We start from the raw sequence: 55,572 nt of genomic DNA, 5'->3' as shown, positions 1-55,572 counted from the left end.
CGGAACAGCACGCCGAGGATCGCGCCCACCCACACCGTGGCGAGCAGCCAGATGCGCTGCGAGCCCTCGAGGAGCAGCAGGCTGAACGGCGTGTAGGACCCGGCGATCAGCAGGAAGATGTTGGCGTGGTCGAAGCGGCGCAGGAACGCCCAGACCCGGGGTGACCAGGTGCCGGTGTGGTAGATCGCGGAGACGGTGAACAGGATCAGCGCGGTGCCGATGAAGGCGACCGACCCGATCCGCGTCGTGGTGGTGGGGGACAGCGCGATCAGCACGATCCCCGCGGCCAGGATCAGCGGCGCGATGCCGAGGTGCAGCCAGCCGCGGAGCCTGGGCTTCACCTCGGCGATCGTGTCGCCGAGGTGGTCCAGACCGTGGCGGATCGCCTCGTTCATCGGGTGACTCATGCTTCGACGGTACCGGGTGGCCCCGCGACACGCCCGGAGTCCTCCCCCATCTGAGCCATGGTCTGCCTCACCCCGCGTCGGGACCTCTGGGGGAGGGCGCTGTCGGTAGCATCGAGGTCGTGGCGGACTGGAAGCGTGGCATCAGGCGGGTGCTCTACCCGGCGTACGAGGCGCGGATGCTCCGCCGGATGCCGAGCGACAAGCTGCCCAAGCACGTCGGCGTCATGCTCGACGGCAACCGCCGCTGGGCCAAGGCCGTCGGCGCCGACACCGCCCATGGCCACCGCGCCGGCGCCGCGAACATCGAGCCGCTGCTCGGCTGGTGCGAGGAGGCCGGGATCGAGCACGTCACCCTGTGGCTGCTCTCCACCGACAACCTCAACCGTCCTCCCGAGGAGCTGCAGCCGCTGCTGCAGATCATCGAGGAGGCCGTGGCGTCGCTCGCCGACCAGCGGCGCTGGCGCCTGCACCCCGTGGGGGCGCTCGACCTGCTGCCCGCCTCCACCGCGCAGCGGCTCAAGGCGGCCGAGGAGGCCACCCGCGACGTCGACGGGATCCTGGTCAACGTCGCGGTCGGGTACGGCGGTCGCCGCGAGATCGCCGACGCGGTGCGCTCGCTGCTGCAGGACGCCACGGCGAAGGGGATGACGCTCGAGGAGCTGGCCGAGGTCATCGACGTCGACCACATCGCCGAGCACCTCTACACCAAGGGCCAGCCCGACCCCGACCTGGTGATCCGCACCTCGGGCGAGCAGCGCCTCGGCGGCTTCCTGCTCTGGCAGAGCACGCACAGCGAGTTCTACTTCTGCGAGGCGTACTGGCCCGACTTCCGGCGCGTGGACTTCCTGCGTGCGATCCGGGCCTACGCTCAGCGCGAGCGGCGGTACGGCGCGTAGCGTCGCAGGACTCCCCGGCCGGCCGGGTACTCCTGTAGTTGTCGACCGTTGCAACGGCCGACAAGCACAGGAGTCGGCCGACAACCCCACCGGTCCCCGTCATCGGATCGCAACATCGAGTTCACCCGCGCGTTCGGGCGTGTCGTCGCGCAGGTGCCACCACCCGGCGTACCTTCCGAAGTAACGGGGAGTGGGGAAGCTCTCCGTATCGGGAGGCCCGCTCGTGAACGCTCACGACTGCACCGCACGGCAGGTGGATCCCTGCCGTGCGATCGGAGGCCGGCACTCCGGTCTTCGGGCTCCATCCCGGTCCACCTGCATGAACTAGGGCCGGGGCGAGGAGTGCGCGCGTCGGCCCGTGAGGGGTGACACCGTGCCGTCGCAGGCCAAGAAGACCCAGAACACCCAGCGCGCCACCTCCAGCGCACCGTCCGTCCGCACCTATGTCCTCGACACCAGCGTCCTCCTGGCAGACCCCGGGGCCCTGCGCAGGTTCGCCGAGCACGAGGTCGTCCTCCCGGTGGTGGTCATCACCGAGCTGGAGGGCAAGCGGCACCACCCCGAGCTGGGGTTCTTCGCCCGCACCGCCCTGCGCATGCTCGACGAGCTGCGGATCGTGCACGGCCGGCTCGACGAGCCGGTGCCGGTGGGCGAGGAGGGCGGGACCATCCGGGTCGAGCTCAACCACACCGATCCCGCGTCGCTGCCGTCCGGCTTCCGCCTCGGCGACAACGACACCCGGATCCTCGCGGTCGCGCGCAACCTCGCCAACGAGGGGCACGCCGTCACCCTGGTCTCCAAGGACCTGCCGCTGCGGATCAAGGCGTCCGCGGTGGGCCTCGACGCCGAGGAGTACCGCGCCGAGGCAGTCTCCGACTCCGACACCGGCTACTCCGGGATGGCGGAGCTCGAGGTGGCTGCCGCCGACCTCGACGAGCTGTACGACGACGGCGTGCTGGACCTCGCCGAGGCCCGCGACCTGCCCTGCCACCAGGGGCTGGTGCTGCTCTCCGAGCGGGGTACGGCGCTGGGCCGGGTCGGTCCGGACAAGCAGGTGCACCTGGTGCGCGGCGACCGCGAGGCGTTCGGCATCCACGGCCGGTCCGCGGAGCAGCGGGTGGCCCTGGAGCTGCTGCTCGACCCCGAGGTCGGCATCGTGTCGCTGGGTGGGCGCGCCGGCACCGGCAAGTCGGCGATGGCGCTGTGCGCGGGCCTCGAGGCGGTGATGGAGCGTCGCCAGCACAAGAAGGTGGTGGTGTTCCGGCCGCTCTTCGCGGTCGGCGGCCAGGAGCTGGGCTACCTGCCGGGCTCGGAGCAGGAGAAGATGTCGCCCTGGGGCCAGGCGGTCTTCGACACCCTGGGCGCGATCACCTCGCCCGACGTCATCGACGAGGTGCTCGACCGGGGGATGCTCGAGGTGCTGCCGCTGACCCACATCCGTGGTCGCTCGCTGCACGACGCGTTCGTGATCGTCGACGAGGCGCAGTCCCTGGAGCGCAACGTGCTGCTCACGGTGCTCTCCCGGATCGGGGCGAACTCCAAGGTGGTGCTCACCCACGACGTCGCCCAGCGCGACAACCTGCGGGTCGGTCGCCACGACGGCGTGGTGGCCGTCATCGAGAAGCTCAAGGGGCACCCGCTGTTCGCCCACGTCACCCTCACCCGGTCCGAGCGCTCGCCGATCGCGGCGCTGGTGACCGAGATGCTGGAGCACGTCACGCTCTGACCCAGGCAGCTGCGGTGACGGGCCAGCCCGAACGGGCTGGCCCGTCAGCGCCGGCCCCACGTCGTACGAGCTGCAGGCGTGGGGCCGGTGTGCTTGATGTGGTCAGTGTGATTCATGTGACACATGGCGAGAGATCCCCGCCACTTTTCCCCCAGAAGTCCCCCCCAAATGGGCCATTCGGTTTGCCCTCACCTGCTCACTCGTGCAGGGTGGCTCGAGATCTTTTCGTGACCAACCGCCGAGCCCCATCGCGCCAGAACCGGTCACGGAGGGTCACCCCCGAGTCGTCTACCCCGTGAGTTCCCCTGTGCCGAAGCGTGAGAAGTACGTCCCGAAGCACCGTCAGGCTCCAGCGTCCTCGATCGTCACCCAGGCCCCGAAGAAGGTCCTGCGCAACACCGTCGTCATCTCCTCGGTCGCCGTCGCCGCCACCGGCGTGGCCGTCTCGGGCGGCATGCTCTCCAGCCCCACGAGCGTCAGCAACGCCTCCGAGGACCTCGGCCGCAACGTCGCCGCGCCGCTGACCCCGGCGCAGCTCGAGGAGCGGCGCGCCGAGGTCACCTCGCGCTCCGCGGACCGGCGCGCCGCCGCCGACCCGGCCAAGAAGGCAGCGCTCGCCGCCGACGACGGCCCGGCGATGACCCGCCACGAGAGCATCGCCGACGACGACCCCCGCGACATCGCCCGGGCGCTGCTGCCGGAGTTCGGGTTCTCCGCCGACCAGTTCGGCTGCCTCGACTCGCTCTACACGCGCGAGTCGGGCTGGCGCGTCAACGCCGACAACCCGAGCTCGTCGGCCTACGGCATCCCGCAGGCGCTGCCCGGCGAGAAGATGGCCAGCGCCGGCGCCGACTGGGCGACCAACCCGGCCACCCAGATCCGGTGGGGCCTGGGCTACATCCAGGACCGCTACGGCAGCCCCTGCGGCGCCTGGGGCCACAGCCAGTCCTTCGGCTGGTACTGAGCCGGTTCTCCACCTCGACCCGCCACGGACCCCGTGGCGGGTCGAGTCGTCTCAGGACGCCAGGAAGACCGTGACGTGCCCGGCGTACTCACGCGGGCCGTCGAAGTGCGGCAGCCGCCACTCGCCGCCCATGGTGTCGAGGTAGGCCTGCGCGGCGCCGTGGTCGGGGAAGACGGCCCGGGTGCGCAGCTCCTCGCGGCTGACGTGGTCGAAGTGGCGCCGCAGCGCCTCCTCGCCGTTCTCGCTGCTGAACTGGGTCACCAGCGCCTCGCCGCCGGCGTCGCGACGCAGCCCGGCGGTGTGCTCGTCGCCGGTGGTGACGGCGAGGAACCGGCCGCCCGGACGCAGCACCCGGCGGACCTCCGCGAGACCGCGGTCGAGGTCGGGCACGTGGTAGAGCATCCACAGCGCCGCCACCAGGTCGAACGACGCGTCGGCGAACGGCAGGTCCTGCACGTCGGCGACCCGGGCGTCCACGCCGCGGGCCGCGGTCAGCTCGACGAGCCGCTCGGACTGGTCGGTGGCGACCACCGTGGCCTCGGGGTCCTGCCCCACCAGCCGCTCCGCGAAGGCGCCGGTCCCGCAGCCCACCTCGAGGACGGCGCGGGCGCCGGTGGCGCGGACGACCGCCGCGGCCACCTCGACCGGGTCGCGACCGTCGGCGGTCGGGTGCCAGACCGACCGGCGGGTCTCGAGGTTCCGCTCCGACGCGTACTGCGCGCGGACCGCCTCAACGTCGTTCATCGTGCTCACAGCTGTGTCCTGCCTTTCCGAGAAGTGGGCAGAGCCTAGCCACGACCACATCCCCGGTACGTCGCGCACACGCCGGCCCGTCCGGGCCATGCGGCCCCACCCGAACGGGTCACCCGGCGCCGGCCGAGCGTCTCGACCTCCGCACGGGTGGGTCATCGGGGGTGCATTCGGGTCACGGGCGGCGCGGCCGGTGCCTAGCGTCACCAGCAGGCGCTCGGGGTCGTCACGGTCCAGTCGAGCTCTTGTGGGGGAGAAACATGTCCACGTCCGACCTGCGCGGTTCCACGCGCGCTGCCGCCCTCCTGGCGGCCCTTCTGCTGAGCGTGCCGGTGGCTCTCACCGGCCAGTCGGCGCACGCCGGTCCGCCAGTGCGGCCCGGCAAGGTCACCCAGCTGGCGGTGCAGGTGACCAAGCCCGCGGCCGCCTACCGGCTGGCCACGACCTGGGCGGCGAGCAGCAACACCACGTCGTACCGGGTGACAGCGACCGACCCGGCCGGCCTGGTGCTCGACAAGGACACGGTCACCTCGCCGTCCTGGCTGGCCAGCGTGAAGTCGAGCGCCGGCACCAGCGTGCTGGTGACGGTCACGCCGTACCACGACAACCGCCGGGGGCGCGCGGCCAGGCTGAGCACGAAGCTGCCCGACCTCACCGCCCCGACCGGCTCGTTCAGCCTGAGCCGCTCCGGGTCGACCGCCACCGTCACCCAGACCGCCCTCACCGACGACGTCTCCGCGCCCGCCGACGTCACCCGGGTGCTCGACTGGGGCGACGGGACCGCCGGGCAGCCCTGGACGTCGGGGACCACCGCCGACCACGTGTACGCCGGCGAGGGGCTGTGGCGCCCGAGCGTGACGCTCACCGACGCGGCAGGCAACGCGGCGGTCGTCGCCCTCGGCGCGGTCGTCGTGGGTGACGAGACCGCGCCCACCGGGAGCTTCTCGACCGCGCCCGGCACCGCCTGGGCCACGCTCGACCGGGTCGCGCTCAGCCAGCTGGGCATCCACGACGACTTCAGCGCCGACGCCGACATCGTGCGCACGGTCTCCTGGGGAGACGGCGCGGTCACGCCGTGGGCGTCGGGCACGCCGGCCGAGCACGTGTACGCCGCGGCCGGCGTCTTCACCCCGAGCATCGAGCTGGTCGACGAGGCCGGCAACCACGCGTCGGTCCAGGCGACCCCCGTCACGGTCAGCCGGGACTCCGTCGGGCCGGTCGTGAAGCTGCGGGTGCCGCGGACGCACCGCACGTCGGTGGGCAGCTGGCGGTTCGTCGAGGGGCGTGCCACCGACGCCGGCACCGGGGTAGCGAGCGTCCGGGTCAAGGCGATCCAGAAGCGTGGCACGAAGTGGTACGCCTACCGGCCGGCCACCCGGACCTGGGTCCGGGCCGGCACGTCGCGGCGCGCCGCGTGGCACACCGCACGGCCCTGCCTGGTGACCCCCACCTCCGCCGGTGCGTGGAAGGTCCGGCTCGCGCACCTCGCCAAGGGCAGCCTCGTGGTGAAGGTGGGCGCCCGCGACCGGGTGCACAACGCGTCCGCGCCCCTCCGCCACTCCCAGCGGCTGACCCGTCGCTGACCGACCCGCTCAGGGGTGCGTCATGCGCTCCAGGTCGAGGGCTTCGTCGAGCTGCTCCTCGGTGATCTCACCGCGCTCGACGAAGCCCATCGCGACCACCGTCTCGCGGATGGTGGCGCCGTCGGCCAGGGCCTGCTTGGCGATCTTCGCTGCGTTCTCGTAGCCGACGTACTTGTTGAGGGGTGTCACCACCGACGGCGACGAGGCGGCGTACTGCCGCATCCGGTCGGCGTCGGCGGTGATGCCGTCCACGCAGCGCTCGGCGAGCAGCACGGTCGAGGTGGAGAGCAGCCGGATCGACTCCAGCAGGTTGCGCGCCATCACCGGCATCGCGACGTTGAGCTCGAAGCTGCCGCTGGCACCGGCCACCGTGACGGCGGTGTCGTTGCCGATCACCTGCGCGCAGACCATCAGGGTCGCCTCGGGCAGCACCGGGTTGACCTTGCCGGGCATGATGCTCGAGCCCGGCTGCAGGTCGGGCAGGTGGATCTCGGCCAGCCCGGTCGTGGGGCCCGAGGACATCCAGCGCAGGTCGTTGCAGATCTTGGTGAGGCCGACCGCGATCGTCCTCAGCACGCCGCTCAGCTCGACCAGCGAGTCGCGGGTGCCCTGCGCCTCGAAGTGGTCGCGGGCCTCGGTGAACTCCTGGCCGGTCCGCTCGGCCAGCACCTCGATCACCCGGGCCGAGAACCCGGCGGGCGTGTTGATGCCGGTCCCGACCGCGGTGCCGCCGAGGGGCAGCTCGCGCACGCGGGGGAGGACGGAGTTCAGCCGTTCACCGGCGTACCGCACGGTGGCGGCGTAGCCGCCGAGCTCCTGCCCGAGCATCACCGGGGTGGCGTCCATCAGGTGGGTGCGGCCGGACTTCACCAGGCCGGCGAACTCCTCGGCCTTCGCGGAGAGGCTGCGCTCGAGGGTGGCGAGCGCGGGGAGAAGGTCCTCCACGACGGCGAGCGTGGCGGCGACGTGTATCGACGTCGGGAACGTGTCGTTGCTGGACTGGCTGGCGTTGACGTGGTCGTTGGGGTGCACGTCGACACCGGCGCGGGCCGCGAGGCTGGCCAGCACCTCGTTCATGTTCATGTTGGAGCTGGTCCCCGAGCCGGTCTGGAAGACGTCGAGCGGGAAGTGCCCGTCGGCCTCGCCCGCAAGCACCTGCGCGGCCGCCTTCTCGATCGCCTCCACGCGTGCGGCGTCGAGCACGTCGAGCTCGCCGTTGACCCGGGCCGCGGCGGCCTTGACCAGCGCCAGGGCCTGGATGTGCCGGGGCTCGAGGGTCACGCCGCTGATCGGGAAGTTCTCGACCGCGCGCTGGGTCTGGGCGCGCCACAGGGCGTCCGCGGGGACGCGCACCTCGCCCATGGAGTCGTGCTCGGTGCGGAACCCGCTCTCGTCGTGGCTGTCGGCGTCAGGAGTGCTCACGCTCCTGAACGTACCCGCCCGAAGTAGAGCCAGTACTGCTCGTCGCGGTCCTGCAGGAGCACGTCGTAGGGCCGGCCCTCGGCCTCGCCGAACACCTCGCGGAGAGCCCCCTCGAGCTCGGGCGCCGGGTCGGCCGACCAGACGACCAAAACGCCGCCGGGGCGCAGCGCGGCGCGCGCGTTGGCGAGGAAGGGCGCGCGGTAGAGCGCGGCGTTCTCCTCGTGGACGAGGTAGCCCGGGCCGTTGTCGACGTCCAGCAGGACGAGGTCGTACGACGCCGGGCGGGCCTCGGCCAGGGCGACGGCCACGTCGGCGACGACGACGGTGACGCGCTCGTCGGCCAGCAGGCCGGGACCGTGGGGGATCGTGCCGCCGCGCATCCAGTCGACCAGGGCCTGCTCGATCTCGACCACCGCGCACTTCTCGACGCGGGAGTCGGCCAGCACCTCGTGCATGGTGTAGCCGAGGCCGAGCCCGCCCACCACGACGGCCGCGGGGCTGTCGACGAGGGCGAGCGCCGCGGACGCGAGCGCCCGCTCGGTGCTGGTCTCGAGCGTGTCCATCACGAAGACGCCGTTGGCGCGCAGCTCCAGCACGCTCGGGGCGCCGTCGCTGCGCCGCTCGCGCAGCACGAGCTCGCCGCGCTCGGACTCGGCACGCGCGATCTCGACGTACTGCGTGGACTCCATGGAACCATCCTGTCGGCCGGTGGGAGGCGCCCGCGAATCGGTGACCCCGGACGGCCGGGGAGTCGGATCCGCGGCCGCGGGGTACGACGTGGTGACCGACCCCGAGACGAGGAGTACCCATGACGCAGCCCGGCAAGCCCGACGAGCCCGGCGAGCCCGGCAAGCCCGACGAGCACGGCGAGGAGCGGGACGAGCAGGGCGGACAGGGTGGGCAGGTGTCCGAGGTGTCCGGCATGGACCCTGCCGATGCCGACACCCCGATCGCGGACGACCAGGCGACCGCCGGCTACCCCGAGAGCGAGAGCGGGAGCGCGCAGGAGGGGGAGGCCGGCCCGAACGCCGTGCCCGCCGACAACCGGCGCGCGGCCGAGGGCGACTGACCCTCGGCTTCGACCTCCTCGAGCGGGACGTCATACGAGCTGGTTGTCCGAACGACCAGCTCGTACGACGTTCCGCGGGAGGTCATCCAGTCTGGCTGCTAGCGCGGCCACTCCGCATGACGTCTTGATCGTCGACTTGGCCGCCCCCCGGGCCGTCGCGCGTCCACAGCGGCGCGTCGACGACGCACCATCCCCAGCCCCCGGTTCAGCCGGCGCGCGCTCGGGCGTCCAGATCTGACGCTGCACGCATGACTGAGAACAAACACTCGCCGACCGGCCAGGGCGACGTGTCGACGGCGCACCTGGGCGTGCGGCAGGACGAGGTCGCCGCGAAGAGGTGGGCGCGTCTCCTCGAGAAGGCAGCCGCGCAGTCCGACGTCGTGTCTCGTCGACAGCTCTACCGGCACGGACTCACGCGCGGCGTCGTCCGCGCGCAAGTACGCGCGCGGAGGTGGCAGACGATCGGGCGTCACTGCCTGTGTCTGCACACGGGTCCGCTCACCCTCGAGGGCCGTTACTGGGTGGCCGTGCTGGAGGGTGGTCCACGTGCCTACATCGATGGCGCGTCCGCCCTCCTGGTGGCTGGCCTCCAGCACTTCAGCGTGGACAAGATCCGCGTGTCGGTGCCGAGGGGTGCCAAGATCCGGCACCGCGGGTCAGCGCTGGACATCCGGCAGACCCGGAGATGGGACGTGTCCGACCTGGAGCCGATCGGGTTGCCGAGAGCCAAGGTGCCTGTCGCTGCCGTGCGGGCGGCGCTGTGGGCGAAGTCCGATCGCCAGGCGACGCTGATCCTGACGATGACGGTCCAACAGGGGCTGACGACGGTGGACCTGATCGCCAAGGAGATGCTGCGGGTCCGCCGCGACAAGCGCAGGTCCCTCCTATACGACGTGCTGCTCGACCTGGCCGGTGGCATCCGCTCCCTGGGAGAGCTGGACGTCGTGCGTGGGTGCCGCGAGCGGGGGATGCCCGAGCCGGACGTGCAGGTGGTGCGGCGTACCCCCGCTGGGGTCTACTACCTGGACTTCCGGTGGCAGCGGTGGCGAGTGGTCGTCGAGGTGGACGGCATCCAGCACGCATGGGCGACGCAGGTGGTCGGGGACGCGCTTCGCCACAACCGCGTGGCGTTGAGCGGCGACACCGTGCTGCGACTCCCCGTGCTCGGTCTGCGGGTGTGCCCGGACGACTTCTTCGACCAGATCGCCGACGCTCTGAGGGCAGCCGGGTGCCCGATCCCGGGCGACGCATCGGCCTGACCCACGCGCGGGACGTCGTACGGAGCGGCGGTGGGGGCGGCCGGAGCGTATGACGTTGCGCGGGACGTCGTACGGAGCGGCGGTGGGGAAGCCCAGAGCGTTTGGCGTTGCGCGGGACGTCGTACGGAGCGGCGGTGGGGGCAGTCGGAACGTATGACGTCCGTGCACAAGGCCGGGCGGGGTCAGGAGGGCAGGGGCGGGCGCTGGCGCAGGAACAGCCAGCTGCCACCCGCGCCGAGGCCGAGCGTCAGGAGCAGCAGCAGGCCCATCGCCCAGCGGGTCTTCGCAGGCGAGTCGAGGGTGATGGTCCCGTCCTCCCGGATCCAGATGCGCCGGTGGGTGCCGGGGCCGGGGCTGTCCTCCTCGCACCAGCTGCGCCACGCGGTTCGCTCGCGACCGTCCTGGGTCCACTGCAGCTGCAGGTCCCAGGAGCTCCGGACCCGGCCGCGGCACCGGTCGTGCTCGGCCGGCTGGCTGCGCACGACCGTGGCGTCGTACGACGGGGCGCCGCCGGTCAGGTAGCTGCGCTGCGTCGGGGTCAGCAGGAACGCGACCAGGCCGAGGGCGACGAGCCCGAAGACCCCCGCCGTGAGCCGCGCCCGGCGCAGCCCGGCCTGCCGCTCGGCGAGGATCCGTTCGCGGTTCTCCTCCGGCGTGACGTCGTACTGCGGCCCCGACGTCACTCGGCCGAGCGGACCCGGATGCCCGCGGCGCCCAGCGAGCTCAGCGGGACGGTCACCGCCCCGGAGGGGTCGGTGAAGAAGTCGTTGCCCTTGTCGTCGACCACGATGAAGGCCGGGAAGTCCTCGACCTCGATCTTCCAGACCGCCTCCATGCCGAGCTCGGGGTACTCCAGCACCTCGACCGACTTGATGCAGTCCTGCGCCAGGCGCGCGGCGGGTCCCCCGATCGAGCCGAGGTAGAAGCCGCCGTGGGCGTGGCAGGCCTCGGTGACGACCTTGGAGCGGTTGCCCTTGGCCAGCATCACCTTCGAGCCGCCGGCGGCCTGGAACTGCTCGACGTAGGAGTCCATCCGCCCGGCCGTGGTCGGGCCGAACGAGCCGGAGGCGAGCCCCTCGGGCGTCTTGGCCGGTCCGGCGTAGTAGACCGGGTGGTCCTTGAGGTACTGCGGCATCTCCTCGCCGGCGTCGAGACGCTCCTTGATCTTGGCGTGGGCGATGTCGCGGGCGACGACCAGCGGACCGGTCAGCGAGAGGCGGGTCTTCACCGGGTGCTTGGTGAGCTCGGCGAGGATCTCGTCCATCGGCCGGTTGAGGTCGATGTTGACGACCTCGCCGGCGGCGATCTCGTCGGAGACGCCGTGGTCGGGCAGGTACTGCGCCGGGTCGGTCTCGAGCTGCTCGAGGAAGACGCCCTCCGGGGTGATCTTGCCGAGCGCCTGGCGGTCCGCGGAGCAGGAGACCGCGATCGCCACCGGGCACGAGGCGCCGTGGCGGGGGAGCCGGACGACGCGCACGTCGTGGCAGAAGTACTTGCCGCCGAACTGCGCGCCGATCCCGAAGGACTGGGTCAGCTTGAAGACCTCCTCCTCCAGCTCGAGGTCGCGGAACCCGTGCGCCGACATGGATCCCTCGGTCGGCAGGTTGTCGAGGTAGTGCGCCGAGGCGTACTTCGCGGTCTTCAGCGCGAACTCCGCCGACGTGCCGCCGATGACGACGGCGAGGTGGTACGGCGGGCAGGCGGCCGTGCCGAGCGACCGGATCTTCTCGTCGAGGAACGAGAGCATCCGCGTCGGGTTGAGGATCGCCTTGGTCTCCTGGAACAGGAACGACTTGTTCGCCGAGCCGCCGCCCTTGGCCATGAAGAGGAACTTGTACTCCGGCTTCCCAGTGGTCTGCGGGGTGGAGTAGATCTCGATCTGCGCCGGCAGGTTGGTGCCGGTGTTCTTCTCGTCGTACGTCGTGAGCGGCGCGAGCTGGCTGTAGCGCAGGTTGAGCTTCGTGTAGGCGTCGTACACCCCGCGGGAGATCGCCTCGCCGTCGTCGATGCCGGTGACGACGCCCTCGGACTTCTTGCCCATCACGATCGCGGTGCCGGTGTCCTGGCACATCGGCAGCACGCCGCCGGCGGAGATGTTGACGTTCTTGAGCAGGTCGAGCGCGACGAAGCGGTCGTTGCCCGACGACTCGGGGTCGTCGATGATCTTGCGCAGCTGGGCGAGGTGTGCGGGCCGCAGGTAGTGGGCGATGTCGTGCATCGCCTCCGCGGTCAGCCGCTGGATCGCCTCCGGCGAGACCTTGAGGAAGGTCTGCCCGTCGACCTCGAACGTCGAGACGCCCTCGGTGGTGACCAGCCGGTACGGCGTGTCGTCCTTGCCCGTGGGCAGGAGGTCGGAGTAGCGGAACTGCGGCTCGTTGACGGGAGTGCTCACGAATCCTCAGGCTATCCCGCCCGGTGAGCGCGGGAGGCGGCGGCCTGACCGCGATCAGGCGACCGCCTCGTCCGCGTCCGCCCCGGCGTCGTCGACGGGCCGGGCGTGCGGCATCTGCCAGCCCCGCGCGAGCGACGAGTCGCGCACGTTCGTGGCGCCGCCGTAGTACTCGCAGAACTTCATCAGCAGCGGGTCCCACCGCTCCGGGTCGACGTACGCCGTGCCGGGCAGCAGCAGCCGCTCCTCGACGTGGACCCGGACGACCTCGACCTCGAAGGCCCAGGCGTGCGCGTCCTCCCCGATCGGGTGTGCTGGGCCGACGCGGCCCTCGAGCTGGATCGGGCACTCCAGCACCCGCGGCGGCGCCACCAGCGCGGACTCCTGGGCCGTCAGCCCGGCGGCGGCGAACTTGTCCGCCTCGAACGTGTAGCCCCGGGCCCGCTTGTGCGGGGGTACGTCGGGCTCCCCGGTGAGCAGCGCCAGCCGGTCGACCGCGTCGACGAGCGTCGACGGCACGAGGTTGACCACGACCTCGCGCTCACGGAGCAGGTTCGCCGCCGTCCGCGACGCGCCGCCCATGCCCAGCAGGCAGGAGCTCCCGAGCCACCAGGCCGACGACATCGGCGCGAGGTTCGGCGAGCCGTCCGCGTTCAGGGTGCTGAGCAGGACGACGGGGGTGCCGAAGTAGAGCACCTTGAGGTCGATGTCGGTGTGCACGGGATCCTCCGGGGCGACGGCCGCTGACCTCTCGAGCCTCGCGTCCCGACGCCGTCTGCGCTGGCGGGAATCGGACACCGCTGCTGGACCCGTGGCGCCGGGAGCGGAAGGTGGTCGTACCGGGCCCCGAGGCCCTCGCCCGGCTCGCGACCCGGCCCGAGGCGGGTCCGTATCTCGAACGTGACCGTTCTGGTCGTTTACACGACCCGGTTTGTCCGTTACACAAGTGGTGCATGTGTGACACGCACCACACACCGGGTTCCGGGGTGGCGGACGTGAGCCGCTGTCCCGACGTCGAGGAGGGCACATGAGTAGAGGATCGAGTCGCCGCTGGGCGGCGGCGGGTGTGGCGGTTCTCGCCGCCACAGCGCTCACCGGGTGTCTCCAGCAGCCAGGGGGCGGGGGCTCCGGCGAGGGGCTGAACGGCTACGTCGACAACGCCAGCACCGACGGTGACAACAAGGTCACGATCCTCGGTGCCTTCGGCGGTGTGGAGGCCGAGGACTTCGAGAAGTCGCTGGCGCAGTTCGAGAAGGACAGCGGCATCGACATCGCCTACACCCCGGACACCGACTTCACCACGACCATCAAGCAGAAGGTCCGCTCGGGCGACACCCCCGACATCGGGCTGTTCCCCCAGCCGGGTGGCCTCCTCGAGCTCGCCGGGCAGGGCTACGTCCAGCCCATCGACACCTACCTCGACTACGACAACCTCGAGTCGACGCTGGTCCCGGGCTTCCTCGAGGCCGCGCGGCTCAACGGCCGGGTGTACGGCGCCCCGATGCGCATGGCCAACAAGAGCATCGTGTGGTACCCGAAGAAGCCGTGGGACAAGGCCGGCTACAAGGCCCCCGAGACCCTCGACGACCTGCAGAAGCTGACCGACCAGATCAAGGCCGACGGCATCGCGCCCTGGTGCATGGCGTGGAACGCCGACCAGGCGACCGGTTGGGTCGGCACCGACTGGATCGAGCAGTTCATGCTCAGCATGTACGGGCCCGAGGTCTACAACCAGTGGACCAGCCACGAGATCCCGTTCGACGACCCCAAGGTGATCGCGGCGTTCGACGCCTTCGACAAGATCGCCCGCACCGACGGCGAGGTGTACGGCGGCGTCAAGACCGTCGTGAACACCTCGGCCGCCGAGTCGATGGTCCCCGCCTTCAAGACCCCGCCCGGTTGCATGCTCGAGCGGCAGGGCAACTTCGAGATCTCGTTCCTCGACCCGAAGATCCAGGCCGACCTCGACAACCAGGTCGGGGTCTTCCAGTGGCCGGCGAAGACGGCCGGGGAGGAGAACCCGCCGATCCTCGGTGGCGGCGACATCGCCGGGCTCTTCAACGGCAACGACGACGACGCCAAGAAGGTCATGGAGTTCCTGACCTCTGACAAGTTCGGCGCCGAGTGGGCCCAGGCCGGTGGCTGGCTCTCGCCGCACCGGACCTTCGACGAGAGCAACTACCCGAACCAGACCACCAAGGACCTCGCCGAGATGGCGACCAACGCCTCGGAGATCGTCTACGACGGCTCCGACGTGATGCCCAAGGAGGTCGGCTCCGGCACGTTCTGGACCGGCATGGTCGAGTGGATCCAGGGCAAGAGCTCTGAGGACACGGCCAAGGCCATCGAGAGCTCGTGGCCGCAATGAGCAGCGGGACCGACGTGACCACCGGCGCCTCGCGCGCCGGTGGGGCACCTGCCCCGGGTGAGCCGACCCCGCCGGACCAGCCCGCCCCCGCGGGCCCCCGGGAGCCCGGCGACCCGGACCGCATGAACGTCGCCAAGGTCCTGACCGGACTGGTCGGCGTCATCGTGGTCGTCTGGTTCATCGGCAACCTGTTCCTGGCGCTGGCCTACCACCCCGACTGGTTCGCGAGCAGCAAGATCCTGATCGGGGTGATCGCCCTGATCGCCGGGGTCGGCGGCGCCTGGCTGTTCTTCTTCTTCATCAACATGTTCGTGGAGGGGCTGCCCGGCCGGCTGTCCCGCGGGCTGATGCCCTACGCGTTCCTGATCCCGGGCATCGGGCTGATCGCGCTGATGCTGGTCTACCCGACCATCCAGACCATCAACTACGCCTTCGCCAACTCCGACAGCACCGAGTACGTCGGGTTCGACAACTTCAAGGACATCTTCACCGGCGACACCAGCGACGAGTTCTGGCTGGCGATCAGCAACAACATCCTGTGGCTGATCATCGTGCCGGCGGTGACGGTGGTCTTCGGCGTCGTGGTCGCGGTGCTGGCCGACAAGCTCTCGACGCGGGGCGAGAAGGTCTCCAAGAGCACGATCTTCCTGCCGATGGCGATCTCGTTCGTCGGTGCGTCGGCGATCTGGTCCCTGGTGTACGCCTACGACCCGGCCAACGAGGACCCGACGGGTCTCCTCAACGCCGTGTGGCGCGCCCTCGGCGGTGACCCGCAGACGTGGTTGCAGGTCAGCACCCTGCGGCTGAACTCCATCCTGATGATGGTGATCCTGATCTGGCTCCAGGTCGGCTTCGCGATGATCCTGCTGTCCTCGGCCATCAAGGGGGTGCCGGAGGAGACCATCGAGGCGGCCCGCATCGACGGGGCCTCGGAGTGGAAGATCTTCAGCCAGGTGGTGATCCCGCAGATCAAGGGAACGATCATCACCGTCTTCATCACCGTGGTGATCCTGGTCCTCAAGGTCTTCGACATCGTCTACGTGCTCACCAACGGTCGCGACAAGACCAACGTGATCGCGAACCTGTTCTTCAACGAGCTGATCAACAACGAGCAGGCCGGGGTCGCCTCGGCGATCGTCGTGGTGCTGCTCCTCGCCGTGACGCCGATCCTGATCTACCAGGTGCGCCACTTCCGCAGGGAGGAGATGGTCCGATGAGCTCGCAGCAGCAGGTGGTGGCTCCGGTCGACACCGGAGGCCAGTCGCGCGCAGGTCGGGGGTTCATGGCGGACGGGCGGCGCCGCAGCTGGTTCTCCATCGTCGTCATGGTGGCGCTCTGCGTCCTGTGGACGCTGCCGACGGTCGGGCTGTTCGTCACGTCGTTCCGCAGCCGCACGGCCCAGGCGACCTCGGGGTGGTGGACGGCCATCGGGAACGGTGGCTGGACGCTCGACAACTACCGGGGCGTCTTCGAGGGGCCGTCGTCGATCGGCGACTCGTTCCTCAACAGCATCATCGTGGCGATCCCGGCGACGATCATCCCGATCATGTTCGCGGCGTTCGCGGCGTACGCCTTCTCGTTCATGGACTTCCGTGGCAAGGACGTGCTGTTCATCCTGATCGTCGCGGTGATGGTGGTGCCGATCCAGGTGGCCTTCCAGCCGATGCTGAACATGCTCGGCCCCAACGGGCTCGGCATCTCGGGCCAGTACATCGCGGTCTGGCTGCTGCACACCGGCTTCGGCATGCCGCTGGCGATCTACACGTTGCGCAACTACATGGCGACCCTGCCCCGCACGGTCATCGAGTCGGCGAAGATCGACGGCGCGACGCACTACCAGACGTTCTGGCGGCTGATCGTCCCGATGTCGGTGCCCGCGCTGGCGGCCTTCGCCATCCTGCAGTTCCTGTGGGTGTGGAACGACCTGCTCATCGCCAAGCTGTTCCTGACCAACGAGAACCGCACGGTGATCGTCTCGCTCCAGCAGCTGCTCGGCACGCAGGGGCAGGGCTCGGAGCTGCTGACCGCCGGGGCGTTCGTCTCGATGGTCGTCCCGATGCTCGTGTTCTTCACCCTGCAGCGCTACTTCGTCCGCGGTCTGACCGCGGGTGCGGTGAAGGGGTGATCGGCGCCATCATCGTCACGTGACCCGACCTGTGCACCTGACCCGGGAGGGCGTGAGCCTCGTGCTCGCGCCCTCTCCGGCTTCGGTCCCCGTGATCCTCCACTGGGGCGCTGCCCTCGGCGACCTGGGCGAGCCGCAGCTCGACGCCCTGGTCGACCTGCACCGCCCCGGTGTGCCGCACTCCGCGCTCGACCAGCCGCGGCTGCGGGGGATCGTCGGGGAGAACGTGTCCGGCTTCACCGGGCTGCCCGGCCTCGAGGGGTTCCGCCCCGGTCGTGCGTCGGGCGCCTGGGCGCCGCGGCTGCGCGACTGGTCGTGGTCGGTGGACGACACCGGTCCGGACGCCCTCGTGCGCCTGGCCTCGGCCGACCCCGAGGCGGGGTGGGGGGTCCTCGTCGAGCTCGAGCTCACCCGGGAGGGGCTCGTGCGGCTGCGGACGACCGTCACGAACGACGGCGACGACACGCTGCAGCTGGCCGCCGTCCGCTCGGCGCTCCCGGTGGCGGCCCGCGCCACCGAGCTGCTCGACCTGACCGGACGCTGGTGCCGCGAGCGCACCCCGCAGCGCCGGCCCTGGCTGCTCGGCACGCACCTGCGCGAGGGGCGGCACGGCCGCACCGGCCACGACGCCTCCTTGCTCCTGGTCGCCGGCACGCCCGCCTTCGGCTTCGGCCACGGCGAGGTGTGGGGCACGCACGTCGCCTGGAGCGGCGACCACGCGGCGTACGCCGAACGCACCCCGGAGGGCGAGTGCCTGCTCGGCGGCGGAGAGCTGCTCGGCCCGGGGGAGGTGGCCCTCGGGCCCGGGGAGTCGTACGCCGGCCCGTGGCTGGTGGGCTCCTGGTCGGGCGCCGGGCTCGACCCGATGAGCGAGCGGCTGCACCGCTGGACCCGACGGCACGCGACCCGCACCCGGCGCCCGCGCCCGGTGCTGGTCAACACCTGGGAGGCGACGTACTTCGACCACGACCTCGACCGCCTGACGCGGCTGGCCGACGCGGCCGCCGAGACCGGCGTCGAGCGCTTCGTCCTCGACGACGGCTGGTTCCGCGGCCGCCGCCACGACCGGGCGGGGCTGGGGGACTGGACCGTCGACCCGGACGTGTGGCCCTCCGGGCTGCACCCCCTCGTCGACCACGTGCGCGGCCTGGGCATGGAGGTCGGGCTGTGGGTCGAGCCGGAGATGGTCAACGAGGACTCCGTCCTGGCCCGGGAGCACCCGGACTGGATCCTGCGCGGCCGCGGCGAGCTGCCGCCGCACTGGCGGCACCAGCAGGTGCTCGACCTGCAGGTGCCGGAGGCCTACGCACACGTGCGCGACGCGCTGCTGCGCCTGCTCGACGAGTACGACATCGCCTTCTTGAAGTGGGACCACAACCGCGACCTCGTCGACGTCGCCCACGGCGGACGCCCGGCGGTGCACGGCCAGACGCTCGCGTTCTACCGGCTGCTGGACGAGCTGCGCGCCGCCCACCCCGTGCTGGAGATCGAGACCTGCGCCAGCGGCGGCGGCCGGGTCGACCTGGAGGTGCTCACGCGCACCGACCGGATCTGGCCCAGCGACACCATCGACGCCGTCGAGCGCCAGCGGATCCAGCGGTGGACCTCGCTGCTGGTGCCGCCGGAGATGGTCGGCGCCCACGTCGGCGGGCCGGTGGCGCACACGACCGGCCGCAGCCAGCCGCTGCCGTACCGCGCCGGGACCGCGCTGCTGGGCCACTTCGGCATCGAGTGGGACCTCGGGAGCCTCGACGCGGACCAGCGGTCCGAGCTGCGTGCCTGGGTGGAGCTGCACAAGCGGGTCCGCCCGGTCGTCGCCGCCGGCCGGCTGGTCCGGGGCGACCACCCCGACCCGGCCGTCGTGGTCACGGGCGTGGTCACCGACGAGGAGGGGTGGTACGTCGTCGCGACCGTCGACAGCGTGGTCACCCAGTCGCCCGCGCCGGTGACGCTGCCCGGCCTGGACCCCGCGGGGACCTACCGGGTGCGCAGCGAGACGCCCGACGGGCAGCACGCCGCCGACCTGGGCCGGACCTGGGTCCACGGCGAAGGCGTCGAGGTCCCGGGGCGGGTGCTGACCGACCTCGGTGTCCGGCTCCCGGTGATGCCTCCCGAGACCGTCCACGTCCTGCACGTCAGCCGGGTGGCCGAGGACCGTTGATCGGACGTGCTGTGGCCCCGTGGCCGCCTCGTCCCGTAGCGTGACCCCCGTCACTTCACTACGGATCGTCCGGCACGTACCTGCCGGTGGAGGAGCTCAGTCATGGCAACAGTCACCTTCGAGAAGGCCCAGCGCTGGTACCCCGGGGCCGACAGCCCCGCCGTTCCGGGCCTCGACCTCGAGATCCACGACGGGGAGTTCATGGTCCTCGTCGGCCCGTCCGGGTGCGGCAAGTCCACGTCGCTGCGGATGCTGGCCGGGCTGGAGGAGGTGAACTCGGGGAAGATCTTCATCGGCGACCGCGAGGTCACCCACACCCCGCCCAAGGACCGCGACATCGCGATGGTCTTCCAGAACTACGCGCTGTACCCGCACATGAGCGTCGCCGACAACATGGCGTTCGCGCTCAAGATGGCCAAGGTCCCGGCCGATGAGCGGCAGAAGCGGGTCGCCGAGGCGGCGCGGATCCTCGGCCTGGAGGAGTACCTCGAGCGCAAGCCCAAGGCCCTTTCCGGTGGCCAGCGGCAGCGCGTCGCGATGGGTCGCGCGATCGTGCGCAACCCGCAGGTCTTCTGCATGGACGAGCCGCTGTCCAACCTCGACGCCAAGATGCGCGTGCAGACCCGCACCGACATCGCCAAGCTGCAGGCCGACCTCGGCGTCACCACCGTCTACGTCACCCACGACCAGGTCGAGGCCATGACCATGGGCGACCGGGTCGCGGTGATGAAGCTCGGCGTGCTCCAGCAGGTCGACACCCCGCTGAACCTCTACGACAAGCCGGTCAACCTGTTCGTCGCCGGCTTCATCGGCTCCCCGCAGATGAACCTGCTCGAGGCGACCGCGGCCGACGGCCAGGCCAAGATCGGGGAGTACCTCGTGCCCGTCGACCCGACGGCCGCGAAGAAGATGCGCGGCAACATCACGGTCGGGGTGCGCCCCGAGGCGTGGCGCGTGGTCTCCGAGAACGAGGGCGGCCTGCCCGTCCGCGTCACCGTCGTCGAGGAGCTCGGCGCCGACGCGTTCGTCTACGGCACCAGCGGCGTCGAGGGCACGCCGAACAACATCATCGTCCGGATCAGCGCCCGCGACACCGTCCGCAAGGGCGACACCCTCCACGTGACCACCGACCCGCGGCACGTGCACGTGTTCGACACCGACACCGGTGAGCGCCTGAGCGACTGAGTCGTTGAGTTGGGCCTCATTCGGCCTTGAGCCGGGCCGGATTCGGCCTTGAGTTGGGCCTCATTCGGCCTTGAGCCGGGCCCCGTTCTCCCCGCTGGGGAGAGCGGGGCCCGATTCTTGCCCAGCTCACATCTGATTTCGGCCCAACTCAACGAGCGGCGCGGTCGGCGGTACGCCGGATCGCCGCGACGAAGGTCTCGAAGAGGTCCGGCGGCATGTCGTGGCCCATCCCGTCGATGAGCAGCAGCTCGGCGCCGGGGACGGCCGCGGCGGTGGCCCGGCCGCCCGACACGTGCACCATCTTGTCGGCGAGGCCGTGGATGACCAGGGTCGGGACGCGGACGCCGCGCAGCCGGGCGCCGCGGTTGTGCTGGGTCAGCACGGCCAGCATCTGGCGCATCACGCCGGCGGTGCTCACGCCCCGGTCGAAGGTCTCGCCGGCCCGCTCCTCCACCTGCTCACGGGTCTGCGGGTAGGCAGGGGAGCCGATCATCCGCCACATGACGGCGCTCGACCGGACGTACTCCTCACGTCCGGCACGCCGCGAGGCGAGCATCGGCCCGAGCAGCGAAGGGTGCTGCCAGCCGACGGTCCGCTTGCCGGTCGTCGACATGATGCTGGTCATCGAGCGCACCCGGGCGGGCTGGGTGATCGCCATGGTCTGCACGATCATGCCGCCCATCGAGACCCCCACCACGTGCGCGGCGTCGATGCCGAGGTGGTCGAGCAGTCCGAAGGCGTCCCCGGCCAGGTCGCCCATGCCGTACGGCGCCCGCACCCGGCCGCCTGCGAAGGCGCGGACCAGCGTGGACCGCTTGACGCGACCGACGGCCCGGCTGGAGCGGCCGGTGTCCCGGTTGTCGTACCGGATCACGTAGAACCCGCTCGCGGCCAGCATCCGGCACAGCTCGGGGTCCCACCAGTTCATCGGTCCGCCGAGACCCATCACGAGCAGCAGCGGCTCGGAGTCGGGGTCGCCGAACGTCTGGTAGCACAGCTCGATCCCGGGGGAGACCGGGGCGAACAGCTCTCCGGAGACGGCGACGTCGGGCAGCCGGGAGGAGCGCGAGGACATGTCCCCAGTGAACCCCACCGCCCCCACCGGCCGCTTCCTGCCCCTCCCCACTGTCGATCAATTTTGGGCAACGACGGGCGACATTCAGGACCTTTGGCCGTACCGTCGAGGGGTGACCGGCTCGACACTCGCGTCCTTCCTGAGGCCTGAGGGCTTCGAGCGCCCGCGGGTCGCCGCGGTGCTGCGCGAGGGCAGCGCCCTCACGGAGGCCGGCCGGTACGCCGCACGGACCGTGGCGGACCGGCGCGCCCGCCGGGACACGCCGTACGCCTCGCGGGCCTCGGTCCGGCTCACCGACCCGGTCGTGCTGGTCCCCGGCTTCCTGGCCGGCGACGGCACGCTCGCCCTGATGGCGCGCAGCCTGCGCGCCCGGGGCTTCCGTACCTACCGCTCGCACATGCACGCGAACGTCGGCTGCACCCTGCGCGCGGCCGGCCAGCTCGAGGCTCGGCTGGAGGCGATCGCCAGCCACCGCGGCTCGCGCGTGCAGATCGTGGGGCACAGCCTCGGCGGGATGCTCGCCCGCGGCCTCGCCGTACGCCGCCCCGACCTGGTGTCCGGCATCGTCACCATGGGCAGCCCGATGCTCGCCCCGGGGGCCCACCACGTCTCGCTGACCGCCAGCGTCGAGATGCTGGTGCGGCTGAGCCGGGCGGGTGTGCCGGGCCTGATGGCCCGCGAGTGCGTGGCCGGAGCCTGTGCCCGGGAGAGCTTCGAGGAGAGCCGGGAGCCGGTGCCCGACGGGGTGTCGTTCACGGCGATCTACTCCCAGCGCGACGGCATCGTCGACTGGCGCGCCTGCGTGGACCCGCTCGCGGTACCGGTCGAGGTCACCGCGTCCCACCTCGGCATGGCCTTCGACCCGCGGGTCATCGACCACGTCCTCGCCGCGCTGCGCCGCGGCGCGGAGGCCTCAGCCCTCGAAGTCGATCGCGGAGAAAGCGCGTAGCTTCTGCAGCTTGTGCTCGGAGGTGATCGAGCGGATCGTGCCGCTGCGCGAGCGCATCACCAGTGAGTGGGTGGTCGCGCCGCCGGCGCGGTAGCGGACGCCGCGCAGCAGCTCGCCGTCGGTGATGCCGGTGGCCACGAAGAAGCAGTCGTCGCCGGTCACCAGGTCGTCGGTGTGCAGGACCTTGTCCGGGTCGAGGTCGTGCCCGGCGTCGATCGCCTTCTGGCGCTCCTCGTCGTCCTGGGGCCACAGCCGGCCCTGGATGACGCCGCCGAGGCTCTTCATGGCGCAGGCGGTGATGATGCCCTCGGGGGTGCCGCCGATGCCGAGCAGCAGGTCGATGCCGGTCTCGGGGCGGGCCGCCATGATGGCGCCGGCCACGTCGCCGTCGGTGATGAACTTGATCATCGCGCCGGTCGCACGGATCTCGTCGACCAGGCCGGCGTGGCGCGGCCGGTCCAGCAGGACCACGGTGACGTCCTCGGGGCGCGAGCCCTTGGCCTTGGCGACCTGGTGGATGTTCTCGGCGACGGGGTAGCGGATGTCGACCACGTCGGCGGCCTCGGGCCCGGTCACGAGCTTCTCCATGTAGAAGACCGCGGAGGGGTCGTACATCGAGCCGCGCGGGGCGACGGCCAGCACCGAGACGGCGTTGGTCATGCCCTTGGCGGTCAGGGTCGTGCCGTCGATCGGGTCGACCGCGACGTCGCACTCGGGGCCGGTGCCGTCGCCGACCTCCTCGCCGTTGAACAGCATCGGGGCGTTGTCCTTCTCGCCCTCGCCGATCACGACCGTGCCACGCATGCCGATCGTGGAGATCATCACCCGCATGGCGTTGACGGCGACGCCGTCCGCGCCGTTCTTGTCGCCGCGGCCCACCCAGCGGCCGGCGGCCATGGCCGCCGCCTCGGTGACCCGCACCAGCTCCAGGGCGAGGTTGCGGTCGGGTGACTCGGGGGCGACGCTCAGCGGGGTCATGCCGGGATGGTAACCGTCAACCCGGGGCGCATGCGTAGGTCCGAACGACCGTTTCGTCTCCCGACGGCCGGACTTCACCTTCCCGACCGCCCTCGCCCGGGCGCGCCCGCGTCCCGGAGGCTCAGGTCCGGTAGACCGTGACCTCGCTGGCCTTGACGTTGAACACGACCCGGGACCCGGGTGCGAGGTCCAGCTCCGCGGCGGCGTGGACGGTGATCTCGGCGGCCAGGTCACCGGCGCGGACCCGCACCTGATCGCCATGGGGCTCCAGCTCGGTGACGGTCACCCCGATGCTGGTGCGTGGGCTGCCGCCGGGCGGCTCGCGGAAGACCGACACGGCGCTCGGCCGGAAGACCGCCACGGCGGAGTCGCCGGCCGCCGGCACCGGCTCGGTCGCCAGGCCGGCGACCTCGGTCCCGTCGGCGCCGCGGACCACCCCGTCGTGCCAGGCGCCGGCGACCATGTTCAGCCCGGCGATCCGGGCCGCGAAGGCGCTCCGGGGCCGGGTCAGCACCGTGGCGCTCGGACCCTCCTCGACGATCCGTCCGTCCTCGACGACCACGACCCGGTCGGCGAGCAGCAGCGCGTCCAGCACGTCGTGGGTGACCAGGACGACGCTGCGCCCCTCGAGCACCCGGCGCAGCGTCTGGCGCAGCGCGGGCTGCACGGCGACGTCGAGCGCGGCCATCGGCTCGTCGAGCAGCAGCAGCCGCGGCTCGGCCGCCAGCGCGCGGGCGATCGCGACCCGCTGGGCCTGGCCGCCGGACAGCTGCGCCGGGCGCCGGTCGCGCAGCTCGCCCACCCCCACCTCGTCGAGCCAGCGGTCGGCGGCGTCGCGCGCCGTACGCCGGGGAAGGCCGGCGCTGCGGGGGCCGAACGCCACGTTGTCCAGGACGCTCAGGTGCGGGAAGAGGAGCGGGTCCTGGGCGAGAGTCGCGATGTGCCGGTCGTGGGGGGCGACCCACGCCCCGTCGCCGGTGAGCACCCGCCCGTCGAGCACGACGCGGCCGCGGTCGGGGCGCAGCAGCCCGGCGAGCACGTCCAGCGTGGTCGACTTGCCGGCGCCGTTGGGGCCGAGGATCGCGACCGTCTCGCCGTCGGCCACGTCGAGGGCCACGTCGAGCCGTCGTTCCTCGACGACCGCGCTCAGGTGCAGGGTCACGTCGCGCTCCGGCCCGGCCGGGCGAGGGCGATCACGGCGACGGCGACGACCACCAGGACCAGCGACATGGCCACGGCCGCGTCGGGATCGGTCACCCGCAGGTTGTAGATGTAGAGGGGCAGGGTCTGGGTGGTGCCCTCGAGGTTGCCCGCGAACGTGATCGTGGCGCCGAACTCACCCAGCGAGCGGGCGAAGGCCAGCACCGCGCCCGAGACCAGGCCCGGCAGCACCAGCGGCAGCGTGACCCGGCGGAACACCGTGGTCGGCGTGGCGCCCAGGGAGGCGGCCACGGCCTCGTAGCGCTCGCCGGAGCTGCGCAACGCCCCCTCGAGGCTCACGACGAGGAACGGCAGCGAGACGAAGGTCTGGGCCAGCACCACGGCGGTGGTGGAGAAGGCGACCTGCACGCCGAGGGCGTCGAGCTGCGAGCCCAGCAACCCGCGCCGGCCGAAGGTGTAGAGCAGCGCGATGCCGCCCACCACGGGGGGCAGCACCAGCGGCAGCAGGACCAGCGAGCGCAGCACCCCCTGGCCCGGGAACCGGGTGCGTGCGAGCACGACCGCCATCGGGGTGCCGAGGAGCAGGCACAGCACGGTGGCTGCGGTCGACGTGCGGATGCTGAGCCGGAGCGCGGTCAGGGCCGAGTCTGAGGTGACGAGGTCGACGAAGCTCGTCCAGTCGACGCGGCTGACCATCCCGACCAGGGGGAGGAGCACGAGTGCTCCGCCGAGGGCGGCGGGGACCCACAGCCATCGCGGGACGCCGACGGGTCGCTGGCCGGTCACCGGTCAGGGCTTCCCGAAGCCGGCGTCCCGGAGGATCGCCTGGCCCGTGTCGCTGAGCACGAGGTCCACGAACTCGGCCGCGAGGTCGGGCTCCGCGGCGTCCGCGACCGGAACGATCGGGTAGGTGTTCACGACCGACCTCGACTCCGGGAACGTGATGCCCTCGACGTCGGCGCCGGCAGCCTTCACGTCGGTCACGTAGACCAGGCCGGCGTCGGCCTCGCCCGAGGTCACCTTGGCCAGCACGTCGGTGACCGACTGCTCCTCGCTGACCGGGTCCAGGGTGATCCCGGCCTTGCCGGCGACCGACTGTGCGGCCGCGCCGCACGGGACCTCGGGGGCGCAGGTGACCAGGTTGACGCCCGGCCTCGTCAGGTCCCGGAGGCTCGTGACGCCGGCGGGGTTGCCCGGCGGCACGGCGATCTCGAGCACGTTCGTGGCGAAGTCCTGCGGGTCGCCGTCGGCGAGGTCGTCTGCGACGAGCTCGTCCATGGTGGCGGTGTCGGCGGACGCGAACACGTCGACGGGGGCGCCCTCCCGGATCTGGGTGACCAGGTCGGAGGAGCCGCCGAAGCTGAGCTTCACGTCGACGCCGTCGTGCTCCTTCTCGAACTCGTCGGCGACCTGCTGGAACGTCGAGGTCAGCGACGCCGCGGCGTACACCGTGAGCGTGGTGCCGCCGCTCCCGTCGTCCCCGTCGTCCCCGCACGCGGCGAGGGGGAGCGTCAGGGCGAGGAGGGACAGGCAGGCGAGGGTCTTCTTCACGGGCACGCTCACTTCGGCGGTCGCTCGACGACGACGTTGGTGGACTTCACGGAGGCGATGGCGCGTACGCCGGGCTCGAGCCCGAGCTCGACGGCGGCCTCCGAGCTCATCAGCGACACCAGCCGGTAGGGGCCGCAGATCATCTCGACCTGGGCCATGACGGTGTCCTTGACGACCCTGGTGACGATGCCGCTGAGCCGGTTGCGGGCGCTCACCGCGGACGCCCGGGTGGCCTCGCGGTCGGGGTGGTCGGCCAGCGACTCGGCCAGCGCGGCCAGGTCGGCGCCGGCGATGGTGGTGCGCCCGTCGGTCGTGGCGCTGGGCACCCGGCCTGCGTCGACCCAGCGGCGGACCGTGTCGTCGCTGACGCCGAGCAGCTCGGCCGCCTCCGCAACTCGGTAGGTGGTCACGGTGCGAGTATGCCGCATGTGCGGCCAGCAGGGGCCCGAGAAGCCGCAGGTGCGTCAGATGACGAGGGCCAGGGCCGTCACGGCGGCGACGAGCGCGAGCGGGGTGGCCACCAGGGACACCCGGTGGAAGTCGCGCATGTTCGGCGGGTCGCCCTGCCGGACCAGGCTGCGCCGCCACAGCAGGTTGGCCAGCGAGCCGGTGTAGCTCAGCCCCGAGCCGATGTTGAGCCCGAGCAGGGCGGCGAGGACCGCGGCCGTGCCGAGCGGCGCCAGCAACGGCACCACCAGCAGGGTCGCGGAGAGGTTCGTGAGCAGGTTGGCGAGCACGGTCGCCACCACCGCGATCAGCAGCAGGGAGGAGTACGACGTGCTGTCGGGCAGCACGCGCTCGACCGCGTCACTGAGGAAGCCCACCGAGATCGCGGCGACCACGACCCCCAGCGAGAGCACGAAGACCGCGAACGAGGGATGCGCCGCGTGCACCGCCTGCCGGACGGTCAGGAAACCCTCGCGCCTGGCCCACACCACCAGGACGACGGCGACCGCGCCGGACACCCAGCACGGCTCGACGCCGAAGGGGGAGAGTGCGGCGAACCCGGCCAGCATCACCAGCACCGCGACGAGCGGGACCCGCGGCACGGTCGGGGCGTGGAAGTCCTCGCCGCCCCCGTCCCGCTGCCCGAGGTCGCGGCGGAACATCAGCCGCAGCACGGCGTACTCCACCACCAGCACGACGGCCAGCACCGGCGCCATCACCACCGCGAAGCCGCCGAACGTGAGGTCGAGGTGGGGCATCGCCAGCAGGTTGGTCAGGTTGGAGACGGGGAGCAGCAACGAGGCGGAGTTGGCCATCCGCAGGCAGGCGTAGGCGCCCGGCCGGGAGGAGGTGCCCATCGCGACGGCGCCACCGATGACGACCGGGGTGAGCAGCACCACCGTGGCGTCGAGGCTCAGCACGGCCGTGACCGCCGCCGCCAGCAGGAAGACCCCGCCGAGCAGGCGTACCGGCCGGCCCCTGCTGGCGTCGCGCACGATCCCGGCGGCGGCGGTGAACAGCCCGGCACGGGCGCAGACGTCGGCCACCACCAGGATCGTGGCGAGGAACGCCACGACGGGGGCGAGGTTGCGCAGCGCGGCCTCGGCCTCCTCGGCGGTCACGATGCCGGTGGCGAGCGTGGCCGAGGCGGCGGCCACGCCGATCAGCAGCTCGGTGCGCCCGGAGGGGTGCACGTAGGCGGTGACCAGGAGGACGAGGAGTGCCAGCACGGGGACGGCGTCGACCAGGGGTGGCACGCCGAGAATCTACGGCACCTGTGAGGATGGACCCGTGAGTGAGGTGCCCCCGTCCGGAGCCCGGCCCGAGTCCCGGCCCGAGTCCCAGCCCGCGGCCGCGTCCTCGAGCCAGCCCGCGGGCCAGCAGGGTGCGCCCCGTCCGGCCACGGGCGGCCAGGGGACGCCCGGGCGCTACCAGCGCTCCACCAACGGGCTGGTCGGCGCGCTGCTGGTGACCCTCCTCGCGATCGGCGCCTTCGTGGCGTTCCGTGCGATCAACCGTGACACCCCCGAGATCAAGCCGACCGCGGTCGACTACCTCTCCGCCGTCCAGGGCGCCCAGCAGGGCGGCTTCGACGTGGTCTACCCGCCGTCGCTGCCGGACGGCTGGATCGCCGACTCGGTCCACCTCACGCCCGGGGAGCGGCCCTCGTGGGGCATCGGCATGCTCACCGACGAGGGCAGGTTCGTGGGTGTGCGCCAGGAGGACAGCTCCCTCGACGACATGTTGGCGGAGTACGTCGACGAGGAGACCGACGAGGGTGACCCGGTCACGCTGTCGGGCACGGTCGGCCGGGAGTGGCGCACCTTCTCTGACGCCGGGGGCGACCACGCCTACGCCACGGAGGTGGGCCGTCAGTGGGTCCTCGTCTACGGCTCGGCCCCGACCGATGACCTGCGGCTGGTCGCCGAGGACCTCACCACCGCCCCCGTCCGCTGAGGCGTCGTGCGGGTGAGGGTGCGCCCCGGCGCACCCTGAGCCGCACGACCGGGTCAGTCCTCGGACTCGATCGCGGCGTCGAGGCGCTTGCGGGCGCCGTCGAGCCACTCCTGGCACACGCGGGCGAGCCTCTCGCCGCGCTCCCAGAGCGCCAGCGACTCCTCCAGGGTGGTGCCGCCCTGCTCCAGCCGGCGCACCACGTCGACCAGCTCCTCGCGGGCGGCCTCGTAGGACGGCTTCTCGGCGGCCGGGTCGTCAGTCATCGTGCTCCTCGGAGGTGGTCAGCGGATCCGGCTCGACGGTCGTGGTGGTGGCGTGGATGCGGCCGTCGGCGACGCGCACGCTGACCTCGGCCCCGGCGGCGACGCCCTCGACCGAGGTCACGACGTGGCCGTCGGCGTCCTGCAGCACGGCGTACCCGCGCTGCAGGGTGGCCAGCGGGGAGAGGGCGCGGGCGCGGGCGCGACGGTGGTCGATGTCGTCGGCGGCCCGGTCGAGCGCGTGGCCCAGGGTGCGCCGGGCGCGGTCGCGCAGCGCGACGACCTCGTCGGAGCGGGCGTCCAGCAGGCTGCGCGGGTCGGCGAGCGCCGGTCGCGACCGGAGCGCGTCCAGTCCGGCCTGCTCACGCGCCAGCCAGCCGCCCAGCGACGAGCGCATCCGGTCGCGCGCCGTCGCGACCAGCCGCAGCTCCTCGGCGACGTCGGGGACCACCAGCTTGGCCGCGTCGGTGGGGGTGGAGGCCCGCACGTCGGCGACGAGGTCGAGCAGCGGGGAGTCCGGCTCGTGGCCGATCGCCGACACGACCGGGGTCCGTGCCCGGTGCACCGCCCGGATCAACGCCTCGTCGGAGAAGGGCAGCAGGTCCTCCACCGAGCCGCCGCCACGCGCGATCACGATGACCTCGACATCGGCCGCCCGGTCCAGCCGGTCGAGGGCCTCCATCACCTCGGCCGCGGCGCGCGGCCCCTGCATGGCGGCGTACGCCACCTCGAAGTCGACCGCGGGCCAGCGGCGACGGGCGTTCTCGAGGACGTCGCGCTCGGCCGCGGAGCTCGGGGCCGTCACCAGGCCGACCTTGCCGGGCAGGAACGGCAGCCGGCGCTTGAGCTCGGCGGCGAAGAGCCCCTCGGCGGCCAGCAGCTGACGCCGGCGCTCGAGGCGGGCCAGCAGCTCGCCGAGGCCGACCATCCGGATCTCGCGCGCGAACAGGGAGAGCGTGCCGCGGTTGGCGTAGTAGGACGGCTTGGCGTGGAGCACCACGCTCGCGCCCTCGACCAGGGGAGGGTTCAGCCCGTCGAACAGCGCGCGGGTGCAGGTCACCGGGACCGAGATGTCGGCCACCGCGTCGCGCAGGGTCATGAACACGGTGTTCATGCCCGGCCGGCGGCTGACCTGGGCGATCTGGCCCTCCACCCACACCGCACCGAGCCGGTCGACCCAGCCGGCGATCGCGTTCGCGATCTGCCGGACGGGCGCCGGCGACTGCGCGGAGGTCTCCAGGGCCATGGCGCGACCCTAAGGGGTGCCGCCGACGGGGCGGCGCCGACGTGAGCTCCCGCGCGCCGATCCGTAGACTCGGGCCCATGACCACCGACCTGGGCAACCCGCCGATCCTGTCCCCGGACGACGCGGAGCGTGCCGTCCTGCTGGCGGCGCCGCGTGGCTACTGCGCCGGCGTCGACCGCGCGGTGGTGACCGTCGAGAAGGCTCTGGACCTGTACGGCGCCCCCGTCTACGTGCGCAAGCAGATCGTCCACAACAAGCACGTCGTGTCGAACCTCGAGTCGCGCGGCGCGATCTTCGTCGAGGAGCTCGCCGAGGTTCCCGAGGGCGCCACGGTCGTGTTCTCGGCGCACGGCGTCTCCCCGGAGGTGCACCGCCAGGCCGAGGAGCGCTCGCTGAAGACCATCGACGCCACCTGTCCGCTGGTGACCAAGGTCCACCACGAGGCGAAGCGGTTCGCGAACGAGGACTACGACATCCTGCTGATCGGCCACGCTGGTCACGAGGAGGTCGAGGGCACCGCCGGCGAGGCGCCCGAGCACATCCAGCTGGTCCAGGGCCCCGAGGACGTGCCCGGCATCGTCGTCCGCGACCCCGCCCGGGTCTCCTGGCTCTCCCAGACGACGCTCTCGGTCGACGAGACCCTCGAGACCGTCGCCGCGATCCGCGAGCGCTTCCCGCTGCTGCTCGACCCGCCGAGCGACGACATCTGCTACGCCACCCAGAACCGCCAGCTGGCGGTCAAGGAGATCGCCCGCGACGCCGACCTGGTGATCGTGGTCGGCTCCGGAAACTCCTCCAACTCGGTGCGCCTGGTCGAGGTGGCCCTCGAGGCCGGCGCACGGTCGGCGTACCGCGTCGACGACGCCTCCGAGATCGACGAGGCCTGGCTGGAGGGGGTCGGCACCGTGAGCGTGACCTCCGGCGCCAGCGTCCCCGAGGAGCTGGTGGAGGGGGTCCTGGAGTTCCTGGCCGAGCGCGGCTACCCCGACGCCCAGGCCGTGCACAGCGCCGAGGAGTCCCTCATCTTCGCGCTCCCGAAGGAGCTGCGTCGCGACCTGAAGGCCGCCGGCCGGTCCTGACGTCGCGCCACACCACGTGGCGGCAGAGCAGGTAGTTCCCGACGACGCACGTGCCGGTCGCGAGCACCTTCGCCCCCAGCACGCCCGTCGGCGCGGACAGCTCTGCGATCAGCGTCGGCTGCACGACCCAGAGCACCGTCCCGGTGGTGGCCACGAAGCGCAGAGCCTGGCCGGCGTCCAGCCGGTCCCGGCCGAAGGTGAAGCGGCCGTTGGCCACGAAGCTGGTCGCCATGCCGGCGCCGGTGCTGACCAGGTTGGCGAGCGCCAGGCCCAGGGGGCCGTGCAGCAGCGCGAAGAGGCCGAGGTCGATCCCGGTGTTGACCACCCCGACCGCCGCGAACCGCAGCCGCCGGCTCCGCATCCTGCTCAGGACGGGTCCCCGCCGCGCGCGCTGAGGGCGAGCGAGTACAGCGGACGGTCCTGCGCCTCGACGTACACACGCCCGACGTAGCCGCCGATCACCCCCATCATGGTCAGCTGCATCCCGCTGAGCAGGAACATCGCGACGGCGAGGAACGCCCACCCCGGCACGGCCTGCTCCGGCACGAACAGCCGCACCCACAGCACGTACGCCGCGCCGAGCACGCTCACCGCCGAGATCGCGATGCCGAGACGGGAGATCAGCCGCAGCGGCAGGGTGGAGAAGCCGAGGATCCCGCTGGTGGCGAAGGCCAGCATCCGGCGCAGGGGGTAGCCAGTGGCGCCGGCGTGCCGCGCGTCGCGGTCGAAGAGCACGGCCTCCTGGCGGAACCCGACGTGCGCGACGATGCCGCGCAGGAAGCGGTCGTGCTCGCGGTAGCGGACCACCTCGGCCACCACCCGGCGGTCCATCAGCCGGAAGTCGCCGACGTTGCGGGGGATCTCGATGGACGCGAGCCGGGCGAGCAGCCAGTAGAAGACGTACGCAGTGGCGCGCTTGAAGACCCCGTCCCGGCGGGTGCGCCGCTGGGCGTAGACGACGTCCACGCCCTTCTCCCAGACCCGGACCAGCTCCATGCTCACCCGCGGCGGGTCCTGGAGGTCGGTGTCCATCACGACGACCGCGTCCGCGTGCGTGGCCGCGTCGAGCCCCGCCGTCACCGCCACCTGGTGGCCGAAGTTCCGCGAAAGCGCCAGCACGGTCACCCGCGGGTCGGCGTGCCGCAGCTCGAGCAGCCGGTCCAGCGAGTCGTCGCGGCTGCCGTCGTCGACGTACACGAACTCGAACCGCAGGTCGGGTCGCTCCCCGGTGGCGGCCACCAGCTCCCGGTGGAACGCGGCGACGTTCTCCGCCTCGTTGTAGACGGGGAGCACGTAGGTGACCAGGCGGTCGGGGTCGTCGGTGCGGTCGGGGCTCATGGGTCCCTTGGTAGGAGCCGAGGCTGCGGCTTTCCTGTGAGAGCCCCCAGAGCCCCGCATGAGGGATAGTCCGGCACGTTCTCGTCGTCTCGTCGTGCTGGTCGCGGGGGTGACGACCGAAACGTGCCGGACCATCCGTGGGAACGTGCCGGACTATCCATCGCGGAGCGACCACCTAGACTCGACGACCGTGGCCCGCTTCGTCGACATCCATCCGGTCAACCCGCAGCCGCGCCTGCTCGAGCAGGTGGCGGACGCGCTGCGTGACGGGGCGCTGATCGCCTACCCGACGGACTCGGGGTACGCCCTGGGCTGTGCGCTCGGCAACCGGGACGGGCGGGACCGCATCCTGCGGATCCGGGGGCTCGACGACAAGCACCACTTCACGCTGATGTGCCGCGACTTCGCCCAGCTCGGCCAGTTCGTGCACGTCGAGAACGCCGCGTTCCGGGCGATCAAGGCCGCGACGCCCGGGCCGTACACCTTCATCCTGCCCGCCACCGGTGAGGTGCCGCGCCGGCTGATGCACCCGAAGAAGCGGACCGTGGGCGTGCGCATCCCCGAGCACGTGTTCGTGCACGAGCTGCTCGGCGTGCTGGGGGAGCCGCTGCTGACCAGCACGCTGATCCTGCCCGGCGAGGAGGAGCCGCGCACGATCGGCTGGGAGGTCAAGGAGGAGCTCGACCACGAGGTGGACCTCGTCGTCGAGGCGGGGGAGACCCCGGCGGAGCCGACCACGGTGGTCGACTGGTCGGAGGGCTATCCCGAGGTGGTACGCCGCGGGGCCGGCGACCCGGACCGGTTCGCGGCCTGATCCTGCTGGGCCATCCGCTCACGCATCGCCAGGCAGCCCAGGCAGAGCAGGTAGCCCACGACCAGCGCGACGCTGTGGTGGGAGAGCCCGGAGACGACCGCCTGGACCACGCCGTCGCCCCGGTCGGCGATGGCGTCCGGGCGGGTGAGGCCGAGCAGCGTGAAGACGCCGACCATGATCAGCGGGGGCAGCACCCCGACGGTGAAGAAGTCGGTGGGCCGGACGGTCAGCGCCAGCGCGACGCAGAGGGTGACGAAGCAGAGGTCGAAGAAGAGGCTGACCCGGCCGACGACGGCCATGTCGATCACCACGGCGGTGAGCGCGACCGCGGCGCCGAGAGCCACGACCTGACGGCCCGGCTCCCGACCTTCTTCCCACAGCGTGCGCGCGTGGCTCACTGAACCAACCTCACAGGGCCACCGTATTCTCGCCGTCCTCCCCGTCGCTCGCGGCGCGCCGGTCGCGGTGGTCGGTGATCCGGGGCAGGTCGGCGCCGGTCAGCGCCCCCAGCGAGCGGGTGGTGGACTCCACCTGGCGGGGGGCGGGCAGCTCGTCGTCGGTGACCGCGAGGTCCTGGAACCGCCGCGCGGAGACCAGCACCCGCGACTCCAGCGAGCCCACCGCCTGGTTGTAGTGGCCGACCGCGGCGTTCAGCGACCGGCCCACCTGGTCGAGGTGGCCGCTCAGGCTGCCGAGCCGGCCGTGCAGCTCGCGGCCGAGCCGGTGGATCTCCCGGGCCTGGTCGGCCAGCACCTCGTGGCTCCAGCCGTGGGCGACCGTGCGCAGCAGCGCGATCAGCGTGGTGGGGGTGGCGAGGACCACCTGGCGGGCGGCGGCGTACTCGATCAGCTGGGGGTCGTTCTCCAGCGCGGCCGCGAGGAACGACTCCGCGGGCACGAACATCACCACGAACTCGGGCGTCTCCTCCAGCGAGCGCCAGTAGGCCTTGGAGGAGAGCTGGTCGACGTGGGTGCGCAGCTGGCGGACGTGCCGGGCCAGGTGGGCGGCGCGCTCGTCCTCGTCGTCGACCGAGGTGGCGTCGAGGTAGGCGTCGAGGGGCACCTTCGCGTCGACCACGACCTGGCGGCGCCCGACGAGGTGGACGACGAGGTCGGGGCGCAGGGCGCCGTCGGCCAGGCGGACCTGCTCGCTGAAGTCGCAGCGGTCGACCAGCCCGGCCAGCTCGACCGCGCGGCGCAGGTGCAGCTCGCCCCAACGGCCGCGCACCTGCGGCTTGCGCAGCGCCGTCGACAGGGCGTGGGTCTCGCGCTTGAGGTCGGAGACGTGCTGGTGGAACTGGCCCTGCCACGCGGCCCGTTGCCGGTCGAGGTCGTGCATCTGGTCGCTGAGCCGGTCCAGCCCCTGCATCACCTCGGCCTGGTCGACCATCCCCTGGCCGACGGCCTGCACGTGGGTGGGCCGCGAGCGCGCCCACAGCAGCCCGACGAGGCAGCCCAGGGCGAGCCCGACCAGCAGGGTGACCAGTGACGCCAGCATCTCCATGGCGCCAGCATGGACGAGGCCGCCGACAACCGGTGGGTGGGCCCGGGGCACGTCGGGCACAATGCGTCCCGATGCCCGCCCGTCGTCGTCCCTCGCCGCTCGTCCTGGGGTCCGCGACCAGCGGGCTCCTGGCCTACGTGTTCTTCGCGCTGGTCACCCACGCCCTCGGCAGCCGGGCCGCGGCACCCGTGTCGGTGCTGTGGAGCTGGTGGTCCTTCGCCGGCGCGGCGCTGACGTTCCCGGTCCAGCACTGGGTGGCGCGGACGGTCGCCGCCCGCGGCGGCGAGGCGGCCGTACGCCGTTCGCTGCCTGCGCTCGCCCGGGCGACGGTGCTCCTCGCGCTGGTCGTCACCGTCGTCGCCTGGCTGGCCCGGGCCCGGCTGTTCCACGACGACGGCGTGGCGTTCGCCCTGCTCGCCGGGCTGGTCACGCTGGGCGCCGGGCTGACCGGGCTGGTGCGCGGCGTGCTCAGCGCCCGGCACCGGTTCGGTGCGGTGGCCGCCGCGCTGGTGGCGGAGAACCTGGTGCGGGCGCTCGCCGCGGCCGTCCTGCTCGCCGCCGGGGTCACCGACCCGGTCGCCTACGGCCTCTGCCTGATCGCCGGCTACGTCGTCAACGCGTGGTGGCCCTCGGCGCTGCACCCGCGCCGGACGGGGGAGCCGGCCGGCGCGGACGGCCTGCTGGCCTCGGTGGGCGGCACCGGCGCCGCCCAGCTGGTCGCCCAGGCGGTGCTGACCGGCTCCCCGGTCGTGCTGGCCGCCGCGGGGGGCGCTCCGGCCGAGGTCACGGCCCTGTTCGCCGGGCTGGCGCTGTTCCGCGCGCCCTACACGCTGCTGCTGGGAGCGGTTGCTCCGCTCACCGGGAGGCTGACCGCGCTCGCCACCACCGGGCGAGCCGGCGAGCTCGACCGGCTGCGCGACCGGATGCTGGTCGCCGCGGTGGTGTCCGCGGCAGCCGCGGGCGCCCTGGGCTGGCTGCTCGGCCCCTGGAGCGTCCGGCTGGTGTTCGGCGCCGACGTGACGCTCGCCCGCGCTACCGCCGTACCCGTCGCCGTCGGCAGCGCCCTGGCCATGGCCAACCTCCTGCTCACGCTGCTGGTCATCGCCCGCGGCAGGGTGCTGCACCTGCTGCGCTCCTGGCTCCTCGCCCTGCTCCCAGGCGCGGCGCTGCTCCTCGTCACCGGTGCAGGCAGCACCGCCACCGCTGCCGCCTTCGCGGTGGTCGAGGCGGCCGCCCTCGTCCTGCTGGCCGCCTCGGACAGGTACGCCGCCCGGCCCGCGCGCTGACTACGGCCCGCGCGCTGACTACGGCTTGCGCGCCGCCACGAACACCGACGAGCCGAAGGGCAGGTCCCGGCGTCGCAGCACCCTCGCCTCGACGCCGCACAGCCCCATCAGCGCCCGGTCGGTGCGGGCCGAGGTCCGCGGCAGCCGGTCCGCGTCCCCCGACGGGCGGCGGATCCGGCGGCTGAGCCGCTCGGCCGCGAAGAGGGGGAACACCGCGGCGAAGCCGTGGGTGCTCCTCAGCACCTCGAGGCCGGCGGCGCGCACCGCCCGCTCGATGCGGGCCCGGGTGTAGCGGCGGTGGTGCCCGGCGCGCACGTCGTGGTCGGACCACGCCCACGCGTAGGCAGGCACCGACAGCAGCAGCCGGCCACCGGGGGCGAGCACCCGCGCCAGCTCGCCCACCGCGACCGACTCCGGCTCGCAGTGCTCGACCACGTCGAAGGCGCCGACCACGTCGAAGCTGCCGTCGGCGAACGGCAGCGCCAGCGCCGACGCCTGCACCCCGGTCCCGGCGGTGAGCCCCCGCGGATCGAGGTCGACGGTCGCGACCAGTTCGCTGCCGGCCATCCAGCCGACGCTGGGCCCGTCGGCGCTGCCGACGTCGAGGACCCGTCGGGGCTCGCCGAGGTGGGGCCCGAGCGCGGCCCGCAGCAGCTCGGCCCGGGCGCGGTACCACCAGTAGCCGGGCTGCTCGATGGAGGCGGAGCCGCTGGTGGCCGGGGCGGGAGCCGTCATGTGCCGGACACGAAGCGCACGAGGGCCTCGGAGACCCGCTCGACGTCCGCGCGCGTGAGGTGGTTGTGGAAGGGCAGCCGGAGCAGCCGCTCGCTCACGTCGGTGGTCACCGGGCAGTCCGGCGGCTCGGCACCGGCGTACGCCGTGAACTGCCGGCCGCCGTCGGAGTCGTGCAGCGGCACGTAGTGGAACGCGGCGCCGATGCCCTGCGCGGAGAGCTCCTTGATCGCGCGGAAGCGGGCGTCCGCGTCCGGGAGCAGCACATGGAAGAGGTGGTACGCCGGCTCGCAGTGGTCCGGCACCACCGGCAGCCGCATCCCCAGCGCCTCCGCGTGCGGTCCGAGGGCCTCGAGGTAACCCTCGAACACCGCCCGCCGCCGGGCCTGGATCGAGGCCCGGACCTCGAGCTGCCCGAGGAGGTGCGCCGCCAGCGTGTCGGACAGGCCGAAGGAGGAGCCGATGTCGCGCCAGGAGTACTTGTCCACCAGCCCCTGGAAGAACGCCTTGCGGTCGGTGCCCTTGTCGTGGAGCACCCAGGCCCGGCGCTGGTCGTCGGGGTCGTTGAGCAGCAGCGCGCCGCCCTCGCCGCAGACGATGTTCTTGGTCTGGTGGAAGCTCAGGGTGGCGAAGCGGCCCAGGCTGCCCAGCGGCCTTCCCCGCCAGCGGCCGAAGAGCGCGTGCGCGGCGTCCTCGACGATGGCCACGTCCGGCCGGTCCTTGAGCACCTCGTGCAGCCCGTCGAGGTCGCAGGCGATGCCGGCGTAGTGCACGACGACCACGGCCCGCACCGAGTCGTCGAGCAGCTCGGCGACGTGCCGCGGGTCGGGACCCAGGGTCTCGGGCTCGATGTCGCAGAACTTGATCCGTGCGCCCTCCCTCACGAAGGCCAGCGCCGAGGTGACGAACGTGAAGGACGGCACGATGACCGTGTCGCCGGGCCGCAGGTCCAGCAGCAGCGCGCTGAGCTCGAGGGCGGCGGTGCACGACGTCGTCAGCAGGGCCTCGTGCGCGCCGGTCTCGGCCGTCAGGATGTCGGAGACCCGGGCGGAGTACGGGCCCGAGGACTGGGTGCGGCCGCTGGTGATCGAGGCGGTCACGTGGGCGAGCTCGTCACCCTCGGGCCGCACCTCGTTGAAGGCGATCTCGGGCAGGGGCGCCCCTGACGTCGCGGTCGTCGTTGTCTCGGAGCTCACTGTCCCGTCCGTTCGTCAGTCCGCCGTGGGCCACGGCAGCGCGCGTCCGACCAGGTCGACCAGGGCCCGGTCGCTGTCCTGGTAGTACCCACGAAGCCGTGCGGTCAGTCCCGGGTCGAGCTCGGGAGCGTGCTGGCTGGTCCCGTTGACCGCCGGGCCGGGGGTCGCACCGCGTGCCGGATCGAGGCCGAGCCGCTCCAGCAGCCGGGCCCGGGCCTTCTCCTCGGTGGTCAGCTCCTCGAGGAACGCGACGGTCACGTCGTCGCGGAACCGCTCGAGCCACGGGGCGAGGTAGTCGGCGTACCGCCCGCGCTCGAGGTAGGCGTAGGGCGACACCGAGGTCTGCCCCGGTGTCCACGCCAGGGGGCCGGCGAGGTTCAGCTCCAGCACCTCGGCCAGCGGCCGGTCCTCCAGCCCGTTCTCGGTGCTGAACGCCCAGTGGGACTGGGCCCGACGGACCGGGTCGCGCAGCACGGCCAGCACCAGCGGGTCACCCAGCACGGCGGCGGCGCGGTCGGCGGCCTCGGCGTACTCGAGGTAGCTCGTGCTCTTCTCGCCGAGCAGCTGCTCGCCCGAGGCGTGGCCGAAGAAGGTGCGGACGTACCACTCCCGCCCGCGCGCTGCGTCGGTCCCGGAGAGGAAGACCTTGGGCTCGGGCCGCGCGGGCCTGGCCATCGCCACGTCCGGGTGGGCGGCGAGGAGGTCGTGCACCCAGGTGGTGCCGCAGCGCTGGGCACCGATGACCAGCAGGTGCCTGGTCACCCGTCCACCCGGGTCTGCACGTGGTAGGTGTCCTGGGCGCTCACGGCGTTGAGCGTGCGGACGACGTACTCGCCGACCATGGAGAGCAGCGCGATCGTGAAGCCGTTGAGGATGGAGAGCAGCACGACCGTGGTGGTCCAGCCCTGCACCTCGGTGTGGCCGAGCAGCCCGGACACGAGGTAGAAGGCGCCCAGCAGGAAGCTCACCGCCGAGATGCCGAAGCCGACCAGGGCGGCCAGCCGCAGCGGGTAGGAGGAGTAGGAGAACAGGATCGTCAGCACCAGCCGGAGGATCCGCGCGAGGTTGTAGTTGCTGCTGCCGACGGTGCGGGGCTCGTGCCGCACGGTGACGTTCCCGGGGTTGCGCGAGTAGAGCAGCGCCTGCCCGGTGATGTAGGGGTGGGCGGTCCGGGAGGCGCAGATCCGGTCGACCACGTCGCGGTGCAGGATGCGGTAGTTGGTGACCTCGAGGCCGGCGGGCTGGTGGAAGACCCGGCGGTTGATCGCGCCGATGAGCTGCGTGCCCAGCCGACGGTGGCCCGCCGCCTGCTTGCGCTCGAACTTCCCGAAGACCACGTCGTGGCCCTCGAGCGCCTTGTCGATGAGCAGGAGGGCCTGGTCGGGCGGGTTCTGCAGGTCGTCGTCCATGGTGATGACGTAGTCGCCCGTCGCCTCGCGCAGGCCGGCGAGGTTCGCGTGGTGCTGGCCGTAGTTGCGCAGCAGGTCCAGCGCGACCACCTGGGGGTGCGCGCGCGCCTTGGCCGCGATGACCTCCCAGCTGCCGTCCCGGCTGCCGTCGTTGACGAGGATGACCTCGTGGTCCAGACCTGCGCGGGTGAAGGTCTCGACGACCCGGTCGACCGTGGCGCCCACGACGCCCTCGCTGTTGAAGACCGGGATCACCACGGAGTAGCGGAAGGCGGCGCGGTCGGGCGCCCCGACGGGGCGGGGGTCCGGCTCGGCCGGGGGCACGGGCAGCGCTGCGGCGTCCACGCTGTCATCGTGCCATCCCCGCCCGAGCGGGATCAGTCCCGCAGGACCCGCCGCAGCTCCTCGACGCGGTCGGGGCCGACCTCGGGACGCACGTACCAGTCCCACTCCGGCGACTCGCCGACGAGGACGAAGTCGCGCTGCAGCACGCCCTCCAGCCAGCTGCGGTGGCCCGACTCGGTGCCGACCGCGAGCAGCTCGGGCGCCCGGCGGGCGACCCAGCGGGCGTAGCCCTCCCGACCGCCGGGCCAGACGTCGTCGAGGTAGCCGGTCAGGCCGTTGCCGAACAGCTGGAACCGCGTGGGGTTGCGCTGGTGGGCGAGCACCAGCGCCGGCGGCGCCTCCAGCGACATGATCCGCGCGTCGGGCAGCACGCGCTGGACCGCCTCGACGTCGCGCCGCTGCTCGTCGAGGTCGTGGTTGCGGGTGGTCACGGCGTACGTCGTGGTGATCACGACCGAGACCACCGCCCACACGGCGACCAGGGCCACCAGGGCCGGGCGGGGCAGCAGCCGGCCCAGCAGCGGGGCCAGGCCACCGATGCCGACCATCACGACCGGGAAGACGAAGAAGCAGTCCGGCCAGCCGTTGTAGGCCTTGAGCGACCACAGCGCGCCCACGATGGCCAGCACGCCCATGCCGACCAGGGCCGCGGCCCGCGGGTCATGGCGCAGGGCGGACCGGACCGAGGCCAGCGCCTGCAGGACCACGGCGACCAGCCCGCCGATCAGCAGCCAGGTCGTCCAGCCGTAGATCTCCTTGGTGGCCTCCCAGATGATCCGCGGCTCGGTCATCAGCGACACCTGCTCGGTGTAGCGGGCGTTGACCAGCACGAAGTCGTCTATGAAGAACTTCAGGTCCCCGACGACCGCGTAGGCCGCCACGACGGCGAGCAACGGGGCCAGGCCCCCGACGGCGATCCGGACGAGCGAGCCCAGCCGCCGCTCGGCCTGGAGGAGCGCGGCCACTGCGGCCCCCGCGCCGAGTGCGAAGAACGCCGGCTGCCAGGTGAGGGTGGCCAGCGCGATGCAGAAGCCGGCCGTCGCCCAGCGACGGTGCACCACGGCGAGCAGCGCGAGTGCGCAGAAGAGCACCAGCGGTGTCTTCTCGCGGGGACCGTAGGTCGCGTAGATGACGAAGCCCCGGACGCTCAGCAACGCCGCCGCCGCGACCACGCCGGTGGCGCGGGAGCGGAAGACGTCGCGCGCGAGCAGGTAGGTCACCACCACGCAGGCGACCGCGATCAGCAGGAAGAACACCCGCATGCCGAGCACGTCGTCCACGCCGACGAGGCGGGCGACCCACGCGCCGATCCCGGGGAGGAAGTGGGCCAGCGGTCCGGCGCGGTTGACGATGGCGACGTACGGCGGCACGCCCTCGGCGACCTGCTGGCCGCCGTAGGCGTAGACACCGAGGTCGCGGGTCAGCCCGCCGTCGAAGCCGTGCGTGACGTAGACGGCCAGCGCCACGACGGCCGTGAGCGGAACCAGCGGGTCCAGCCCGCGCAGCCGGGACCGGGGCGACAGCGCCGGACGGGGCTCGGTCAGGGGGCTGGCGGACACGGTCGCGCTCCTCAGTCGAGGTCGACCACGACGGGGGCGTGGTCCGACGCGCCCGTCCCGGCCCGCTCGTCGCGGTCGATGAACGCACCGGTCACCCGCTTCGCGAGGGAGGGGGACCCGAGGACGAAGTCGATGCGCAGGCCGCGGTTCCGCTCGAACCGCTGCCGGTAGTAGTCCCAGTACGTGTAGACGTCCGGTCCCGGTGCGTGCGGGCGCACGACGTCGACGTACCCGTCGTCGAGGAACGCCCGGAACGCCGCGCGCTCCGGCGGCGTCACGTGGGTGGACTTGGCGAACTGCGCCATGTCGAAGACGTCCTCGTCGAGCGGTGCGATGTTCCAGTCGCCGACCAGCGCGGTGTCGTCGCCGAGCCAGTCGCCGGCGGCCTCGCGCAGCCGCGCCAGCCAGTCGAGCTTGTAGACGTAGTGGGGGTCGTCGACCTTGCGTCCGTTCGGCACGTAGAGCGACCAGACGCGGACGCCGCCGCAGACGGCCCCGATCGCGCGCGCCTCGGCCGTCAGCGGGCCCTCCGCGTCCTTGGCGAAGCCGGGCATCCCGTCGAACCCGACGTGCACGTCCTCCAGCCCGACCCGGCTCACGATCGCGACGCCGTTCCACTGGCTGGTGCCTGCGGCAGCGACGTCGTACCCCAGCGACTGCAGGCCCATCAGCGGCAGCTGGTCCTCGCGGGCCTTGGTCTCCTGCAGGGCCAGCACGTCGACGTCGTGGCGCTGCAGGAACGCCTCGACACGGTCGATGCGGGAGCGGAGGGAGTTGACGTTCCAGGTGGCGATGCGCACGCGTGCAACCTAACGGGCCGCCCGTGGGCCGGCACCTCCGGCCGGGGCCCCGGGCGCGGCACAATCGCGGCCATGGACATCGCTGGCGTGCTCGACGAGATCCGCGACGAGGTGGCGCCGCACGTGGGTGCGGGTGCCGTCGCCGACTACATCCCCGGCCTGGCGTCGGTCGATCCGGACCAGTTCGGGATGGCGGTGGCGATGAACGACGGCACCGTGCACGCGACCGGCGCGGGCGACGTGGCCTTCTCGGTGCAGAGCATCTCCAAGGTGTTCAGCCTCGCGCTCGTGATGGAGCGCGACGACCGGATCTGGGAGCGGGTGTGGCGCGAGCCGTCCGGCAACCCGTTCAACTCGCTGCTCCAGCTCGACCAGGAGCAGGGCCGCCCGCGCAACCCGTTCATCAACGCCGGCGCGCTCGTGGTCACCGACCGGCTGCACGGCCTGACCGGCGACGCGCGGGCGGCGATGGGCGCGCTGGTGCGGACCGAGAGCGGCAACGCGGAGATCGACGCCGACCCGGAGGTGGCGCGCTCGGAGAGCGAGCGCGGGCACCGGATCGCGGCGATGGCCCACCTCCTGGCGAGCTACGACAACCTGGAGACGAGCGTCGAGGAGGTCCTCGAGCAGTACTTCTGGCAGTGCGCGCTGTCGATGACCTGCCGCGAGGTCGCCCTCGCCGCGTCGCTGCTGGCCCGCAACGGTGTCCGGGCCGACGGCACCCGGATGCTCACCCTGAGCCAGACCAAGCGGATCAACGCGGTGATGCTGACCTGCGGGACCTACGACGCCGCCGGGGAGTTCGCCTACCGCGTGGGGCTGCCGGCCAAGAGCGGCGTCGGCGGCGGCATCCTCGCGGTCGTCCCCGACCGCTGCACGATCTGCGTGTGGAGCCCGGCGCTGAGCCCGTCCGGGAACTCCGCGGCGGGGCTGGCGGCCCTCGACCTGTTCACGACCCGCACCGGCTGGTCGGTGTTCTGACCGACGGTCCGCTTCAGACCAGCTCGGCGACGCCCGCCACCAGCCGGTCGACCTCGTCCGCGGAGGTGTACGGCGCGATGCCGGCGCGGACCGCCCCGTCGTCGCCCAGGCCGGCGTGCCGGGACGCCTCGATCGCGTAGAAGTGGCTGGCCGGGGCGTTCACGCCCAGCTTGGCCAGGTGCTCGTGGACCTCGCGGCCGGTGCGGCCGGCGACGGAGAACAGTGCGGTCGGCGTACGCCGGGCCGGTCGCCCGTGGAGCGTCACGCCGTCGAGGGCGCCGAGCCCCGCGAGCAGCTGTGCGAGGAGCCGGTCCTCGTGCTCCTCCACCGACGTCATCGACTCCAGGACGCGGGTGCGCCGGTCGGTCGCCTCGCTGTCGAGGCCGGCGATGAAGTCGACCGCGGCGGTGACGCCGGCGAGCAGCTCGTAGGGGAGGGTGCCGAGCTCGAAGCGCTCCGGCACGGCGTTCGTCGACGGCAGCAGCTTGTCGGGGTGCAGCGTCTCGAGGAGCTCCGGGGACGCGGCCAGGACACCGTTGTGCGGGCCGAAGAACTTGTACGGCGAGCAGGCGACCAGGTCCGCGCCCAGCGCCGCCTTGTCCACGGGCGCGTGGGCCGTGAGGTGCACGGCGTCGACGTACACGAGCGCCCCCGCGTCGTGGGCAGCCCGGGCGATCGCGGGCACGTCGGGGCGGGTCCCGAACAGGTTGGACGCACCCGTCACCGCGACCAGCCGGGTCCGGTCCGAGAGCAGGGGCGTGACGTCGTCGAGCTCGGCCGTCTCCGGGTCGAAGCCCAGCCAGCGGACCGTCGCGCCGGCCCGCTCCGCGGCGATCACCCAGGGCCGGATGTTGGCGTCGTGGTCGAGCCGGGTGACGACGACCTCGTCGCCGGGTCCCCAGCCCTGCGCGAGGGTCCGCGCCATGTCGAAGGTCAGCTGCGTCATCGAGCGGCCGAAGACGACCCCGCCCGGGTCGGCTCCGAGCAGGTCCGCCATCGCCGCGCGGGCGGCCACGGTGACGTCCTCGGCCCGCCGCTCGGCATCGGTGACGGACCCCCGGTTGGCGAGCCCGGCGGTGAGCGTGGCGGCGACCGCCTGCGCGACCGGGGTCGGGGTCTGCGAGCCGCCGGGGCCGTCGAAGTGGGCGACCCCGTGCTCGAGGGCGGGGAACTGGGCGCGAATGCGTGCGGTGTCCACGCCCCGATGGTTGCATCCCCGGCCACGAGCCGCCCGGCGCCGCGGCCTGACTCGTGGTGGGACGGTGAGGCAGCCACCGTCTCGGTGGTGGGATCGGTGGCCGGCTCACCGTCGGCGCTCGGGTCGGCGTGGGGCGGTGAGGAGGCCACCGTTTCGGTGGTGGGATCGGTGGCCAGCTCACCGCCGGCGCTCGGGTCGGCGTGGGGCGGTGAGGCAGCCACCGTTTCGGTGGTGGGATCGGTGGCCAGCTCACCGCCGCGACCGCGCCCTTGCGTGCGCGAGAGATGCTGGACCGATGGACACCGTGCGCACGACGCTGCTCGAGAAGCTGGCCGAGCTGGACGAGCAGATGGCCCGGCTCGAGGAGCCCCCGGGGGAGCGCGGCGAGATCTCGTTCGGCAAGCGGGTCGGCGAGGGCACCGCGATGGCGGTCGACCGGCTCTCCCAGGTCGCGGTGCACGACAAGCTCCAGGTGACGAGGGCCGACGTGGAGCGGGCGCTGGCCAAGCTGGACGAGGGCACCTACGGCACCTGTGACGCCTGCGGAGGCCCGATCGCCGAGGGACGCCTGGAGGCGCTGCCGTGGGCCACGTTGTGCGTGGAGGACGCAGCGCGCCGCTGACGCCGGCCGCGGGAGCACTGATTCGGGCGACCGCCGTACGCGCCGACACGGGACTTTGTCCGGCCTCTCTCCTCCGCCTCGCCAGCGCTCGCGCTGGACGACGCTCGCGATGTCCGGAGTCGTGAGGTCGCCCCGTAGACTCGCCGCCCGTGGCACTCACCATCGGCATCGTCGGTCTCCCCAACGCGGGCAAGTCGACCCTCTTCAACGCCCTGACCAAGAACGACGTCCTCGCGGCGAACTACCCGTTCGCGACGATCGAGCCGAACGTCGGGGTCGTGGGCGTCCCGGACGACCGGCTGGCGAGGCTCGCCGAGGTCTTCGGGAGCGCGAAGGTGCTGCCCGCGACCGTCGAGTTCGTCGACATCGCCGGCATCGTGCGTGGTGCGTCGGAGGGCGAGGGCCTGGGCAACAAGTTCCTCTCCCACATCCGCGAGTCCGCCGCGATCTGCCAGGTGACCCGGGTGTTCCGCGACGAGGACGTCACCCACGTCGACGGCGAGGTCAACCCCGGCAACGACATCTCCACGATCCAGACCGAGCTGATCCTCGCCGACCTGCAGACGGTCGAGAAGGCGATCCCGCGGCTGGAGAAGGAGGCCAAGGGCAAGAAGGAGCTGGCCCCCGTGGTCGCGGCCGCGAAGGAGGCCCTGGGCCACCTCGAGGCAGGTACGCCGATCATCGCGACGTCGGTGGACCGCTCCCTGATCCGCGAGCTCTCGCTGCTCACCGCCAAGCCCTTCATCTACGTCTTCAACTGCGACGCCGACGAGCTGGGCGACGAGGAGCTGAAGCAGAAGATGCGCGACCTGGTCGCGCCGTCCGAGGCGATCTTCCTCGACGCGAAGTTCGAGGCCGAGCTGGTCGAGCTCGGTGACGACGACGAGGCGCGCGAGATGCTCGCGGAGATGGGCGTCGACGAGCCCGGCCTCGAGGTGCTGGCCCGGGTCGGCTTCGACACCCTGGGGCTGCAGACCTACCTCACCGCCGGTCCCAAGGAGACCCGCGCCTGGACGATCCCGAAGGGTGCGACCGCGCCCGAGGCCGCCGGCGTGATCCACACCGACTTCCAGCGCGGCTTCATCAAGGCCGAGATCGTGTCCTTCGACGACCTGATGGCCGCGGGCTCCATGCAGAAGGCCAAGGAGGCCGGCAAGGTTCGCATGGAGGGCAAGGACTACGTCATGGCCGACGGTGACGTGGTGGAGTTCCGTTTCAACGTGTGAGCAACGACGTTTGCGCAGGTCGGAGCGCTGGAATTGGTGACAGGTCCGCACGCAGTCCGCACCTCCGCTGCGAGTGGGGAGTCCTGCGTCCCGATCGAGGTGGCTCGTCAGGCATCTGTGTCGCACGTCGTGCGAGCTACCTGGGTCTAGGGTGTCGCGGTGCCCGAGCAGTTTGAGATCTTGGACGTTTCCGATTGGCCGCTGGAATCGGTCGAGCCCGGCGGGAGCGAGCCGAATCACTGGCTTTGGACTCCTGCCGGCGGCAGGGTGCTCTTCAAGCCTGTAGTCGCCAGGGACGGTCGCCGGCAAGGTGAGGACTGGGCCGAGAAGATCGTCGAACAGTTAGCCGGCGCGATAGGAGTGCCCGCGGCCCGCATCGATATGGCCGTACGCGACGGCAAGTCAGGCCTAGTCTCGGCGGACCTTGCACCCGAAGGATGGGAGTTGCAAGCGGGAGCCGTGTTGATCGGAGCGATCGATTCGCGCCTGACAGCGAAGGCTCGCAACCGACTCGGTCACAACCTCACGAACATGCACGCAGTGCTCAGCGGGCTGCCCGCGACCGCCCCTGGGATGTCGAGCTTCACGGCCTATGACCAAGTGTGCGGCTATCTGATGCTCGATGCTTGGGTGGCGAATCCGGACCGGCACGAGGCGAACTGGGGTGTGCTTCAAAGCCCCGAGGGCGAGGTGACCTTGGCGGGCTCGTTCGACCATGGCAACAGCCTCGGCTTCAATCTGACAGAACAGCGGTACCAGTCTCTCCTGGCGAAGCCGAGGGGTGTGGAGGAATGGGCTGCCAGGGGCTATGCCGTTCGCTTCGAGGACCGCAGGAGCACGCCACTGGTCGATCTAGTCAGCGAGGCGTTTGGGCTCGCGTCCCCTGGAACCGGCTCCTACTGGAAGGAGCGGCTTGCGGCAGTGTCGGAGGCTAATTGTGAACTTGTGATCAGCCGAACGCCGGTGATGTCGGCGGCTTGCCGTACGTTCTGCCTACGATTACTGAGCATCAACAAGAGGAGGCTGCTCGATGGGGACTAGTGCGTCTGTCGCGACGGCTGGCGTGGCGGGTTCGTCCTCGATGAACGAGACCCGCCTACTCGTGTGTTGGCAGGAGCCGGTGACCCGTAGCTACCACGCCGTCGCGGTCCTGACATGCAGCCAGGGCGAGTTTCTGTTCGCGTACTTGGATCAGGCGAAGGAACTTGCCGGTTTCCGCCCCTTGCTGGGCTTCTCGGATCTCGATTCGGTCTACCGCGCGCCCGGTCTGTTTCCTCTCTTCAGCGAACGTGTGCTTGACCCGTCTCGGCCCGACCGTCCCACGATGTTGGATGCGCTAGCGCTTGGCGAAGAGGCCGGCCCGCTCGAGTTCTTGGCCCGCTCTGGTGGACGTCGAGGCGGTGACACCTTGGAGGTGTTGCCGATTCCATTCGTCGGCGCTGCAGGCGAGACCAATTGCACGTTCTTGGTTCACGGCGTCCGATATCAGGCCGGCGCGGAGGACGCGCTTTCGCGCCTATCTGCCGGTGATGAGCTCTGTTTGGTTCGCGAGCCGGCTAACCCGAAGGATCCCAAAGCACTGTTGGTTGCTCGGGACGAGACACCGCTTGGGTGGGTTCCGAATCCACTTCTCGGTTACGCCCACGCTGTACTTTCAGTTGGCGATCCCAGCGTCCGCGTCGTCAGGGTTAATGGTCCGGAGTTCGGTCATCACATGCGCCTGCTGGTAGAGCTCACGGGCACGCTACCGACCGACTACGCAGCGCCATGGGATAGTTGCCTTGCCAGGTTGGCCGTCGATCGATAGAAGTGCGCCTCAGGCCCCAATGACCGGTTCCGCTGTTAAGACGTTCGTGGAAGCCGCGAAGAGTTCTTCCGCCGCGGCACGGGTCTTGTCTTCGGCGGTGGGCCAAAGATGGGCGTAGGTCTGCAGCGTGGTCGAGGCTGAAGCGTGGCCCAAAGCCCGCTGAACGGTGACCACGTCGCATCCTGCCGCGATGAGTCCGCTCGCGTAGAAGTGGCGCAGGTGATGCAGTGTGAAGCCCGAAAGGCCAGCCGCCTTCACCGTCTCACGCCACCTATGACCAATGGTGTTCTGGTGCGGCGGGGTTGATGGCTGCGAACCCGTGAAGAGCCAGTCAGTTCCGCTGGCCCCGAGCGCCTGCACGTGTTCTGCCAAGAGGTCCAACAGTGATGGCGGCGCGAAAACGTGGCGCTCGCTGCTGTACTTCGGCAGCGATAGTTGGACGGCTCCACCCTCTCCCCTCTGGACCTGTCTGTTGACCGTGATCTTGCGCGCAAGGAAGTCCACGTCGCCCACCTGGAGAGCAGCTGCTTCACCGAGTCGCAACCCAGCGAAGGCACACAGCGCCACGAACGGCCGGAACGGTGACGGGGCGTGCTCGAGAAGCGCGCCCACCTGTGCGGGAGAAGGGATGGCCATGGTCGCACTTGCCCGTCGTCGGCGGGGGAGGCGGACGCCGTCGCTTGGATCTGTCGCGATGAGTCGATCAGCGACGGCGGCGCATAGCACCGCTCGCACGTTGTTGACACGGGTGTGGATGGTCCCGGCAGCTAGCGGCCGCTTGAATGGGCTGCTGCCCATTTCCATGGACTTGATCCATTGCTCGACGTGAGACCGCCGAATGCGCCCCAAGGGCATGTCGCCAAACGTCACTGAAGACGCTGCGAGATCCATAGCCCGACGAGTCGTGGAGGCCCAGATCTGGTTCTGTGACCAGTCGGCGTAGAAGCCGGCAAAGGAGGCCCGACCAGCGCCTGGATCGACATAGTTCCCGGTGACGCGAGCGGCCGTGATCTCGGACAACCAGCGTTCGGCGTCTATCTTCCGGTCGAAGTGCCGCGCATGCTCTCTCCCGGAAGCGTCTCGGTAACGAGCTCGCCACTTGTTGCTCGGCCGCTTTGCGATGTTCCCCCGCATGAGACTCCTGAGACGTGTTGATTCGAAGAGTGGCTCGGATCATCACAGCCTGCACCGTCAGACAGCACCGGCCACTAGGTATCGCTTGTGGAGGCCCGCGCGACGCCTGGCCAGTCGCTCCGCCTCGCGCCGCCCGCCCAGAGGTTCACGGTTGCGTCCGTCGCGCCAGAAATCGCGCGACGAGGCGACCAACCTTCCACCGTTCAGTTCGAGATACACCTTGGCCGCCGGCGGCATCTCCTCGGTCGAGTGGCGCTCCTCATCGAGGACCATCTTGAGGCCGTAAGTGAGCTTTGGGTCGGGGCCATTGGGCACCCTTGCAGCCTCGAGCCAGATGTCGGTGCCCATGCCGGCCATCACGGCGGCGTCTTGCACGTCGCTTGGGTCCAGCGGGGTGCCGTGGATCCACAGGTGTGAATGATTCCCAGTTCCGTTGGGGTTGGGCTCCACACTCGCGGCGTAGGCGAACTGCCGACCGCTGGTGCGCAGTCGTCGGGTGAACCCCTTCATTCGCGTTCGTATGTCCTGGTGGTCGCGCCCCACCAGGGACAGACGGAGGAAGTACTCGGGAGCTGCAAGGGCCAGTGCGTGAGCGATGTTGAGCGCTCGCGGGATGATGCAGATCGGACAGCTGGCCTTGCCGCACTGACCCGTAAACAACGAACCGGTCTCTCGATCCAACAGCTTCACCTTGGATCGAGGACACCCCGGGAGACTGTGGTGCTGAGAGGCGTGGGTTCGGCGCCCGCGAACACGAACGGCGCGCTGGTCGTGTTCCAGAGGACCATATGAAGCAAGAAGGTCTGAACTCTGTTGAGAGGCGCACAGTCGTGGTGCCGCTGCAAGCCTGGTGTGGTTGTTGGGGGGTGCCTTCGCGTGCGCGCGCGAGTAGGCGTCGTCATTCATGACTGAGTGAACCTTTCGTTCCGGGGGCAGCCGTCTCAGTTCGCTGACTCAGTGGCGAGCTCTTCGAGCCAGCGATCAACCTCCGTTGCTGGGTACAGAACCCGACGACCAACCTTGAATCCGCTCGGACCCCGGCCGACGTGGCGCCAGTACCGAACTGTCTCGGGACTTGTCCGGCACCGTTCGGCTACCTCTGCGGTCGTGAGAAGGGCATGAAGCACGGTGACTCCTGTTGGATGTAGTGGGTGGTCACTAGTCCTAATCCCGGCCGGACCCGCCCGGTTACTGTCGTCGCTGTATCAATTCGCCGGGCGTAACACGGTTTCTATGTACGAGAAGGGACCCCTTCTCGTACAACTCAGCCATGACGACTGCCCACAACACCGAGATTCGAGCCATCGCCTACGTGCGTGTCAGCACTGACGAGCAGGCAACGGAGGGGGCCAGCCTGGAAGCCCAGCGAACAGCCCTCGAGTTGGAGGGGGCACGCAGGGGTTGGCGGGTGGACGTCATCGCTGACGGCGGTGTCAGCGCCAAGTCCCTCAATCGACCCGGACTTCAGGAGGCCCTTGACCGCCTCGACGCTGGAGATGCGGACGCCCTCATGGCGGTCAGACTCGACCGCGTCTCCAGATCGGTCGCCGACTTCGCCGGCCTACTAAACCGCGCCAAGAAGCGACGCTGGCGACTGGTGCTCCTCAACCCGAACCTCGACACCGAGGATGCAGCCGGCAAGTTCACTGCGCACGTGCTCGCGGCGGCGGCAGAGTACGAGCGCGATCTGATCGGGATCCGGACAAGGGAGGGCATGGCGCAGCGGCGTGCCGAGGGGGTACACGTCGGCCGACCTCCGTCACTGCCGATGGCGACGGTTGATCGCATCGTTCGCGAGCGACTCGCGGGCCACTCACTCAGGGCCATTGCTGAAAGGCTCACCGCTGACGCTGTCCCGACGGCCAGAGGTGGTTTGACCTGGCGCGCCTCCAGTGTTCACGGAGTGCTGGCATCTACCCGTGTCCGGGCGCACTGACCTTGCCTCACCCGTTTCCGAGCTGCACCAGGGGCTGCTCTGCCAGCGCACCGGAAGCACCGCAGACAGCCGCACAGCGCTGACTATGGCTCTGCGAACTGCCATCGGTCAGGCGTCGCTTACGGCGTGACCCAGCACTTCGTTCTCCGCGAGTCGGGCCCCCTTGCGCACGTTGCAGATCCAGTGAGCCAACTGCGTGTTAGCCCGCGAGTGGTGACCGTTCGCCGCCAGTGGGATTACGTGGTCGAGACTCCGAGACATGGGGTCGGGCCAGGCGAGGGCGCGGTCTACCGGCCTCGCGCAGAGGGCGCAGACCCAGCCGTCGCGCTCGTAGACCTCAAGCGGGTCGAACCGCTCGGCCGTCGCCGCCAGTTCGCGCATCCGGCGTACATGCCTGGCGAGCGACGACGACTCGCGCTTGCGTCGCTCGCTCAGTGCCTCCCGCTCGGGCGTCCACCAGCCCGGCTTGTAGGGCGAGTCCACCGGGGCGGCAACGACCGCTTCCCACTGGTACTCGCGCCCGTCCTCGGTGCAGGCTGAAACGGACTCGAGATGCCAGCGGCACTTCACGTCGCCGATCGAGAACGTTTCGTCGTAGGACAACTCGCTGTCGGGTCCCGCGTAGAGCAGGCACAGGCGAGTGAGGTTTCCGTCAGCGTCTGCGCCCCACATCGCGCGATGCCCCGTGGTGGACTCGACGGCGATCAGCACGTGGTCCGGCCACCAGTTGGGCCAGACCTCCTCGCTCTCGCGGTGAACGAGCGAGTACCCGACCAGCACGCCGTGGCGCTCCACCAGGTCGCCGGCGATCACGCCGAATCCCTCCCACTCGAAAGGAGGCGTCTGGTCCTCGCGCGTGACGAAGTAGCGAGGTCCGCTCTTGCGGGGGTTGGCGAGTGGAGTCGCAGCCGTGACCTCCCGACCGTGCATGTCGGTGTCAGCGCCTCCACGCATTCGGCGGTTGAACTGGCGGCTGAGATTGCTGTTGCAGCGTGGGCCGCAGACGTGCCGGTCGCGGTGCTTCCAGTGGGCAGCGGGCGGGACCGGTTCACCGCACTTCACACAAGGTTCCCCGCCCTTGGCGCGGCCTTCGGGGTGCAGCAGCAACATGTCGCGCCACTCCCAGTACGCGTGCCCGTCCGCCACATCAGCCCCCGTTAGATCGTGTCAGCTTCGCGTCACCGTAGTCGGGTCCCGACCCCGGCATGGCTCTTTCGTTTGTCCAAATCGTAGGTCTCCCGCACCGAACGGGGGAGAGGCCTGGTCGCTCGTTCGTCCACACTCGGCGGGAACGGCGCATAGCGCCGTGAACGGCTCTGCGTCGTCCCGTGATCGTTCGGTGTCTCGTGAGACGCTATGCGCCGACAATTCGAGCGAGGGGGACGAGGGTGGCGATGCTCTTCGAGGAGGACTCGGGGTTCTGGCCGCGGCACAACAAGGTCAGTTCGTTCAAGCCGGTCCACATGATCCCGTGACCAGCATCCTGACCACGGCGGGGACGGCGCTGGCCGTAACCGCCTCCGCTGTTGGCGTCATCGTGGGGGTCGAGCAACTGACGCTGCGCGCTCGCCTCCGTAAGACGATCGAGTCCGCCAAAACTCTCGCGGAACCCGAGGAGGGCGAGCGTGCGGTCGTCCTCAAGTCGATCCACGACGTTGCCGTTGCGCGGCTCATCGCCGGGTGGCTCGTGCCCGGCTGGAGATTCGCGGAGGCCATCGTGTGGCTCATCGGTGCACCCATCGCGCTCGGGGTGACGGTTTGGCACGACGGCCTCAAGAAGGACACCTTGCTGTTCGCTGGCGTCGTCCTTGTGTCGCTGGCGCTCTCGAACAGGAGGGGGCTGCGCCTCCTGTTCGAGCGGCAGCGGATCGCTCACGAGTACCTCGGTAGCCGGAAGGTAGGACCGCCGAGGATCGAACTCATGCACCAATTGGAGGGCGGCACTCGCAAGGAGTTCTTGTTCGGCGCGATGGGCAGCCTTGGCGCGACTCTGCTCGCGCTTGGGGCAGGGGCACTCGCGCACGATCCCGAGCACGGCTGGCCGGTGGTGCTTCTGATCCTGGGGGTGTTCTCCCTGGGCGGGCCTTGGGAGTCCCTGCGCGCCGGCGCGGTTCGTCCCATCGAGGACCCGGTCACCGCATGACGAACACGGGGACCTGGCTGCCGGACGACTCGGTAGCCGGAACGTCTCGAGGACCCGGTCACCGCATGACGAACACGGGGACCTGGCTGCCGGACGACTCGGCAGCCGGAACGTCAGTCGGGCGGGAACCGGCCGCTGTCCCGGCCGCGGGGCGGGGTGGCGAGCGCCTCGTCCGCCGCGGCGGCCAACCGGGCGCGTGACGTGACGCGGCCGGCCCGGTCCAGGGCGGCGAGCAGGCGGTCGAGGTCAGCGGTCACGGGTGCCTCCTGAGGGAGCGGACGGTAGGGGCGGAAGGCCCGCCCTGGGGCGTGCGGGCGGCCGGGCCGTCCACCGTCTGGCCAGAAGGTGAACGACGACACCCCGATCCACCACGTCTACGTCCGGGAGCACCGGCTCACAAGCGGCTGATCGCGGCCGCCTATCCCGACCACTACGCCAGCCACGAGGGGCCGATCATGTTTTGCGACGCTCGCGCCTGCCGCGCGGCGTGGGCCGCCGCCTGAGCGCCCTCAGCCGCGCACGGCGGCGGAGGCCTTAGCCTCTGATCCGGGCCACGGACGGGAGCAAAGGGGCAATGGGGCTACAGAGAACGCACCGCACGTACAAGCACGAGCGCTTCGGCCCGGTCCGGCTCGGCCCACAGGACCTTCGCGACCTCGCGGAGATCTTCGCTGACCTGGACTCCAAAGTGGACCTCGCGCTGCCGCAGTTCCGGACCAAGTTCCACCTGGCGGAGCACGAGACGGACAGCATCGAAGACGTGCTCGCCTTCGAGGACGCGGACACCATCCCCTCGCTGCACATTCTGTCCGGGCAACTCCGCCTTTCCTTCCAAGCGTCGGATTCCGGCACGCTCCTCACCAAGCCGTTCGCCCCGGAGGCGGCCGCTGACCAACAGGCGGTCGAGGACGCGGCCGAGAAACTGCGCCAGATAATCCGGGCGCGGCAGTTGACGGGGCTGGCCTCACTCAGGCAGCGCGGCCCCGGCAAGCTGCTGCTTGCCGCCCTGTTCGCCCTCCCTGCGCTGTTGCTGGTGGGCGGGCAGCCCGTGATGGACCTTTGGCTCACGAGCACGGCGAGCCAAGCGGTCGTGGCGGGCCTTGTGTGGCTCTGCGTCCTTCTGCTGGTCCTCTTATCCGCCCCCTCGAAGGGCCTGATAAGACTGCGCGGGCGGGAACTGCCTTGGTGGGAGCGCCGTCAGGGGTTGATCGCCCTGCTCGGTTTGGTGGTGACCGTGGTCATCCCCTTCGTGATCTTCGGCCTGGAGGGCGGGCAGAAGTAGCTCGCGGCGGCACCGGGTCATGACGAGTCACACCCCACCGGGACGAGCCGCACCCGAAGAAACTGCACCCGGTGGCGATGAGGCTCGCGCGTGCGGACGCGGCGGCGTACGAGCCGTGACGACGCTTCCGTCACGCGCCAGGGCCAGTCGACCGCGAACGGGTCGGCGCCGTTGCGGTTCGCGCGAATCCCGGCCCAAGAAGACAGTCCCGTCCGCGAGGCACAGGTGGATCGTGGAGGAGATGGACGTGACGTGGGCGGCGTGGTCGTCGGCGGCTCGACTGCCGAGGGGCCTCGGACAAGTTCGGCATGCGCAAGCGGCAGGCCCTATCCGGCCGGAGCGTCTGGTCCGCATTGAGTCCGCACGACAGCCATCCTCGATACGCGTTGGCTCAACGAGTTCAACTCGTTTCTGCAGGTCAGAGGACATACGTCAACGGTGGCCAACGCTCACTCACGCGCTGGCGACGTTCCGCTTCAACGTGTAGGTCGAAGCATCACCGCAGGCCACGGGCAGCTCCGCCGGATCTGGTCCGCAGGGAGTGCTACGTCGTGGCCTTGAGGAAGCGGAACGTCAGGCCGATGGCGATGAGAGCCAGGACGATGAGAACGGCCATGACCGGATGCCGCCGTACCCAGTGACTCAGGGCGTCGTGCTCCTCGGACGTCTTGCTGCGACTCATGGGCCCAGACACTAGAGGCCACTCGCTCGCTGGTCAGGTCTCTGTGGCGGGAAGGCGCCAGGTCTTGTCGATGAGGGCCGGGGTGGGTCCGTGGAGCCGGAACGGGCGCGGGACCTCGCGCAGGAACGTCTGGGTGTCACGGTCGTGGACGGTGGCCGCCCAGTACTGGGTGACGCGGGCATCAGGGGGCACGCGGAGGCGACACGACCAGGACGACGACGTGCCCATCGACGAGGTGTACGTCGGTCACGGCCACCTGGGCGACGCGAACCTCTGCGAGGTGGCGCGACGGTTCGCGCCCTGACGGGGCGACGCCGGCCGGTGGCCGCACGCGGCGCGCCGCTCGCGGCTCGCCAGCCAGGTCCGGACCGTGCCCGCTCACCGGTCCCGGCGCAGCACCAGCATGGTGGCGTCGTCGTCCTCCTTCGGGTCCCGACACTCCTCAATCAGGCGGGTGCACAGCTCCGTGGCACCGAGCTGGCCACCGGACAGCGCGACCAGCCGCGCCAAGCCGCGGTCGACGTCCTCGTCACGGCGCTCGACCAGGCCGTCGGAGTACACCACCAGCATGCC

Annotated in this window: 59 protein-coding genes (1 of these 59 only partly in view); 24 read left to right on the top strand and 35 right to left on the bottom strand. The window is 71.3% G+C overall.

What is annotated here, in order from left to right:
• On the bottom strand, positions 1–407 hold the 5' portion of the coding sequence (gene trhA / locus ACFO9I_RS02625) for a PAQR family membrane homeostasis protein TrhA (RefSeq protein ID WP_379177507.1). The gene continues 313 nt to the left of window position 1, outside the view; only the first 407 of its 720 coding nucleotides appear in the window; it begins with the start codon at positions 405–407; its stop codon lies off the left edge, out of view.
• Positions 408–526: 119 nt separating this feature from the next.
• Here trhA and ACFO9I_RS02620 point away from each other — a divergent pair, with 119 nt between their 5' ends.
• The 3 genes from ACFO9I_RS02620 to ACFO9I_RS02610 all read left to right on the top strand — a co-directional run bounded on the left by ACFO9I_RS02620 (position 527) and on the right by ACFO9I_RS02610 (position 3,993).
• Positions 527–1,303, top strand: a complete 777-nt coding sequence (locus tag ACFO9I_RS02620; protein WP_379177505.1) for an isoprenyl transferase — start codon at positions 527–529, stop codon at positions 1,301–1,303.
• Positions 1,304–1,676: 373 nt separating this feature from the next.
• Positions 1,677–3,029 (top strand): PhoH family protein, encoded by a 1,353-nt coding sequence (locus ACFO9I_RS02615; RefSeq protein WP_379177503.1) that lies wholly within the window; start codon positions 1,677–1,679, stop codon positions 3,027–3,029.
• A gap of 307 nt (positions 3,030–3,336) precedes the next feature.
• Positions 3,337–3,993, top strand: coding sequence for a lytic transglycosylase domain-containing protein (locus tag ACFO9I_RS02610; RefSeq protein ID WP_379177501.1), 657 nt, complete (start codon positions 3,337–3,339; stop codon positions 3,991–3,993).
• Between the two features lie 51 nt (positions 3,994–4,044).
• Here ACFO9I_RS02610 and ACFO9I_RS02605 read toward each other — a convergent pair whose 3' ends face one another.
• A complete protein-coding gene (locus ACFO9I_RS02605) occupies positions 4,045–4,737 on the bottom strand; it encodes a class I SAM-dependent methyltransferase (protein WP_379177920.1) in 693 nt (230 codons plus the stop codon).
• A gap of 266 nt (positions 4,738–5,003) precedes the next feature.
• Here ACFO9I_RS02605 and ACFO9I_RS02600 point away from each other — a divergent pair, with 266 nt between their 5' ends.
• Positions 5,004–6,326 (top strand): Ig-like domain repeat protein, encoded by a 1,323-nt coding sequence (locus tag ACFO9I_RS02600; RefSeq protein ID WP_379177499.1) that lies wholly within the window; start codon positions 5,004–5,006, stop codon positions 6,324–6,326.
• A 9-nt stretch (positions 6,327–6,335) separates the two neighbouring features.
• Here ACFO9I_RS02600 and ACFO9I_RS02595 read toward each other — a convergent pair whose 3' ends face one another.
• Positions 6,336–7,748 (bottom strand): class II fumarate hydratase, encoded by a 1,413-nt coding sequence (locus ACFO9I_RS02595; RefSeq protein WP_379177497.1) that lies wholly within the window; start codon positions 7,746–7,748, stop codon positions 6,336–6,338.
• Entirely contained in the window at positions 7,745–8,437 is a 693-nt protein-coding gene (locus ACFO9I_RS02590) for a hypothetical protein (protein WP_379177495.1), read from the bottom strand. The genes ACFO9I_RS02595 and ACFO9I_RS02590 overlap by 4 nt, the downstream gene beginning before the upstream one ends.
• A 119-nt stretch (positions 8,438–8,556) precedes the next feature.
• Here ACFO9I_RS02590 and ACFO9I_RS02585 point away from each other — a divergent pair, with 119 nt between their 5' ends.
• Both ACFO9I_RS02585 and ACFO9I_RS02580 read left to right on the top strand, forming a co-directional pair.
• On the top strand, positions 8,557–8,817 hold the full coding sequence (locus ACFO9I_RS02585; RefSeq protein WP_379177493.1) for a hypothetical protein: 261 nt from the start codon (positions 8,557–8,559) through the stop codon (positions 8,815–8,817).
• Positions 8,818–9,065: 248 nt separating this feature from the next.
• On the top strand, positions 9,066–10,076 hold the full coding sequence (locus tag ACFO9I_RS02580; RefSeq protein WP_379177491.1) for a DUF559 domain-containing protein: 1,011 nt from the start codon (positions 9,066–9,068) through the stop codon (positions 10,074–10,076).
• A gap of 182 nt (positions 10,077–10,258) precedes the next feature.
• Here ACFO9I_RS02580 and ACFO9I_RS02575 read toward each other — a convergent pair whose 3' ends face one another.
• The 3 genes from ACFO9I_RS02575 to ACFO9I_RS02565 are packed head-to-tail and all read right to left on the bottom strand — an operon-like array spanning position 10,259 to position 13,185.
• Positions 10,259–10,759 (bottom strand): hypothetical protein, encoded by a 501-nt coding sequence (locus tag ACFO9I_RS02575; RefSeq protein ID WP_379177489.1) that lies wholly within the window; start codon positions 10,757–10,759, stop codon positions 10,259–10,261.
• Positions 10,756–12,468, bottom strand: a complete 1,713-nt coding sequence (locus ACFO9I_RS02570) for a fumarate hydratase (protein WP_379177487.1) — start codon at positions 12,466–12,468, stop codon at positions 10,756–10,758. The genes ACFO9I_RS02575 and ACFO9I_RS02570 overlap by 4 nt, the downstream gene beginning before the upstream one ends.
• A 54-nt stretch (positions 12,469–12,522) precedes the next feature.
• Positions 12,523–13,185, bottom strand: a complete 663-nt coding sequence (locus tag ACFO9I_RS02565; protein WP_379177485.1) for a flavin reductase family protein — start codon at positions 13,183–13,185, stop codon at positions 12,523–12,525.
• A 307-nt stretch (positions 13,186–13,492) separates the two neighbouring features.
• On the opposite strand from ACFO9I_RS02565, the gene ACFO9I_RS02560 reads away from it, so the two are divergent.
• The 5 genes from ACFO9I_RS02560 to ACFO9I_RS02540 all read left to right on the top strand — a co-directional run bounded on the left by ACFO9I_RS02560 (position 13,493) and on the right by ACFO9I_RS02540 (position 20,304).
• Positions 13,493–14,833 carry an ABC transporter substrate-binding protein gene (locus tag ACFO9I_RS02560; RefSeq protein WP_379177483.1) on the top strand — a complete coding sequence of 447 codons (1,341 nt, stop codon included), beginning with the start codon at positions 13,493–13,495 and terminating at the stop codon, positions 14,831–14,833.
• Positions 14,830–16,050, top strand: a complete 1,221-nt coding sequence (locus ACFO9I_RS02555) for a carbohydrate ABC transporter permease (protein ID WP_379177481.1) — start codon at positions 14,830–14,832, stop codon at positions 16,048–16,050. Before ACFO9I_RS02560 ends, ACFO9I_RS02555 begins: the two co-directional genes overlap by 4 nt.
• Positions 16,047–16,958 carry a carbohydrate ABC transporter permease gene (locus ACFO9I_RS02550; RefSeq protein ID WP_379177479.1) on the top strand — a complete coding sequence of 304 codons (912 nt, stop codon included), beginning with the start codon at positions 16,047–16,049 and terminating at the stop codon, positions 16,956–16,958. The genes ACFO9I_RS02555 and ACFO9I_RS02550 overlap by 4 nt, the downstream gene beginning before the upstream one ends.
• 19 nt (positions 16,959–16,977) lie before the next feature.
• A complete protein-coding gene (locus ACFO9I_RS02545) occupies positions 16,978–19,119 on the top strand; it encodes an alpha-galactosidase (protein WP_379177477.1) in 2,142 nt (713 codons plus the stop codon).
• A gap of 102 nt (positions 19,120–19,221) precedes the next feature.
• Positions 19,222–20,304 (top strand): ABC transporter ATP-binding protein, encoded by a 1,083-nt coding sequence (locus tag ACFO9I_RS02540; RefSeq protein ID WP_379177475.1) that lies wholly within the window; start codon positions 19,222–19,224, stop codon positions 20,302–20,304.
• 148 nt (positions 20,305–20,452) lie between these two features.
• Here ACFO9I_RS02540 and ACFO9I_RS02535 read toward each other — a convergent pair whose 3' ends face one another.
• The gene (locus tag ACFO9I_RS02535) at positions 20,453–21,379 is read right to left on the bottom strand and encodes an alpha/beta fold hydrolase (RefSeq protein WP_379177473.1); all 927 of its coding nucleotides are present in this window, start codon (positions 21,377–21,379) and stop codon (positions 20,453–20,455) included.
• A 112-nt stretch (positions 21,380–21,491) separates the two neighbouring features.
• Here ACFO9I_RS02535 and ACFO9I_RS02530 point away from each other — a divergent pair, with 112 nt between their 5' ends.
• Complete coding sequence (locus ACFO9I_RS02530; protein ID WP_379177471.1) at positions 21,492–22,328, top strand: esterase/lipase family protein; 837 nt, start codon at positions 21,492–21,494, stop codon at positions 22,326–22,328.
• Here ACFO9I_RS02530 and glpX read toward each other — a convergent pair.
• The 6 genes from glpX to ACFO9I_RS02500 form a co-directional block, all read right to left on the bottom strand.
• Positions 22,293–23,306: a class II fructose-bisphosphatase gene (gene glpX, locus ACFO9I_RS02525; RefSeq protein ID WP_379177469.1), complete on the bottom strand. Its 1,014-nt coding sequence runs from the start codon at positions 23,304–23,306 to the stop codon at positions 22,293–22,295. The two genes, ACFO9I_RS02530 and glpX, sit on opposite strands and share 36 nt — an antisense overlap.
• 121 nt (positions 23,307–23,427) lie before the next feature.
• Positions 23,428–24,468 (bottom strand): sulfate/molybdate ABC transporter ATP-binding protein, encoded by a 1,041-nt coding sequence (locus tag ACFO9I_RS02520; RefSeq protein WP_379177467.1) that lies wholly within the window; start codon positions 24,466–24,468, stop codon positions 23,428–23,430.
• Positions 24,465–25,253, bottom strand: coding sequence for an ABC transporter permease (locus ACFO9I_RS02515; protein ID WP_379177465.1), 789 nt, complete (start codon positions 25,251–25,253; stop codon positions 24,465–24,467). Before ACFO9I_RS02515 ends, ACFO9I_RS02520 begins: the two co-directional genes overlap by 4 nt.
• A gap of 3 nt (positions 25,254–25,256) precedes the next feature.
• Positions 25,257–26,018 carry a molybdate ABC transporter substrate-binding protein gene (gene modA, locus ACFO9I_RS02510; RefSeq protein WP_379177463.1) on the bottom strand — a complete coding sequence of 254 codons (762 nt, stop codon included), beginning with the start codon at positions 26,016–26,018 and terminating at the stop codon, positions 25,257–25,259.
• 8 nt (positions 26,019–26,026) lie between these two features.
• Positions 26,027–26,428 carry a TOBE domain-containing protein gene (locus ACFO9I_RS02505; protein WP_379177461.1) on the bottom strand — a complete coding sequence of 134 codons (402 nt, stop codon included), beginning with the start codon at positions 26,426–26,428 and terminating at the stop codon, positions 26,027–26,029.
• 54 nt (positions 26,429–26,482) lie between these two features.
• On the bottom strand, positions 26,483–27,721 hold the full coding sequence (locus tag ACFO9I_RS02500) for an SLC13 family permease (RefSeq protein ID WP_379177459.1): 1,239 nt from the start codon (positions 27,719–27,721) through the stop codon (positions 26,483–26,485).
• Between the two features lie 34 nt (positions 27,722–27,755).
• On the opposite strand from ACFO9I_RS02500, the gene ACFO9I_RS02495 reads away from it, so the two are divergent.
• Positions 27,756–28,421 carry a DUF4245 domain-containing protein gene (locus ACFO9I_RS02495; RefSeq protein ID WP_379177457.1) on the top strand — a complete coding sequence of 222 codons (666 nt, stop codon included), beginning with the start codon at positions 27,756–27,758 and terminating at the stop codon, positions 28,419–28,421.
• A 53-nt stretch (positions 28,422–28,474) separates the two neighbouring features.
• Here ACFO9I_RS02495 and ACFO9I_RS02490 read toward each other — a convergent pair whose 3' ends face one another.
• A complete protein-coding gene (locus ACFO9I_RS02490; protein WP_379177455.1) occupies positions 28,475–28,684 on the bottom strand; it encodes an exodeoxyribonuclease VII small subunit in 210 nt (69 codons plus the stop codon).
• Positions 28,677–29,927 (bottom strand): exodeoxyribonuclease VII large subunit, encoded by a 1,251-nt coding sequence (xseA, locus tag ACFO9I_RS02485; RefSeq protein WP_379177453.1) that lies wholly within the window; start codon positions 29,925–29,927, stop codon positions 28,677–28,679. Before xseA ends, ACFO9I_RS02490 begins: the two co-directional genes overlap by 8 nt.
• Positions 29,928–30,004: 77 nt before the next feature.
• On the opposite strand from xseA, the gene ACFO9I_RS02480 reads away from it, so the two are divergent.
• Positions 30,005–31,006 carry a 4-hydroxy-3-methylbut-2-enyl diphosphate reductase gene (locus ACFO9I_RS02480; protein WP_379177452.1) on the top strand — a complete coding sequence of 334 codons (1,002 nt, stop codon included), beginning with the start codon at positions 30,005–30,007 and terminating at the stop codon, positions 31,004–31,006.
• Here the strand turns inward: ACFO9I_RS02480 and ACFO9I_RS02475 are convergent.
• Both ACFO9I_RS02475 and ACFO9I_RS02470 read right to left on the bottom strand, forming a co-directional pair.
• Complete coding sequence (locus ACFO9I_RS02475; protein ID WP_379177450.1) at positions 30,948–31,367, bottom strand: GtrA family protein; 420 nt, start codon at positions 31,365–31,367, stop codon at positions 30,948–30,950. The genes ACFO9I_RS02480 and ACFO9I_RS02475 overlap by 59 nt on opposite strands.
• Positions 31,368–31,372: 5 nt before the next feature.
• Complete coding sequence (locus tag ACFO9I_RS02470) at positions 31,373–32,344, bottom strand: glycosyltransferase family 2 protein (protein WP_379177448.1); 972 nt, start codon at positions 32,342–32,344, stop codon at positions 31,373–31,375.
• A gap of 190 nt (positions 32,345–32,534) precedes the next feature.
• Here ACFO9I_RS02470 and ACFO9I_RS02465 point away from each other — a divergent pair, with 190 nt between their 5' ends.
• Positions 32,535–33,158 (top strand): L-threonylcarbamoyladenylate synthase, encoded by a 624-nt coding sequence (locus tag ACFO9I_RS02465; RefSeq protein WP_379177446.1) that lies wholly within the window; start codon positions 32,535–32,537, stop codon positions 33,156–33,158.
• Here the strand turns inward: ACFO9I_RS02465 and ACFO9I_RS02460 are convergent.
• Both ACFO9I_RS02460 and ACFO9I_RS02455 read right to left on the bottom strand, forming a co-directional pair.
• A complete protein-coding gene (locus tag ACFO9I_RS02460) occupies positions 33,104–33,556 on the bottom strand; it encodes a DUF6542 domain-containing protein (protein ID WP_379177444.1) in 453 nt (150 codons plus the stop codon). The two genes, ACFO9I_RS02465 and ACFO9I_RS02460, sit on opposite strands and share 55 nt — an antisense overlap.
• A 10-nt stretch (positions 33,557–33,566) precedes the next feature.
• On the bottom strand, positions 33,567–34,661 hold the full coding sequence (locus ACFO9I_RS02455; protein WP_379177442.1) for a DNA recombination protein RmuC: 1,095 nt from the start codon (positions 34,659–34,661) through the stop codon (positions 33,567–33,569).
• A 71-nt stretch (positions 34,662–34,732) separates the two neighbouring features.
• Between ACFO9I_RS02455 and ACFO9I_RS02450 the strand changes: the two genes are divergently transcribed.
• Positions 34,733–35,947 (top strand): hypothetical protein, encoded by a 1,215-nt coding sequence (locus tag ACFO9I_RS02450; protein WP_379177440.1) that lies wholly within the window; start codon positions 34,733–34,735, stop codon positions 35,945–35,947.
• Between the two features lie 18 nt (positions 35,948–35,965).
• On the opposite strand, the gene ACFO9I_RS02445 is transcribed toward ACFO9I_RS02450, so the two are convergent.
• Genes ACFO9I_RS02445 through ACFO9I_RS02420 form a run of 6 tightly spaced genes read right to left on the bottom strand, consistent with a single transcriptional unit; the run spans position 35,966 to position 41,988 of the window.
• Positions 35,966–36,682 (bottom strand): class I SAM-dependent methyltransferase, encoded by a 717-nt coding sequence (locus ACFO9I_RS02445; protein ID WP_379177438.1) that lies wholly within the window; start codon positions 36,680–36,682, stop codon positions 35,966–35,968.
• Positions 36,679–37,875, bottom strand: coding sequence for a dTDP-4-amino-4,6-dideoxygalactose transaminase (gene rffA, locus ACFO9I_RS02440; RefSeq protein ID WP_379177436.1), 1,197 nt, complete (start codon positions 37,873–37,875; stop codon positions 36,679–36,681). The genes ACFO9I_RS02445 and rffA overlap by 4 nt, the downstream gene beginning before the upstream one ends.
• A 15-nt stretch (positions 37,876–37,890) precedes the next feature.
• Complete coding sequence (locus tag ACFO9I_RS02435) at positions 37,891–38,637, bottom strand: sulfotransferase (RefSeq protein WP_379177434.1); 747 nt, start codon at positions 38,635–38,637, stop codon at positions 37,891–37,893.
• Positions 38,634–39,629: a glycosyltransferase family 2 protein gene (locus ACFO9I_RS02430; RefSeq protein WP_379177432.1), complete on the bottom strand. Its 996-nt coding sequence runs from the start codon at positions 39,627–39,629 to the stop codon at positions 38,634–38,636. The genes ACFO9I_RS02435 and ACFO9I_RS02430 overlap by 4 nt, the downstream gene beginning before the upstream one ends.
• Before the next feature lie 32 nt (positions 39,630–39,661).
• Positions 39,662–41,188, bottom strand: a complete 1,527-nt coding sequence (locus tag ACFO9I_RS02425) for an ArnT family glycosyltransferase (RefSeq protein WP_379177430.1) — start codon at positions 41,186–41,188, stop codon at positions 39,662–39,664.
• 11 nt (positions 41,189–41,199) lie between these two features.
• Positions 41,200–41,988 (bottom strand): exodeoxyribonuclease III, encoded by a 789-nt coding sequence (locus ACFO9I_RS02420; RefSeq protein ID WP_379177428.1) that lies wholly within the window; start codon positions 41,986–41,988, stop codon positions 41,200–41,202.
• A gap of 72 nt (positions 41,989–42,060) precedes the next feature.
• Between ACFO9I_RS02420 and ACFO9I_RS02415 the strand changes: the two genes are divergently transcribed.
• Entirely contained in the window at positions 42,061–42,969 is a 909-nt protein-coding gene (locus tag ACFO9I_RS02415; protein ID WP_379177426.1) for a glutaminase, read from the top strand.
• Between the two features lie 13 nt (positions 42,970–42,982).
• On the opposite strand, the gene ACFO9I_RS02410 is transcribed toward ACFO9I_RS02415, so the two are convergent.
• The gene (locus tag ACFO9I_RS02410) at positions 42,983–44,167 is read right to left on the bottom strand and encodes a cysteine desulfurase-like protein (protein WP_379177424.1); all 1,185 of its coding nucleotides are present in this window, start codon (positions 44,165–44,167) and stop codon (positions 42,983–42,985) included.
• 295 nt (positions 44,168–44,462) lie between these two features.
• Between ACFO9I_RS02410 and ACFO9I_RS02405 the strand changes: the two genes are divergently transcribed.
• From ACFO9I_RS02405 to ACFO9I_RS02390, 4 genes are all read left to right on the top strand, one after another.
• Positions 44,463–44,789, top strand: coding sequence for a TraR/DksA family transcriptional regulator (locus tag ACFO9I_RS02405; RefSeq protein WP_379177422.1), 327 nt, complete (start codon positions 44,463–44,465; stop codon positions 44,787–44,789).
• A gap of 149 nt (positions 44,790–44,938) precedes the next feature.
• Positions 44,939–46,015, top strand: a complete 1,077-nt coding sequence (gene ychF, locus ACFO9I_RS02400; protein ID WP_379177420.1) for a redox-regulated ATPase YchF — start codon at positions 44,939–44,941, stop codon at positions 46,013–46,015.
• A gap of 159 nt (positions 46,016–46,174) precedes the next feature.
• On the top strand, positions 46,175–47,056 hold the full coding sequence (locus tag ACFO9I_RS02395) for a hypothetical protein (protein ID WP_379177418.1): 882 nt from the start codon (positions 46,175–46,177) through the stop codon (positions 47,054–47,056).
• Between the two features lie 40 nt (positions 47,057–47,096).
• Positions 47,097–47,822, top strand: coding sequence for an HIRAN domain-containing protein (locus tag ACFO9I_RS02390; protein ID WP_379177416.1), 726 nt, complete (start codon positions 47,097–47,099; stop codon positions 47,820–47,822).
• Positions 47,823–47,831: 9 nt separating this feature from the next.
• On the opposite strand, the gene ACFO9I_RS02385 is transcribed toward ACFO9I_RS02390, so the two are convergent.
• From ACFO9I_RS02385 to ACFO9I_RS02375, 3 genes are all read right to left on the bottom strand, one after another.
• A complete protein-coding gene (locus ACFO9I_RS02385) occupies positions 47,832–48,956 on the bottom strand; it encodes a tyrosine-type recombinase/integrase (RefSeq protein WP_379177414.1) in 1,125 nt (374 codons plus the stop codon).
• A 57-nt stretch (positions 48,957–49,013) separates the two neighbouring features.
• Complete coding sequence (locus ACFO9I_RS02380; protein WP_379177412.1) at positions 49,014–49,637, bottom strand: hypothetical protein; 624 nt, start codon at positions 49,635–49,637, stop codon at positions 49,014–49,016.
• A gap of 260 nt (positions 49,638–49,897) precedes the next feature.
• A complete protein-coding gene (locus ACFO9I_RS02375; protein WP_379177410.1) occupies positions 49,898–50,083 on the bottom strand; it encodes a helix-turn-helix transcriptional regulator in 186 nt (61 codons plus the stop codon).
• A 143-nt stretch (positions 50,084–50,226) separates the two neighbouring features.
• Between ACFO9I_RS02375 and ACFO9I_RS02370 the strand changes: the two genes are divergently transcribed.
• Entirely contained in the window at positions 50,227–50,892 is a 666-nt protein-coding gene (locus tag ACFO9I_RS02370) for a recombinase family protein (protein WP_379177408.1), read from the top strand.
• A gap of 108 nt (positions 50,893–51,000) precedes the next feature.
• Here the strand turns inward: ACFO9I_RS02370 and ACFO9I_RS02365 are convergent, their stop codons facing one another.
• Entirely contained in the window at positions 51,001–52,002 is a 1,002-nt protein-coding gene (locus tag ACFO9I_RS02365; protein WP_379177406.1) for an HNH endonuclease, read from the bottom strand.
• Between the two features lie 361 nt (positions 52,003–52,363).
• Here ACFO9I_RS02365 and ACFO9I_RS02360 point away from each other — a divergent pair, with 361 nt between their 5' ends.
• Positions 52,364–53,035: a hypothetical protein gene (locus tag ACFO9I_RS02360; RefSeq protein ID WP_379177404.1), complete on the top strand. Its 672-nt coding sequence runs from the start codon at positions 52,364–52,366 to the stop codon at positions 53,033–53,035.
• A 113-nt stretch (positions 53,036–53,148) separates the two neighbouring features.
• Here ACFO9I_RS02360 and ACFO9I_RS02355 read toward each other — a convergent pair whose 3' ends face one another.
• Positions 53,149–53,292 (bottom strand): hypothetical protein, encoded by a 144-nt coding sequence (locus ACFO9I_RS02355; protein WP_379177402.1) that lies wholly within the window; start codon positions 53,290–53,292, stop codon positions 53,149–53,151.
• Between the two features lie 317 nt (positions 53,293–53,609).
• On the opposite strand from ACFO9I_RS02355, the gene ACFO9I_RS02350 reads away from it, so the two are divergent.
• Entirely contained in the window at positions 53,610–54,317 is a 708-nt protein-coding gene (locus ACFO9I_RS02350; RefSeq protein ID WP_379177400.1) for a hypothetical protein, read from the top strand.
• Between the two features lie 544 nt (positions 54,318–54,861).
• On the opposite strand, the gene ACFO9I_RS02345 is transcribed toward ACFO9I_RS02350, so the two are convergent.
• The 3 genes from ACFO9I_RS02345 to ACFO9I_RS02335 form a co-directional block, all read right to left on the bottom strand.
• Positions 54,862–54,999 (bottom strand): hypothetical protein, encoded by a 138-nt coding sequence (locus ACFO9I_RS02345; RefSeq protein ID WP_379177398.1) that lies wholly within the window; start codon positions 54,997–54,999, stop codon positions 54,862–54,864.
• 33 nt (positions 55,000–55,032) lie between these two features.
• Complete coding sequence (locus ACFO9I_RS02340) at positions 55,033–55,191, bottom strand: hypothetical protein (RefSeq protein ID WP_379177396.1); 159 nt, start codon at positions 55,189–55,191, stop codon at positions 55,033–55,035.
• A 186-nt stretch (positions 55,192–55,377) separates the two neighbouring features.
• Positions 55,378–55,572: SpoIIE family protein phosphatase (locus tag ACFO9I_RS02335; RefSeq protein ID WP_379177394.1), on the bottom strand; the 195-nt coding region annotated here is incomplete at its 5' end.

This window comes from Nocardioides sp. GCM10023255 (genome assembly GCF_042653125.1).
Lineage (GTDB): Bacteria > Actinomycetota > Actinomycetes > Propionibacteriales > Nocardioidaceae > Nocardioides.
This window is presented reverse-complemented; position numbering and strand designations above follow the sequence as displayed.

Coding starts and splice junctions, on each gene's coding strand:
- ACFO9I_RS02605 (WP_379177920.1), bottom strand. CDS start 4,737: ATGAACGACGTTGAGGCGGTCCGCGCGCAGTACGCGTCGGAGCGGAAC.
- ACFO9I_RS02600 (WP_379177499.1), top strand. CDS start 5,004: ATGTCCACGTCCGACCTGCGCGGTTCCACGCGCGCTGCCGCCCTCCTG.
- ACFO9I_RS02590 (WP_379177495.1), bottom strand. CDS start 8,437: ATGGAGTCCACGCAGTACGTCGAGATCGCGCGTGCCGAGTCCGAGCGC.
- ACFO9I_RS02585 (WP_379177493.1), top strand. CDS start 8,557: ATGACGCAGCCCGGCAAGCCCGACGAGCCCGGCGAGCCCGGCAAGCCC.
- ACFO9I_RS02580 (WP_379177491.1), top strand. CDS start 9,066: ATGACTGAGAACAAACACTCGCCGACCGGCCAGGGCGACGTGTCGACG.
- ACFO9I_RS02560 (WP_379177483.1), top strand. CDS start 13,493: ATGAGTAGAGGATCGAGTCGCCGCTGGGCGGCGGCGGGTGTGGCGGTT.
- ACFO9I_RS02555 (WP_379177481.1), top strand. CDS start 14,830: ATGAGCAGCGGGACCGACGTGACCACCGGCGCCTCGCGCGCCGGTGGG.
- ACFO9I_RS02550 (WP_379177479.1), top strand. CDS start 16,047: ATGAGCTCGCAGCAGCAGGTGGTGGCTCCGGTCGACACCGGAGGCCAG.
- ACFO9I_RS02540 (WP_379177475.1), top strand. CDS start 19,222: ATGGCAACAGTCACCTTCGAGAAGGCCCAGCGCTGGTACCCCGGGGCC.
- ACFO9I_RS02535 (WP_379177473.1), bottom strand. CDS start 21,379: ATGTCCTCGCGCTCCTCCCGGCTGCCCGACGTCGCCGTCTCCGGAGAG.
- glpX (WP_379177469.1), bottom strand. CDS start 23,306: ATGACCCCGCTGAGCGTCGCCCCCGAGTCACCCGACCGCAACCTCGCC.
- ACFO9I_RS02490 (WP_379177455.1), bottom strand. CDS start 28,684: ATGACTGACGACCCGGCCGCCGAGAAGCCGTCCTACGAGGCCGCCCGC.
- xseA (WP_379177453.1), bottom strand. CDS start 29,927: ATGGCCCTGGAGACCTCCGCGCAGTCGCCGGCGCCCGTCCGGCAGATC.
- ACFO9I_RS02480 (WP_379177452.1), top strand. CDS start 30,005: ATGACCACCGACCTGGGCAACCCGCCGATCCTGTCCCCGGACGACGCG.
- ACFO9I_RS02475 (WP_379177450.1), bottom strand. CDS start 31,367: ATGCGGAGCCGGCGGCTGCGGTTCGCGGCGGTCGGGGTGGTCAACACC.
- ACFO9I_RS02470 (WP_379177448.1), bottom strand. CDS start 32,344: ATGAGCCCCGACCGCACCGACGACCCCGACCGCCTGGTCACCTACGTG.
- ACFO9I_RS02455 (WP_379177442.1), bottom strand. CDS start 34,661: ATGGAGATGCTGGCGTCACTGGTCACCCTGCTGGTCGGGCTCGCCCTG.
- ACFO9I_RS02450 (WP_379177440.1), top strand. CDS start 34,733: ATGCCCGCCCGTCGTCGTCCCTCGCCGCTCGTCCTGGGGTCCGCGACC.
- ACFO9I_RS02445 (WP_379177438.1), bottom strand. CDS start 36,682: ATGACGGCTCCCGCCCCGGCCACCAGCGGCTCCGCCTCCATCGAGCAG.
- ACFO9I_RS02415 (WP_379177426.1), top strand. CDS start 42,061: ATGGACATCGCTGGCGTGCTCGACGAGATCCGCGACGAGGTGGCGCCG.
- ACFO9I_RS02405 (WP_379177422.1), top strand. CDS start 44,463: ATGGACACCGTGCGCACGACGCTGCTCGAGAAGCTGGCCGAGCTGGAC.
- ACFO9I_RS02390 (WP_379177416.1), top strand. CDS start 47,097: ATGAACGAGACCCGCCTACTCGTGTGTTGGCAGGAGCCGGTGACCCGT.
- ACFO9I_RS02385 (WP_379177414.1), bottom strand. CDS start 48,956: ATGCGGGGGAACATCGCAAAGCGGCCGAGCAACAAGTGGCGAGCTCGT.
- ACFO9I_RS02370 (WP_379177408.1), top strand. CDS start 50,227: ATGACGACTGCCCACAACACCGAGATTCGAGCCATCGCCTACGTGCGT.
- ACFO9I_RS02365 (WP_379177406.1), bottom strand. CDS start 52,002: ATGTTGCTGCTGCACCCCGAAGGCCGCGCCAAGGGCGGGGAACCTTGT.
- ACFO9I_RS02350 (WP_379177400.1), top strand. CDS start 53,610: ATGGGGCTACAGAGAACGCACCGCACGTACAAGCACGAGCGCTTCGGC.
- ACFO9I_RS02345 (WP_379177398.1), bottom strand. CDS start 54,999: ATGAGTCGCAGCAAGACGTCCGAGGAGCACGACGCCCTGAGTCACTGG.